Here is a 57,387-nt window from a genome sequence, read left to right on the forward strand (position 1 = left end):
ATCATCGTCAACGTTCGAGCCAAGTTGGGATAACTCCAGGCCGATGAGCCTGAATGACCGGGGTACTCCGTCTGCAACAAGGATGCCGCACTCAATGTCATGACCCGAAGGCCATGTTGGCGGTCAAACCTCAATGAGCGCATTACACTCAGTGCGGAATCTTCCCCAAAGCCCGTGTATGCGGTTTGGGCAAAGTTCAAGCCCACTGCCCGGCCCCACTCTTGAGTTGCATGCTCAAGACGCGGAATATCCTCGGTATCAGATGGCAGGATCGGCTTCACAAGCCAGAACTGATCTCCATCACGAACGGTTGCTTTGGGTCTTGCCCCTCCCATGCTGGGCGTGGCCATCAGTCGTCGACGCAAATGCGGGTCCACCGGAGGGCGGCGCAACTGCATGGCTTGCAGCTCTGCGCTCAGCTTTTCAATTTCTGTGATGGGCGGTGCGGACAATTCTGCGATCGAGGGTTTAGGCGAAGAGCCGACCGCCAATGCTCCCCAACGCTCCGCATTACCAGCCTTCAGAAGATAAGCATGGTTTGGAGAGCTATCGCTTAATCCGTGTTGCCTTTGAATGAGTAACCGGCCCCAGGCGTCGGGACAAGTATCACGTAGCGCATCATGCAGGCCACCGTAGCGACTCGCCTGAATTGGGACGGAGCCACTCAGCGGTAAGTTAACCGGATCAATTGACCATGGCAGACCTGCATCCCGATAGCTGGGCGCATACATGAACTGGCCAAGCTGGGCTGACGAGTCGTGGATATACCGGCCAACGGTCACCCATTGCCCCGTATCAGGCCGCTGCAAATAGACGTATAGAGGCTTAGAAATACTCATCGTCATCTCTGTCCAGTCTTGCGCGCCCCTTCATATCCCCACTGCTCCAATGAGCATCAGGCATAGGCACGATGGATTCGAGCAGACCGAGTGCTGCCAGGGCAGTCAAATAGCTCCCCATCGCCACAGCCGGATCGCCTCGCTCCATTCGGCGTAATGTACTTTCCGAGACCTCGACTCTTGAGCTGAAGACTTGAGCTGTAATTTTCTGAGCGACACGTTGAGTACGAATGCAGCGCCCCCACACCAGAGCCCGTGACTCGACGGCTGGCAGGTAAAACGGGGCAGGAGCGAGTTTCCTGGGCATGGTGCAGACAACCATAATCGTTCATAGATAACCGTTTATATCACATAAACTCTGATCTATGAACGTTTTTTAACCGCCCCGCCTGACTGCCTGCCCCTCAAACAGGCTGAGAATCCTTAGCCAGCTCCGCCAGGTGTTGAGCAAAACCCCCTTCTGCTCCCGCCGCATTCACATGATCGAAGTACTCGTACCAGCCACTGGCTTTAATGCCGGCCAGCAAGGCCCGGCAAGCTTGTTGATCAGGGAAGCGCCAAACACCCATGAAACGGTGCGCACTGGAGCAATCAATATCGCGCTCGGTAGCGGTCAGGGCCAGCACTTCAATACCAAGGGTGGAGAGGCCGCCCATCGCCTCCTGAAGACCTGCCAGGAAGGTCTGGCGCTGCTCGACGGGCAAGGCATTCCACTTGGCATTAGGCGTGTAAAGCTCGATCAAATAATGAGACATGGGCTGTTTTCCTTTCACTGAGGATACGTAATAGGGGCTGAAGAATTGGATATGTAGCGTTTATAGGTGGAGCAACAAAGAAATGGCGTGCAGCGCAAGACTGCAGCACTGTTTGCCCCATTTCCACATGGAACATATCATTTGATTAGATATCTAATCTTATAGATTAAGAATAAATTTCGCAAGCAATCCATACGCGTAAAAAAGCCCGAGTTCGGCATCACGCCAAATCCGGGCTTTGGGTCCCACCTTGTCAATCAATCAGGCTGCTTTGGCCTTTTAGAACTGGATACGCACCATACGCTCTTTAGTCCCTTTTTCCTTGCTGTTGCCGTCGTTCTTCACCGACACGTACAAGGCTTTTTCAGCGGGGATGTATTCCAAGCTGTTGGGGTGTGGAGCCAGCTCAATGGTTTGCAGCGGCTTGTAGTTCACCGTATCGAAAATACTGACCGAACCCTTGCCCTCTTTCTCGCGCACACCGCCTCGGTTAGCGACAAACAGACGCTGGGACTCGGCGTCAAAACGCACACCAATAGGCACTTCGCCGGTAGGCATGGTTGCCAGGGGTTTACCGTTGGATGCATCCAGCACAAACACTTGATGACCAGCGCTGCGGCGCTTGTATTCACGCTCCAGATGCAGGTTACGCGCGTCATCACGGTCAATCCCCTGGTCCACCCCGAACAATCGGTTCTGCGCCGGGTCATACGCCAGGTTCAGCAACTGGTCGGCTTCAATTTCCCAGACCTGATCGATGTTCAAAGTCTGGCTATTTACCACCATGATTTGGCCCTGCATATTGGAGACAAACAAGCGGTTATTGGCCTCGTCCAGGGTGATGCCCACGACGTTATAGCCAAAGCCTGGCAGCACTTTTTCCAGCTCCAACGTCCGGGTATTCACCACGAACAGCACACTGTCAAAACCCAGGCCCAAGCCAGGCGCGAACACACGGTGGTTTTTCTTGTCCACGACCAGTTCACGCGTCTTGTACTGGTAGTCCTCGGTAATCTTGAAACGCTCCATCATCTTCAGCAAACCGTCTTTGCGCGCCTGACCAAAATCAGCCGCGTTGATGGTGTCCTGAAAATTGATTTTTTCCTGCACCCGAATGCGCTTGATGACCTCGTTCTTGACGGTATCAACCACGGCAATCGTGCCGTTGAAACCTTGAGTCAGATACAGGCGGTTGGCGGCATCATCCAGGGCTACCCCAAAGCTCTTGGCCTCCATGGGAATCTCTTGCTTGATTTCCAGGGTCTTGGGGTCCAGCACCAGCGTGCGCGACAAGGTCTCGTCCTTCCAGTTGGGAGAGGACACGTACAAGCTGGATTGCGCAGGGCTGAAGACGATTTCCAGAACTTCGGCGGCAGTCGGTTTTTGCATGATCTGTGCTTGGGTAACGGCTTGATAGCCTGCAGGGGCAGGAGTTTTGGCGTGTACGTAGCCGGCCGACAAGCTCATTGCAATAGCAAGGTACAGACCACGCACAAGATGGCGAGTAGTAGACGACGTCATAATTTAGGCTCGATAAAAGTGGGGGAAGGAATTACCACTGGTAATCAATGGACAGATGCACATTGCGCGGCGCGCCGTAACGTGCCCGGAAGATCACGAAGTTGTCGTAGTAACGCTTGTCGAACAAATTGTTTACCGTGAGCTTGGCATTCCAATGCTGGTTCACGCGGTAATTGGCGTGCAGGCCAACCAGGGCATAGCTGCTGTGGGTGTCTTCCAGCGCCTTGCCGTTGCTGGCCGTATAAGGACGGCCAGCCGTCCACAGATCACGCTTGCCAAACCAGTTCACGGTGGCGCCGGCGCTCAAGCCTTGCAACGCACCGGAGAATTGGTACATGGTGCCCAGACGGAAGGTTTGGCTGGGAATGTAGGTGTTGATCCGCTCGCCTTCACCGTTTTTAGTGCTGGCGTAGCTATAAGAAGCAAACACATTCCAGTTGTTGGTCAGTGCGCCGCTTAGCTCCACTTCAAAACCTTTGGTTTTGTTGCCAGCGCCCGAAGACACGTAGGGGCGGCTGCCATCAGGCAATAGGAAGTCATCCGGCACCGAAGGGTCCAGCACGGCCAGATTGTTCTGACGGGTCTCGAAAGCGGCCAGGGAGAACTGCAGGGCCTCCTCCATCAAGCTGCCTTTCAAACCAATTTCACGGTTAACCCCGGTAATGGGATCCAGGAAGTTCTCGTTGATGTCCTTGTAGCTTTGCGGCTGGAACAGGCGGGTATAACTGGCGTAGGCCGTCAGGTTCGGGTTGATGTCATACGTCACCCCAAAGTACGGCGTAATTTCATTGCGGTTACGCAGCTCGTTGGACACGCCAGTGAACTGGCCGGTTTTACCGTAGTTATCACGGTAGGTTTTGTAATCCGACAAGCGCAGGCCCATGATCACATTCAAGGGATCAATAATGTTCAAGCGCGTACCGGCAAAGAAACCGTATTCGCGTGTGTGGACGCGGTTCCATTCACCTGTGCGGCTGACGCTGGGCTCGGGCATATAGCCGTCCCAGTCGTAAATATTGGGGATGAACCAGTTGCGGGTATCGCTGACCTGCATGGTATACGTGGTGTCACGCTTGCGAGTGCCGTTAAAACCGAACATCAGCTGGTGCTCGCGGCCAAACAGCTCGAAAGGACCATTGGCCGACAACTCCAGGTTGTCCTGATGGCGATAGCCATTGGCGGCCAGGTTGGCGCGGATGCCTATACCGGATCCGTCCGGGCGCACTACCGGGTTCACACCCTGCCCCAGGCCGGTAATCAGTGCATCGCCATCGTCACGCTGGTGGCTGTAGCTGAGCTTGGCATTCCACTTGTTTTCAAACTCATGCTCGACCGAGAAGAAAGCGTTTTGATGCTTCTTGTCCCAGTAGGTCCAATCCGGCACCAGCGACATGGAGCGCGAAACGTCAATACGGTCGCCCTCGCTGGTAAACAAGGGCACACCCATATTGCCTTCGCCTCGCAGCTTGGCGGTCTGGTAGTCGTAGCCAGCGGTCAGCAAGGTTCTGTCTGTCAGGTCAAATTCCAGCATGCCGGACAGCAAATCGTTCTTGTGGTCCTGGCGATCCATGAAGGAGTCCGCCTGCTTGCGCGAACCAATAACACGCATACGCAAACGGCCGTCTTCAGTCAGCGGGCCGGTCACGTCCGCCGTTACGCGTTTGTCGTTCCAGGAGCCATAGTGGGCGCTTAACTTGCCGCCAAATTCTGCTTGCGGACGTTTGCGAATCAAATTGATCAAGGCGGAGGGCTCGCCGGTAGGCGACAACAAACCTGTCGCTCCGCGCACGACTTCCACACGGTCGTATAAATCCATATCCAGAGAAATAGGATTAAATGCTCCACGCCCGGCAGCACGGTAGCTGCTTTGCACGCCATCCACTTGCACATTGCTGATGTCAAAGCCACGGGCCTGAAACTGAAACCCGCCTCCCACCGCGGCCGTATTGGCCGTCACGCCGGTGGTAAAGTTCATCACATCATCGAAGCTGGTCAGGCCGAAATCGTCCATTTGCTGGCGCGTCATTACACTGACCGATTGCGGCGTGTGCTGGGTGTCCATGTTCAAGCGCGTCGCGGTGCTGCTGGTACCGTTCAGCGTGTACAAGCCTGTGTCTTCAGTCGCCCGATTCAGGGTGCCTTTGACACGCACGGGTTCCAGCTGGGTCGTTTCCGTGACGGGCCACAAATTGACGGTATTGGCATCGCGCGAGTAGCGAATGCCCGTGCCTGCCAGCAAGGTATCCAAGGCCTGCGTCACGCTGTAATTGCCTTTCAGGCCCGCGCTTTGCTTGCCTTCGGCCACGCTGCCTGCGCCAACCAGATAGACCCCGCTTTCTTGCGAGAAGCGCATCAACACCCGGCTCAAGGGGCCTGCTGGTATGTCATAACGCTGTGTCTTGTCTGCCGTCGGGCTGCTTCGCGTGGTCGCCTGGGCAGGCGAGGTACTGGCAATAAACGCGCTACCGGCCATCAAGACATACAGGGCCAAGGCCAGTGGACGCAAAGGGGCGCAATGCGATCCTGCATCCTTGGACAGGGAAAGGGGATCGGGGCGACGATGCATAAGGAGACATCCTTCAAAAACACGGGTCAGTCACAATAAAAACGATGAACCTGAACGATGTTCTTGCGTTGATGTTCAGTACTGAGCAGCCACGGCGGGCTGCCTCCTGCTTCATTGGCCTCACGCCAATCAGGTCCTCTTACTGTCTAAAACCACCAAGTCTCCAAAACCCGGAACCTGCTTTTGCATCTTTTTTGAGATTTTTGGGCCAAAATCCGGCAAGCCTTTGAATCTGATAGGTTTTTATTTTTATTATTTATGACCATCGTTGGTGAAATGCCCTGCTCAATCAATCCAGAGCTTGCACACTGGTCCACCAGGGCATGGGCTGATCGATGCGAATCGGCAATGCTGAAGCCAGCATTTTCAGCACGCGGTCCGTGTCATGAATGGGGAAGCTGCCATAGACCTTCAGATCGGCCACTGCCTCATCTACACCTAGATAGCCTTTACGGTAACGGCTCAATTCCTTGATCACGCTACGCAAGGCAATGTTGTCAGCCACCAGCACGCCTTGGGTCCAGGCTTCGCGCGCCTGATCGGCGTCCATGCTTTGCCGGATACGCTGCGCACTAAAGTGCACCTGCTTGCCCGCCTGTACCGTGGCGGTGTTTTGACCTTTTGCCGTAGACACCTGCACAGCCCCTTCGTAGACCGCCAGCTGCGTACAGTCCTTGTCCATACGCACATTGAATTGCGTGCCCAAGGCCCGCATATTGCCCTGCGGGGTTTGAACGGTAAAAGGTCTTTCCGTATCGTCCTTGGCCGTCTGAATGAAGATCTCGCCGGAGATCAAAACAATATGGCGAGCCTGCGCGGTGAACTGCACATCAATCGCAGAGGCTGTGTTCAGCCACAGCCGGGAGCCATCTGCCAGCACAATCTGGCTCTGCTCGCCGGTTTGTGTGGAATGGTCGGCGGCCAGGGCCAGAACACTGGATGGCAGCCAGGACTGACGCCAGCCCAGCCAACTTAGAACCCCCGTTCCTGCCAGCGCAGCCACGCTGGCCAGAACGCGACGGCGCTGATGCAAACGCTCGTTGGCCGTGTGCAATTTCTCCACCACACGACGTGAGTCCGGCGCGGTACGCACTGGCTCAAAACTGCGGCTGACTTCCTCCACATAACGCCAAGCGGTGCTGTGCATCTCGTCCTGTTTGAGCCAGTTCTGCCAGGCAGAGCGCTGCGCCGCACTGGCTTTGCCATCGCGCAGGCAGGCATACCATTCAGCGGCTTGCATCAAAACGGCGTGGGGAGGTGTAGCGGGAGAAGAAAAACTGGAGCCGTGCTTCATGAGGCTTAGTATTGAGGTTCCTGACGCAATTCGGCGACGGTCTGGCAAGCATGCAGGCTGATGCAGCCCAACATGGCTTGTGCCACGTACTTGCGCACCATGCGGCCGGAAATGCCCATTTCTGCGCCGACCTCATCGTCAGTCATCTCGCAAATAACGGCCAGGGTAAAAGCCTTGGCCGCTTTGGGAGACAAGCTGCTAAGCATGGCACTGATCTCTTCCAGCGCCTGCAAAATCATGGCCTGGCGTTCTGCCGAAGGGTAAAAGTTCACGGGTGTAGCAGCCAGAATATCCAGCCAGGCCTGTTCAATTTCCTGACGTCGCCACAGATTGATGCACAGGTTTTGTGCCGTCTTGCGCAAGTAAGCGCGGGCCTCACCAGGACTGGCAAATTGCCAGCGGGAACGGCTGCTTAACAAACGTACAAAGGTGTCCTGCGCCAAGTCAGCCGCCTGGTCCGCGCCACCCAAACGGTGATGCAGCCAGCGCTGCAACCAACTATGGTGGTCGCAGTACAGTGACTCGACCGACTCGGCCGAATACACGCCTGACAAAGGAAGAACTGAAGATGACACGAGGGTACTCCGCACCACACATAATGAGAATCGTTATCAATTATATGGTGTGGGCTGCAAAATCCGCTAGCGGTGTGTATTTAGGACGACACATACACTGGCTTTCAGGCATGGTTCGCCCTCTTTCGCTGGGTTTATTTCTCTATAAGAACCACTCAAAAATTACCAAACGGCGAAGAATACAAAAAGAGCCGCATAAGCGGCTCTTTACGGTCGATATAGTCTGAAAGACTTATTCGACAGTCACACTCTTGGCCAGATTCCGTGGCTTATCCACGTCCGTGCCACGCGAGCAAGCGGTGTGATAGGCCAGCAATTGCAAGGTCACGGTGTGCAAGATGGGGGACAGCTTGCCGTAGTGCTCCGGCATACGGATCACATGCACACGCTCGCTGCTGCCGATACGGGTATCGGCGTCCGCAAACACGTACAGCTCACCACCGCGTGCGTGGACTTCTTCGATATTGGATTTCAGCTTTTCCAGCAGCTCATCGCGTGGGGCGATGGTGACCACGGGCATGGCTTCGGTAACCAGGGCCAGAGGGCCGTGTTTCAGTTCACCAGCGGGATAGCCTTCAGCGTGGATGTAGCTGATTTCTTTCAGTTTCAACGCGCCTTCCATGGCGATGGGGTAATGCATGCCACGGCCCAGGAACAAGGCGTTTTCCTTGCTGGCGAAACGGTCTGCCCACGCCATGATTTGTGGCTCCAGAGCCAGCACGGCAGCGATAGCGGTAGGCAGGTGGCGCAGGGCTTTCAGGTAGTCACCTTCCTGCTCCTGATTCAGGTGACCTTTGACTTGAGCCAGCGCGATGGTCAGCAGGAACAAGGCGGTCAACTGGGTGGTGAAGGCTTTGGTGGAAGCCACACCAATTTCCACGCCAGCACGGGTGATGTAGGACAGCTTGCACTCACGCACCATGGCGCTGGTGGCCACGTTGCAGATGGTCAGGGTCTGTTCCATGCCCAGGCTGCGGGCGTGTTTCAAGGCGGCCAGCGTGTCAGCCGTTTCGCCGGACTGGGAAATCGTCACCACCAAAGTGCGCGGATTGGGCACGCTGTCGCGGTAGCGGTACTCGCTGGCAATTTCCACATTGACGGGGATTTTGGCCAGAGACTCAATCCAGTAGCGAGCGGTCAGACCGGCGTAGTAGCTGGTGCCGCAAGCCAGAATCAGCACATTGTCGATGTCCTGGAAAACCTTGTAGGCCTGGTCACCAAACAACTCGGGTGTGACGCTTTCAATGTCTTGCAAGGTATCGCCTACAGCGCGGGGCTGCTCGAAGATTTCCTTTTGCATGAAGTGGCGGTATGGGCCCAATTCAGCGGCTGCGGTGTGCAGATGTACGGTATGTACAGGGCGATCGACGGCGCGGCCGTCCTTGTCCATGATCCACACTTTATTGATCTGCAGATCAATCACATCACCGTCTTCCAGGTAGATGATTTGATCGGTGGTGCCGGCCAATGCCAAGGCATCCGAAGCCAGGAAGTTTTCATTCTGACCCACACCTACAACCAAAGGCGAACCGTGGCGAGCACCTACCACGCGATGTGGCTCGTCCTGACAGAACACGGCAATCGCATAAGCACCGGTCAAGCGACGGATGACCTGCTGCACGGCCTCGAACAGATCCCCGTTGTACAGATGATCGATCAGGTGGGCGATCACTTCGGTGTCGGTTTGGCTCTCGAACACGTAGCCAATGCTTTGCAGCTCGGCGCGCAGTTCGTCGTGGTTTTCGATGATGCCGTTATGCACCAGCGCAATACGTGCTTTGCCCTTGCCGGAGAAGTGCGGGTGAGCATTATGAGTAGCAGGCGCGCCATGGGTTGCCCAGCGAGTGTGAGCAATGCCGGTAAAGCCTTGCAGATGATCTGCCTTGACCTGCTCTTGCAGTTCGGCCACGCGTTGAGTACTGCGTGCCCGCAACAACTGGCCCTGCGCATGAACAGCAACGCCGCAAGAATCGTAGCCCCGGTATTCCAGACGCTTCAAACCTTCCAGCAGCACGGGGACAATATCGCGTTGCGCTACCGCGCCAACAATTCCACACATAGCCAACTCCTGTTCATGGCCCCCTTCGGTGGGCCAACTAATCAATTCAATCCGCTTATTCTGATCTGAATCACGAAAAATTTTATGTCTATTTTTTCTTTGAAATGAATTAAAATTTCATTTAATAATCAATATGAAAGAAAAGATAAATTAAATTTATTTAACGGAATTTTATTTCATCATAGATAGATAAACCTTGTCATGATTGAACTGGACGAGCTGGATTTACGCATTCTGGAGCAGCTGCAAAATGATGCTTCCATCAGCAATCAAGCGCTGGCTTTGCGCGTGCACGCCTCTCCCCCAACCTGCTTGCGGCGAGTACGTCGTTTAAGTGAACAAGGGGTAATTCGCAGGCAGGTTGCCTTGCTGGACCCGGAGCAACTGGGCCCCAGCTTGACGGCCATTGTGGAGATTACGCTGGACCGTCAGGGTGAAGAATACCTGCAGCACTTCGAGCGCCTGATGGCCCCCGAAGCAGCAGTGACGCAATGCTATCGCGTCTCGACCGGGGTGGATTTCATTGTGATCTTGCAAGTCAGCGACATGACGGCGTATCACAAGCTGGCTCACGCTTTATTCACCAGTCAGGCGAATATCCGCAATATACGAAGCTTCTTTTCGATTCATCAGGCCAAGTTCGAGACGCGGGTGCCTTTACCTGCACCAAAGATGTAAGCCGGGCTCAGTTCCGTACACGTTGCTGTACCAGTTGCTGATACAGACGCAAGTAACGCTGCGCCATGACAGCGGGGTCATGCTCCTGCTGCACCCAGCGATGCGCCAGCGCTGCCTGTTGCCGCGCTGCTGTCGGATTGCTCAAAGTGTCATCCAGAGCCTGTGCAATGGCTTGTGCATCCCCTACCGCGCATAACTTGCCACGGCCATTATCCAGCAGCTCACTCAAACCGCCCGCCATCGTGGCCGTAACGGGCACGCCGTACACGAACGCATCAAGAACGCTGGAGCCCAGGGCTTCATGACGGGAGCTCAGGACAAAGCCGTCCATCAAGCGATAAGCCTGTTCGGGGCGGGCTTCAAAACCAGCCAGCTTGTAGCAGCCTTCCAGCCCCAACTGCGCAATCAGTTCCTCTGCCGCCGAGGTCTCGGAGCCAGGCGCACCGAAATGCAGAAACACAAAGTCCTGACGACGCTGATACAAGGCATGAATCGCGCGTATCAAAGTCTGGGGATCTTTCTCGGACGTCAGTGCCGCCATCGTCCCCAGAACGTGCAAGCCCTGCGGATTCCACCGCAGCCGCAAGTGGTTCACATAGGCCTCATCCTGCTCGACGTACTCGATGGCACTAGGAATCACATCTACGGAAAAGCCCAGGCGACGCGGCTCTGCCGCTGCTGCCTGGCTGATCGCTACCAAACGATCCGCCTTGCGCCACTTCCAACGCGTGCGTCGTTCCTTGGAAGTCAAAGCACTGTCTGGCTGCTGTCCGCTACGTTGCTCGACGCGTTTGCGGTCAATCGGAAAAGCCGTTCGGCGCGTAAAGACCACCCGTTTGGGCAACCAGAAATGCAGCAAGGCCAGCCAGCTCATGCAGGACGCGGTTTGGGAATGGACGATATCAAAACCCCGGCCATGCACCAGTAAATAGCGCAGCGCGGCACCCACGGAGGCGCATTCCACCACACTCACGCCCTGCTCTTTAGCACGCTTGGCCAACTCTTCATCACGTCGGGCCAATAGACTGACCTGATGACCAGCCTGTTGCATCTGCTGGATGCTCAGCAGGGTTTGCCGCTCGCCACCGCGCCAGCCGCGCTCGAAGTTAAGCTGCAGAATGCGCATGACGACGATCCAGAATCAGCCCATCCGGGCACTGTGTGCCACAAGAGCAAGCAGCAATGCTCCCCTTGCGATGCAAAGGGAGGGATACCGAAGATGGGCTAACACACATCAAGATTTGCGAACCGGGCGCTTCCAGCCGGACACGCTGCGCTGTTCCGAACGCGACAAGGTCAGCTGATCATCCGGTGCATTGCGCACCAGGGTCGTACCCGCGCCAATCGTTGCGCCACGGCCTACCGTCACCGGAGCCACCAGTTGCGTATCCGAGCCGATGAAGGCATCGTCACCAATCACGGTGCGGAACTTGTTCACGCCATCGTAATTGCAGGTGATGGTGCCTGCGCCAATGTTCACACGCTGCCCCACATCGGCATCACCGATATAGGCCAGGTGATTGGCTTTGGAACCTTCACCCAGCTGGGTGTTCTTGATTTCCACGAAGTTGCCCACGTGGGTGTGATTGGCCAGAACAGCACCAGGGCGCAGACGGGCATAAGGGCCGATACGGGCTTCTTCGCCAACCTGGGCTTGTTGCAGATGGCTGAAAGCTTCGATTTGCGTACCGGCACCAATCGTCACGTCACGCAGCACGCTATGCGGGCCGACACGCACGCCGTCTTGCAACACAACCTTGCCTTCAAACACGCAACCCACATCAATGAACACATCACGGCCACACTCCAGTGTGCCGCGCAGATCAAAGCGGGCCGGGTCGGCCAAGGTCACGCCTTTTTCCAGCAGACGGCTAGCCTGTTCTGCTTGCCACAGACGCTCCAGCTCGGCCTGTTGAATGCGGCTGTTCACACCCAGGGTTTCCCAACCAGCAGCTGGCTGAGCAGCTTGCACGGGCACGCCATCGGCAACCGCCAAGGCAATGATGTCGGTCAGGTAGTACTCGCCCTGAGCGTTGTCGTTGGTGATGCGGGTCAGCCAATCTTTCAGGCGCGCCGTCGGGGCTACCAGAATGCCGGTGTTCACTTCCTTCACGGCACGCTCGGCTTCGCTGGCATCCTTGTGCTCGACAATGCGTTGTACGGTGCCATCTGCACCGCGAATGATGCGGCCGTAGCCTGTGGAGTCTGCCAGCGTTTCGGTCAGCACGGCCACGCCTTGCCCACGGGCTTGCAGCAAGCGGCGCAAGGTGTCAGCCTGGACCAGAGGAACGTCGCCATACAGAACCAGCGTGGCGTCATCTTCCTGGTCGCCACCGACCAGTTCAGGCACGGCCTGTTGCACTGCATGGCCCGTACCATGCTGAGGTTGTTGCAAGGCAAAGGCCAGCTCGGCCTGTGCGAAGGTTTGCTGAACGCGCTCGGCGCCATGACCCACCACGACCACAACTTTTTCCGGCTCCAGTTCACGTGCGCTGTCGAGCACGTGGGCCAGCATGGATTTGCCGGCGATAGGATGCAGTACTTTGGGCAGGTCAGACTGCATACGCTTGCCCATGCCTGCTGCCAGAATCACGATATTAAGCATAAAAATTTACCTACAAGGTTGGTCGATCAGTTCTTTTTGGTACTGCTTTTGGTGCTGCGCGTGGCGGTTTTTTTAGCCGCCGTTTTGGTGGCCGCCTTGGCCGCAGTTTTAGTGGCGGCTTTCGCTGCCGTTTTTACCCGCTTGGCTGCTGCCGGAGCACTGGTCTTGGCCGAAGTCTGGGCATTGGCAGCTGCCGGTTTGGAGGATTTGGCCGACGAGCCTGCCGCTTTAGCCTTGCTCGCCTGCTGACGATAATTTTCCACCTGCTGCATTGATGCGGCTGTGGCGGTCGCCATGGCATCAAACTGCTGTTGCAGCATGTTCCACCACGCTTGTGCAGCGGGATTTCCTGCACCGGCGTCCTGCTGGGCACCGGGCTGTTTATCTTTTGGGGCGTCCTGCTTGGCAGCCGCTTCGGGCTGTGGCGCAGCTTGTTGAGGCTGTGCCGAAGCATGCTGAGATGCCGTTTGCGATGCCGCTTCCGGCTTGTTGGCCCCAGACCTGGAATCTGAGGCAGCCGCGCTATCCGCCGCTGCCGTCATGGGATTGAAGGCCATAAAGGCTTCAAAGGGATTTTTCCCGCCCGCAGCCTGCGTACCTTGCTGTGCCATGGTCTTGATAGCCGCCAAGGTGGAGCGCTGAATCTCCAGACCCTGGATAGTCGTGCTCAGCATGGACAGGTTCAGCTGCAACCAGCTTTCCACGGCACGCAAGTCACGAATACGACGATCCAGATCATCGGGGGACAAGCTGGGCATCATGCCCGAACTCAAATCGCCCGCACCACCGCTGGCCATGTTTTTCCAGGCCTGCGCCATCATGTCCATGCTGCGCAGCAAGGGATTGTTGCCGCCGCCCAGGGCATTGAAATCAGGTATACCAAAAGGATTCGGGTTCATGCGTAGCTCCCATCGGGTTGGTGCCTGCCCGGTGATTCCCAGGTTCAGGCCAGCTGTTCCAGATGCTGCTTGATGCTGTCGATCAGCACCACTTGCGCTTCCAGGGTGAACAAATCTGCTTCTATCATTTGCCAGGCTTCATCCAGCGTCAATAAGCGAAACTCACTAACCTCGCCGTCCATATTGCAGGGCCGTACATCGTCGGCCAGCACGCAATCGCTAACCAGAGCATTTTCCACTTGGTAGCCTTCCGGCAGGCGACGGTGCATGCGCAAGGACACACGCAAGGGGGTGCAATTGTCCAGCACGGACTCGGCCAACCCCGCTTCTTCATAACTTTCGCGTATCAGAGAGGTATGCAGCGATTCACCACTGACCGCCAATCCACCGACCAGCGTGTCCCACATATTCGGGTCTGTTGACTTGGTGGGTGAACGACGTGCGGCCCAGATACGGCCGTCTGTGGACCAGCCATTCAAATGCACGGCTTGCGTCAAAAAGCCCAAGGGCCGTACCGCACCGCGTTCAATGCGCGACAGGCACTGCCCTTCTCCGACCACGTCCAGCAACTCGTCACGCCAGGCCCGAATGCAACCGCCTTCCTGCAAACGCAAGGCGACCTGATCCAGGACCTGAGCCAAGCTCAATTCCTGGCTGGGGCAATCGCTCAGACGCAAGACATCTTCTTCAATCGAGACCCCTGGCAAAGGCTCGATACAACGAGCAGCCTTGGGGGTGATCCATCCGGCAACGCGCCCATCAACAGTGACAGGACGGCTGCCAGGCGGGGGCAATTGTTGCAGCTGACTGGTCAAGCTGGCCATGCGCTGACGCAGGGCCTGAGTAAGTGATCGGTTCTGGAACAAAGTCATAGTCCGCGATTGTAATTCAAGCCTTGTCCCATTACGGCTTTTGTAGCGTTTAGTCCAACCTTGTCTTCTAGGGACATACCCTGCCCTTGAAGGCTAAAGCAAGTTCTATATAATTTCCGTGAACAGATAAGCTACTAAAAACTTCGAGCGGACCAGCACTTAGCTGCGACAAGCCCGCCACTGCAACACAGCAGTTTCTTCCAGCGTTGGATTTTTCGGAGCGTTGACGCAGCCGAACCCCGGTTTGGCATGGCAACACCAAAAGAGGGACAACAATGAAGATGTGGAGAAGTTTATTTGCTCTGACCGCCTGTTCGACGGCAGGGCCAAGCCTGGCTCAGATCACCCACATGGAGGGTGGTCCCCGTGTCAATCAGCTCAATTTGCATAACGGGGTTACCCCCATCGCCCAGGACATTGCCTGGCTGCATTGGATGATGCTGATCATCTGTACCATCATCTTTATTGGCGTGTTCGGCGTGATGTTCTATTCCATCATCCGGCACCGCAAGTCCAAGGGCGCGATTGCCGCCCGCTTTCACGAACACCTGGGTGTGGAAGTGGCCTGGACCATCATCCCTTTCCTGATCGTGATCGGCATGGCACTGCCTGCCACCAAAACCGTGGTGGCCATGAAGGACACCAGCAGCGCCGACCTGACCGTCAAGGTCACTGGCTATCAGTGGAAATGGGGCTACGAGTATCTGGACGGTCCGGCCACGGGTGTGAAATACCTGTCCAACCTGTCCACCCCGCGCGCCCAGATTGAAGGCCGCGAACCCATTGGCCCGAACTATCTGATGGAAGTGGACAAGCCACTGGTGGTGCCGGTTAACAAGAAAGTGCGCGTCATGCTGACGGCCGAGGACGTCATCCACTCCTGGATGGTGCCCGAGTTTGGCGTCAAGCAAGATGCCATCCCTGGCTTTTTGCGCGATACCTGGTTCCGTGCGGACAAGGTCGGCACCTACCGCGGTCAATGCGCCGAGCTGTGTGGCAAGGACCACGCCTATATGCCCATCGTGGTGCAAGTGATGGCGCAAGAAGACTACGACAAGTGGGCCCAGGAGCAGAACGACTTGATGACTGCCCAGGCCGACGATCCCAATAAAGAGTGGACCAAGGACGAATTGACCGAGCGCGGCAAACAGATCTTTGCGCAGAACTGCGTGGCTTGCCACCAGGCCAACGGCAAGGGCGTGCCCGGCACCTTCCCCGCTCTGGATGGCGATACGAAATTTGTGCTCGCCCCCAAGAAAGGCCAGATCGACACGGTGTTGAATGGTCACCCTGGCACCGCGATGGCCGCCTTCCGCAATCAACTGACCGATGTACAGATTGCTGCGGTCATTACCTACACACGCAATGCCTGGGGCAACGCTGGCAAAGGGCCTGACCCTGTCGTGATGCCCGCCGACGTCAAGGAACAGCGCTAATTTTGCGCGCGCCGCCTATCACACTATCAATCTATCCCTGACTACGGCCAGGGGGAGTGCAGCAAGGAGTCAAGCATGAGTAGCGTCACCGTCGACCATGTAGCGAACCCGAGCGGACATGATGATCACCATCATGCCCATGCCACCCCTAGCGGCTGGCGTCGCTGGCTGTTCGCCACCAATCACAAGGACATCGGGACCATGTACCTGATCTTCTCCTTTGTGATGTTGCTGGAGGGCGGCGTGCTGGCCTTGCTGCTGCGTACCGAACTGTTCCAGCCGGGCCTGCAGTTTTTCCGGCCAGAGCTGTTCAACCAGTTCACCACCATGCACGGCCTGATCATGATTTTCGGCGCGATCATGCCGGCTTTTGTGGGCTTTGCCAACTGGATGATTCCGCTGCAAATTGGCGCATCGGACATGGCTTTTGCCCGCATGAACAACTTCAGCTTCTGGCTGCTGCCCGTAGGCGCGATTCTGTTTACCGCGTCCTTCTTTGTACCGGGCGGCGCGCCTGCCGGTGGCTGGACCATGTACGCCCCGCTGTCCTTGCAAATGGGACCAGGCATGGACTTCACGATTTTCGCGGTCCACATTCTGGGCGCGTCCTCCATCATGGGGGCCATCAATATTGTGGTGACGGTATTGAACATGCGCGCGCCTGGCATGACGCTGATGAAAATGCCGCTGTTTTGCTGGACCTGGCTGATTACCGCTTATCTGCTGATTGCCGTGATGCCCGTGCTGGCCGCTGCCGTGACCATGCTGCTGACGGACCGTCACTTCGGTACACACTTCTTTAACGCCGCCGGTGGTGGTGACCCGGTTCTGTACCAGCACATCTTCTGGTTCTTCGGTCACCCCGAGGTCTACATCATGATCTTGCCGGCCTTTGGCATTGTCTCTGCCATCGTGCCTGCCTTCTCGCGCAAAGCCCTGTTTGGCTATGCCTCCATGGTGTACGCCACCGCCGCCATCGCGATTCTGTCCTTCCTGGTGTGGGCCCACCACATGTTCTCCACCGGGATGCCGGTAACCGGGCAGCTGTATTTCATGTATGCCACCATGCTGATCTCCATTCCGACCGGGGTGAAAATCTTCAACTGGGTAGCCACCATGTGGCGCGGTTCGCTGTCCTTTGAAACGCCCATGCTGTTTTCCATCGGCTTTATCTTCGTGTTCACGATTGGCGGCTTTACCGGCCTGATCCTGGCCGTGGCCCCGATTGATATTGCGGTACACGACACCTATTACGTGGTGGCCCACTTCCACTATGTGCTGGTGGCCGGATCGCTCTTTGCCCTGTTTGGCGGTGCCTACTACTGGCTGCCCAAATGGACCGGCCGCATGTACAACGAGCGTCTGGGCAAGATCCACTTCTGGTCCACCATGATCTCGTTCAACGTCACCTTCTTCCCGATGCACTTCCTGGGTCTGGCGGGCATGCCACGTCGTTATGTGGACTACGCCGGTCAGTTCACGGACTTCCACCAGATTGCCACCATTGGCGCCTTCTGGTTCGGCCTGTCGCAATTGCTGCTGATCTACATCGTGATCCAGGCGGCGCGTGGCAAGGGCGAAGTGGCCAGCGCCAAACCCTGGGAAGGTGCCGAAGGTCTGGAGTGGACTGTTCCATCGCCCGCTCCGCACCACACCTTTGAAGTACCCCCTGTCGTCAAGTAACACTGGAGGAACACCGTATGACCCCCGAACAACGCCGTCGCAACCGCCGTCTGGGATTGCTCCTGGCCGTGTTCGTCATTGCCGTCATGGCCTGGACCTTTCTAAAAGGCAGTCAATTTTTAGGACAGTGATATGGATGACGATTTTCGGGACCTCACACGGCGCAAGCTCAGTTTTTTCCAGACATTGAAAGCCATTGCCTGGGGATTTTTTGGAGTCCGTCGTGGCCGCGACCATGAGCAGGACATTGCCAAGATCAATCCGGTCTATCTGATTATTGCCGCCTTGATCGCCACGGTTGTTTTCGTTGTGGGCCTGATTATGGTGGCCCGCTGGTTCATTGGTCAGGCCAGCTGAACCCTGGCCGGATACTGCGCCCCAGGGCACATGACCCGAAGGAGAACACTATGCATGTCGAGACTACGGCTCACCCGTCCAAGGCGCCGTATTACTACGTCCCCGGCTTATCGGGGCACCCGGTACGCGCCAGCCTTTCCCTGTGCCTGACGCTGTTGGGTGCGGCTACCTGGATCAATAACTGGCCGGGCGGTTTCTGGGTGTTTCTGGTCGGGATTCTCAGCTTCTTGCTGGTGCTGTTCTTCTGGTTCAGCGATGCCGTGCGCGAGTCTGAAACGGGTCTGAACAGCACGCGTGTCGATATCTCCTATCGCTGGAGCATGTCCTGGTTCATCTTTTCCGAAGTGATGTTTTTTGCGGCCTTTTTCGGGGCACTTTGGTATACCCGCGAAATTGCCACGCCGCTGCTCAGCGACCTGGATCACCGCGCCCTGCTTTGGCCCGACTTCACCGGCACCTGGCCGAATCAAGGCCCGGCGGGCACTGTTGCCCCCTTCCAGACCGTAGGCCCGCTGTGGCTGCCTACGATCAACACGGCCTTGCTGCTGACCTCGGGTGTGACCCTGACCATTGCTCACCACGCGCTGCGAGCCAGCAAGCGTAGTAGCGCTATTTTCTGGCTGTTCATGACGGTTGCGCTGGGCTTTGCCTTCGTGGCCTGCCAAGCTTACGAATACATGCACGCCTATGCCGAACTGAACCTGAAGTTCACTTCCGGCGCTTACGGAGCCTTGTTCTACATGTTGACGGGCTTTCACGGTTTTCACGTGATTATCGGTGCCACCATGCTGACGGTGATGCTGATACGGCTGATGCGCGGGCACTTTACCGCCGAGCACCACTTTGGTTTTGAAGGGGCCGCCTGGTACTGGCACTTTGTGGACGTGGTGTGGCTGGGCTTGTATCTGTACGTGTACTGGTTCTAGCCATTCATGCTCCAGGCCCGTGTCTTCGGGCCTGGGTTTTTACTTCAAGCCAAAGGCACGCCAGTGCTTTCAATCCAACCCAGATGATGGGCCAGCAACACAAACAGAAACAGGGCCACGGACAAGCCCACTCGCCAGGTCAGGGCATAGGCCATGCGATTGGAATTACCCCGGTCACGCATCAAATACACCAGGGCTGAACCCAGCGAAACAATAATCCCCAGAAACACGATCAGGACTAGCACACGCATTACGTCTCCCCCGCTTCAGGTTGAATGGATGTCCAGCAACAATTCTCGTTCTTCTTCGACTCGATCCCTGCTTGCCCTGGTTTGTCTGGGTTTGCTGATGCTGCTGTTCATTAGCCTGGGGCGCTGGCAACTGAGCCGCGCGCAGGAACGTCAAAGCCTGGCGCAACAAATAGAACAAGGCCGCCAGCAAGCTCCCCTTCATATTGATTCCCAGGCCAGCCTGGATAAAGGTGCCTTGTGGCAGTCTGTCGCGGTGCACGGCTCCTGGCGCAGTGAGTTAACTGTACTCCTGGATAATCGCAATTTCAAAGGTAAGCCGGGCTACTGGATTGCCACCCCTTTTGTGCTGGATGAGGGCGATTTGGCGGGCTCCAGCCTGCTCGTGCTACGTGGTTGGCTGGCTCGCGTACCGGGGCAAACCCCTAGCGTTCCGGCTGCTCCTTCCGGCTCCGAAACCATTTCCGGCGAGTTGATGGAGCGCGTACCGCGTCTGTTTGAGCTGGGTAGCAGCCCCTTGCCTGCACACTTGCCCGACCCGTCTGGCACGCCCCCCGTCGTGCAGAACCTGGCCCTGGAAGATCTGCGCAGCCGCATTGATCTGCCTGTGCTGCCGCGCGTGCTGGCCCAGACGGCTCCCGCTTCGGAGCTGCAAACCAATTGGCCCGACCCGAATATCGACTTTGAAAAGAACCGTGGCTACGCACTGCAATGGTTCGGTTTTGCCCTGATTGCCCTGTGTGCCTGGATCGGTGTAGCGTGGAAATGGCTGCGACGCTCCAGACTCAACTCTGCCCCTACAAGGAAAACCTGACGTGGACACGACTCAACCCCCTACCCGCCCGCGTTCCATGACTCCGCTGTATCTGCTGCTGGCGATCAGTCTGGCGCCGGTACTGTTTGCACTGGCTGCCTACTACATGCCATCACTGGGACTGCGGCCAGACGAGAGCAATGCCTACGGCCAGTTGATTCAGCCTCAACGCAGCGTGCCTGAACCTGCCGCACTGCCCCTGCGCAATCTGCAAGGCGAGGCCTTTGATCTGCAATCGCTGCGAGGCCGCTGGGTGCTGGTCAGTGCCGATGAAAGCGCCTGCCCCGAAAGCTGCGTGCGCAAGCTGTTCATTCTGCGCAACTCCCACGCCAGCCAAGGCAAGAACGTGGAACGCCTGGCACGCGTCTGGTTTGTGACTGACCAGGGCCAGCCAACCGAGCAAATTCTGGAGGCCTATCAAGGTACGCATATGCTGCGCGCCGATCCGCGCCAGCTGGCCGAATTCCTGGCCCCTGAAGCCACTGGCAAGGCCCCTGAACAAGCTGTCAAAAATGGCATGTGGATCATCGACCCCAATGGCAATTTGATGATGCTGTTCCCCGACGATGCCGACCCGCTCAAGGTTCGCACCGACATTCGCAAACTGCTGAACAATTCACGCATCGGATAAGCTCATGGCCGATATCCGCCAACGCTACCGCAAGCTGGTTTACCTGACTTGGTTCCTGACCCTGGACCTGATCATGTTCGGCGCGTTTGTGCGTCTGACAGATTCGGGCCTGGGTTGCCCGGACTGGCCCGGTTGCTATGGCAAGCTCACGCCGCTGGGCGCGGGCGCACATATCGAACAAGCCTATCAAGCCATGCCCTATGGCCCGGTCAGTTGGGGCAAGGCCTGGATTGAAATGATCCACCGCTACGTGGGCGCGGCTTTGGGCATGCTGATCATTGCCATTGTCTGGATGGCATGGCGGCATCGCCATACGCTGGGGCATTCGGCCAGGCTGGCGGCTTTCACCTTACTGGCTGTGTGCGTGCAAGGGGCCTTTGGTGCCTGGACCGTCACTCACAAGCTGATGCCCATTATTGTCACCACTCACTTGCTGGGTGGCATGAGCGTACTGGCCTTGATGACCTGGCTGGCCGTGCGCGAAAACCCAGGACCGCCAGTCTCACCTGTAACCCGCCGTTGGCGACCCTGGCTGATCGGGGCCTTTATCCTGCTGACGATTCAGATTGGTCTGGGTGGCTGGGTCAGCACCAACTACGCGGCGCTGGCCTGCATGGACTTCCCGCAATGCCACGGTCAATGGATACCGGAGATGGATCTGCACGGCGGGTTCTCGCTGTTTCGCGCGTTGGGCGAGCTGCCTTCCGGTGAGATGATTTCCCAGGCCGCGCTGACCGCCATCCATTGGGTCCATCGCAATATGGCCTTTCTGGTGTTTCTGGTTCTGGGTTCCGTTGCGTGGAAATTACGCGCCGATCCCATCTTGCGTCGCCCCGCGACTTTGGTGCTTTTGCTGCTGCTGGCCCAGCTCATCACGGGGTTAACCACGATCTTTTTCCAATGGCCTCTTTTGATTGCCGTCCTGCATAATGGGGGAGCTGCCGGTCTCGTTTTATGCTGCGTCACCCTGTTGGTACGGCTTTCCCGCAAGTCGACTGTCCCCCAAGGAATACAGTATGACAAACACCGCTACCCTGGCTCCCGCCTCGCTCCTGCGCCAGTATCTGGTACTGACTAAACCCAGAGTCACCCAGCTGGCTGTTTTCTGTGCCGTTATCGGCATGTTTCTGGCTGCTCCCGGCCTGCCCGATCCGGGCACCGTGGTCGCGGGTACGCTGGGCATATGGATGCTGGCGGCTGCCGCCTTTGCCATCAACTGCCTGATCGAAAGCCAGATTGATGCCCGCATGTTGCGCACCGCTCGGCGCGGTACGGCACGCGGCACCATTACCCCGCCGCAAGTGCTGGCCATGTCCGGTTTGTTGGGCGGCATGGGCATGCTGGTGCTGTATTACTGGGTGAATCCGCTGACCATGTGGCTGACCTTGGCCACCTTCATTGGTTATGCGGTGATCTATACCGTGATTCTCAAACCCCTGACCCCACAAAACATCGTGATCGGCGGTTTGTCCGGTGCCATGCCACCTGCTTTGGGCTGGGCCGCCATTGCCAACGCCGTACCGGCTGAGGCCTGGTTGCTGGTGCTGATCATCTTCATCTGGACGCCGCCGCACTTCTGGGCCCTGGCGCTCTACCGTCAACACGACTACCAGCGCTCCGGCCTGCCCATGCTACCCGTCACCCACGGCAAGACCTTTACGACGCTGCATGTGCTGCTCTACAGCTACATCCTGATGGCCTCCAGCCTGCTGCCCTTCATCATCCGCATGAGCGGGCCGTTGTACCTGGCTGCGGCGATCTTGCTGGGCGCACGCTTCATTCAATACGCCCACCAACTGCACCGCAACTACAGCGATGAACTGTCTCGCAAGCTGTTCCGCTTTTCCATTATTTATCTGGCGGTCTTGTTTGGGGCATTGCTGCTGGATCACTGGGTGCGCTTGATCTGATCACGCCCAATAAAAAAGCGAGCCGTGATCGGCTCGCTTTTTTTTATGCCTGTCCCTCGGGGGGCTGCGCCTGTCGTACCCAGTCCGGGGGTAAAGGCGGGCCGACAAAACTTTCTGCCTCGCTCAAGGCATGAGCCAAACCAAACAGCGGTGGCAGTTCCTCATGTTGGCGTTGGCCGGACTCGAACTCCTGCCACACTTGATACGCGCGTTGGCGCTGTCGCACCACGGCCTCGATCTTTTCACTGAAGATGGGATCTTTGCCGCGCAAGGTATCGAAATCACGCTCAGTCAGCATCAGCAAGCGGCTATAGCCCAGGGAGCGCACTTCACCAACGTGGTCGCTATGTTCCACGACATTGACTTCACCAATCGTTTGCCCTGTCCCCAGTTCCACCAGGCTACCATCAGGCAAAGTCAGCTCCAGCGCCCCGGACGCCACAAAGAACATGACACGCATGCCACCATAACGAAGATGAATTTTCTGGTCTGGCAGCGCCAGACGTGGGCGTAAACGTCGCGCCAGCTCCTTCTTGGCTTGCTCGGAAATGCCATCGAACATGGGTACCTGGGCAATCAGTTCCATGGCGCTCATGGTCATGTCCAGCGTGGGACGCTCGTCCAGATAACGCCAGCGTTGTGTGATCTGCTTGACCAGATCAGCGTACATCTCGCTGGTAATCAGAGAGTGGGACAACATGGTGCGGTAGTGGGCGCGTTCTTGCGAAGCGGCGACGCGCGCCAAATAGGACTCTTGCAGCCACTGCGCGAACACCGGGTATTGCAGCGTCAAGGAATGCAAAGCGTCTTCCAGTTGAGACAGACGCAACTTGTGAGCCTGCACAATCGTGCCCGTAGCCTGTTGTCCCAGTAAAGGAGCCAGCTCGGTTTCGGCAAAGCGTATCAGACGCTGGGCCACCGAGCGCTTGGCGATCAGGTTCGAGAAACGCTTGTCCAGTTCCCGCACCAGCCAGCCTTGCAGGCCAAACAGATAGTGCAAGCGCAAAGCAGACCGGAAACCTCGAGAATAGCGCAAATCATTGGCAATGGCGGCCTCGAAACCGGCCAAGCCAGCCAGACGCACCGTATCATTCATGCGTTCGGCGCGGCTCAACAAGGACTCGGCTGTCTTCCAATCCACAATCTGCGATTTCAGCAGTTCGTAAAACAGCTCCACCTCGCGGGCCGACAGAATCGCCATCCCCATTTTTACTTTCTGTGCTTCGGTCAGGCTTTGGATCTGGCCGGAGGCCACACCGGCCTGACTGGCATCGAACACCGTACACAGGCGCTCGATGACCTGTGGCTTGATCTGCTCTTGCCGACCCAGTTCTTCGGTCTTGTCGCGCAGCTCTTCCAAGGCCAAGCTCACAGCCTGATCGCGCAAATGCCGTTCCAGCGGTGTCAGCTGATTCAGGCCTAAACGACGAATCAAGGGGCGTAAACTGATCCCGTTCACAAACAGGGTCAGCAACACAAAGCCCGTGGTGGCCACACCAATGAACTGGCGCACATCATGCGGAATGGCGTGCTGTTCCGTAACCGCCAGGGCCAGTGCCAGGGAAACAGCGCCACGCAGGCCGCCCCACAGAATCACCACCCGATAGGGACGACTGACTCGGGTGCCAAAGCGGGTGCGCCCCAGCAAGGGCAGAACGGCAAACACCATAACGGCCCGTGCCAGCAAGGTCACCACAAACAGCAAGGCCACCAGGCCGATCTGCATCCAGGTGATTTCAGCCATCAGGCGTGGAATCAGCATGGCGGCAAACAAGAAGATCAGGGAGTTGGCCAGAAAACCCATCTGAGTCCAGGAGCTGCTCAAAAGCTCGAAGGTCGCAGGCGACATGCGAGTGCGGCCTGTCGAGCCCACCACCAGGCCGGAAATGACCGTGGCGACCACACCGGAGACGCCCAGATAGTGCTCGGATACAAAAAAGGCCAGGTACGCCAAGGCAATGGTCAGCGTGACTTCAGCAGCCGGCCAACCGCGCAAGAGCACGAACAGGCCGCTGGCCAGACGACCCATCAAGAAACCCGCGACACCACCGCCCAGAAAACTGAACAGGAAGCTGCCCAACACCTTGCTGCCACTTAATTCCCCACCCCCCGTCAGGACTGCCAACAGCACGGAGTACAAGGCAATGGAAGCCGCATCGTTAAACAGAGCCTCGCCTTCCACCAAGGTAGACAAGCGTTTGGGTGCGCCCACTTCACGGAAAATGCCCACCACGGCCACAGGGTCCGTCGTGGCCACAATCGCGCCCAACATCAAACAGACCACCAGACCATAAGACGAAGCCGCGTTCAAGGCGTAGCCAACGGCAAAGGTACAGACCACTACGGCCACGATGGCCATCATCAAGATGGCGCCGATATCGTCGAGCAGGCGGCGCAAGTTCATGGCCAGCGAAGTCTCGAACAGCAGGATGGGCAGGAAAGCGTAGAGAAAGGTCTCGGAGGAGATGTCAAAGGCCTGCAAGGTATCCAGGAAGTCGGACACCATCTTGGGCGCCCAGGCGTGCAGGTGTAGCAAAATGCCCAGCGCAAAGCCGATCAAGGCCAGAAGTACGGAGTACGGCAGTCGCAAGCGTCCAGCCAAAGGCGGCATAAAGGCAACCAGCCCCAGCAGGCCTGCCAACCCAAAAACAAACTGCCCAATCTGCATCGCGACATCCTTTGTCATCGGCATTGAGTCGATCGGCATGTACATACGCATTCAGGCATGGGCAGGCCAGATCGGCACGGAAAATCCCCCCGCTTTCCGCATGAATCAGAATAGCGCCTTTTTCCGGACACACAGCCGCCGAATTATCTTTTTCTCGCAAAATTTACGTTTTTTGGCCTATGGACCCGCATTCAGAAACACAAATGGACGGTGATACGGCGGCAAGCCAAAATCTGCGCCAGCGCAAGTTCACGTCTGACATAACTCGTTATACTTTCGCATCATGAATTTCCCGCGCACCTTCCTCGCTGCGACTCACTGGCCCCATCGTCTGGGCCTGTGCTTGTTGTTGCTGGCTGTGGTGCTGCGCGGCATGGTCCCTGCGGGCTATATGCCCAAGCAGACAGATCAGGGGTATGCGCTGGCCTTCTGTCTACCTTCAGGACAAAGCCTTCCCCCTGAAATGATTCAGCACTGGGCGGCCTTGTTAGGCGAGGACGCCACGCCCCATTCGGACGAGGCTACCACCAGCGCCACCTGTCCGTTCTGCGTCATGCTGCAAGCCGCATTGACGCCCGCGCCGATTGCTATCGTCACGCCTTTGAGCCTGGGCCAGTTTCGGCCCTTGCTGCTTCCCCCTCTTAGCCCCGCTCTGGCGCAGGCCTTTATTCGTGGCCCGCCTGTGGGGCAACGCGCCCCACCCTCTCTTCTTCCTGCCTGATTCCCCGCGTTCGGCTCTGCCGCCACGCCTTTTCTCCTTTGTTGCCATCGCCCAAGCGGGTTTGCCGCTGGACGACGGCTGCTCTTCGGAATTTAGTCATGAAGAAATTAATAAACCCCGGCCTGATCAGCGCCGGTGTGCTGGCCTGCGTGCCTTCTATTGCCCTGGCCCAATCCACCGTTATTGAACAACTCAGCCCTATCGTAGTGACCGGAGTGGCTCCTGAATCCCCTTTGCAGTTCAGCACCAACCCCAAACTGCCCCGCCTGCCCTTGCCTGCCAGCGACGGCACGGACTACTTGAAAACCATTCCTGGCTTTGCGGCCATTCGTAATGGCGGCAGCAACGGGGACCCGGTGCTGCGCGGCATGTTTGGCTCGCGTCTGAATGTGCTGACCAATGGCAGCTCCATGCCCGGTGCCTGCCCGTCACGCATGGATGCGCCGACCTCCTACATTTCGCCCCAATCCTTTGATGAACTGACCATCATCAAGGGCCCTCAAAGCGTGCGCTGGGGCCCGGGTGCTTCTGCCGGAACGGTACGCTTCGAGCGCAAAGCGCCCGGCTTTACCGAGAACGACGCCACGCTGGACGCCAGTATTCTGGGCGGTTCGGCTGGCCGTCACGCAGGCAATGTGGACTTTGCGGCTGGCAATGCCTCTTACTATGCCCGCCTGACTGCCAATCAAGATCGCGCTCAGGACTACAAGGACGGTGATGGCGAACGTGTGCCCTCGCGCTGGAAGAAATGGAATACGGACGTCGCCATTGGCCTGACGCCGGATGCCGATACCTTGCTGGAGCTCAGTGCAGGCACAGGCGACGGCTATGCCCGCTATGCTGGTCGTGGCATGGATGGCACAAAATTCAAGCGTGAAACCTTGGGTCTGCGTTTCAAGAAGGATATGCACGAAGGCGTGCTGCGCAATGTAGAGGCCCAGCTCTACTACAACTACGCCGATCACGTGATGGACAACTACGGGCTGCGCACCTTCAAACCGGGAGGAGGCATGTCCATGCCTATGGCCTCCAATGTGGACCGCCTGACCTGGGGTGGCCGTCTAAGCATGGACTGGGCCTTGAGCGAGGACCTGACCTTGACCACAGGTGCCGATTTGATGCGCAGCCGCCATCGCAAACGCAGTGGCATGGGCATGCAGGACTACCGCGATCAGGATTGGGTGAAAGATGCCGAGTTCGACAATATTGGTCTGTTCACCGAAGCCCGTTGGGACCTGAACGACGCCAGCCGTTTGATTGGTGGCGCACGTCTGGATTGGGCCAGTGCCCGCGACCTGCGACCCAGCCTGGGCAGTGGCATGATGAGCAAGCCCAACCCCGGTGCGAACGAGCGCCGTAGAGAAACCCTGCCCAGTGCCTTCCTGCGTATCGAGCATGATCTGGATTCCCTGCCCTTGAGCCTGTACGCCGGTATTGGTCATGTGCAGCGCATGCCGGACTACTGGGAGCTGATTTCCCCGGCCAGCGGCCCGCAAGGCAGCGCCAGTGCCTTCCTGGGCATTCAGCCTGAAAAGACCACACAGCTGGATTTTGGTGCTCAGTACAAGGATGAAACGGTCTCGGCCTGGGCCTCTGCCTATATTGGCCAGATCCAGGATTACATCCTGTTCGACTACCTGCCCGGTGGCATGATGGGCATGAAAACCCAGGCCAGAAACGTCAAGGCCCGCATCATGGGTGGCGAATTGGGTGCGGACTGGAAAGCGACGCCCAACTGGACTTTGGGCGGCAGCCTGGCCTACGCCTGGGGCCGTAACAGTACGGATGGCCGAGCCCTGCCGCAAATGCCCCCGCTCGATCTGCGCCTGACAGCGGATTATGTGCAAGGCCCCTGGTCTGCCGGCGGTGTCTGGCGCATTGTAGCCAAGCAAAATCGCTATTCGCAGGGACAAGGGAATGTGGTGGGTTACGACTTCGGGCCTACAGGTGGTTTCAGTACCTTGTCGCTGTATGGCGGCTACAAGATCAACCGCAATCTGTCCCTGACTGCCGGTGTGGATAATGTGTTCGACAAGACTTACGGCGAACACCTGAATCTGGCCGGGAACAGTGGTTTTGGTTTTGGCGCAGCAAGCCGCTTTAATGATCCTGGCCGCACCGTCTGGCTGCGTGCCGCGTTGACCTTCTGATCGATTTTGCCTACTGGGTCGGGCTGACTCGGCAGGCAAAACAGCTGAAAAATCAGGACAAAAAAAAGGGACACCTAGCTGGTGTCCCGTAAACATCCGCTTCAAAAGGGAGGGGAAGAGGAGAAGCCGAAGCGGATGCGCAAATGCCGAATTGCATAGGTGGCAAAAATCAGCAAATGTATTGTTTAGTCCGCGAAAATCAGCTTAAGTTCTTCGGATTCCCCCGAAAAGTTGTAACTCTTTAAAACGACTCAAGCCGCAGGCGCCAAGGCGACGCGCAGCTTCTTGAACGCCGCCACTTCGATCTGACGGATACGCTCTGCCGACACGCCGAATTCGGCGGCCAGATCGTGCAAGGTGGCACCGCCATCGTCCTGCAACCAGCGGGCGCGCACAATGCGCTGCGAACGCTCGTCCAGCGTGTCGATCGCTTCTTCCAGGCCGCTGCCTTCCAGCATATCCTGGGCACGACGCTCCAGCACGCGTGTGGGTTCCTCGTGTCCTTCATCGGACAGGTAGGAGATAGGCGCGAAATTGTCATCGTCGTCGTTGGCCGGGGCTTCCAGGGCCATATCGTGACCGGACAGACGCACTTCCATCTCGCTGACGTCCTGAGGACGCACATCGAGTTCACGTGCAATCGCGTCTACCTGGGCCGTATCCAGCGTTTGACCGTCCGGACGCATGCGGCGCAGATTGAAAAACAGTTTGCGTTGGGCCTTGGTGGTGGCCACTTTCACCATGCGCCAGTTGCGCACGACATATTCGTGGATCTCGGCCTTGATCCAGTGCACGGCAAAGGACACCAGACGTACACCGCGATCGGGGTCAAAGCGTTTGACGGCCTTCATCAGGCCCACGTTACCTTCCTGAATCAGGTCGGCATGCGGCAAGCCGTAACCCAGGTACTGGCGGGCAATGGAGACCACCAGACGCAGGTGCGACAAAATCAGTTCACGCGCAGCATCCAGGTCATCCTGGTCGCGCAGGCGCTGACCCAGCTCGGTTTCGCGTTCGGCGCTGAGCATGGGCAGGCGGTTAACAGCAGAAATATACGCTTCGATCGTCCCCAGTGCGCCTGGATTAGACACGGCGGCGACGAGTTCATTACCAGACGTCAGGGCCAAAGCGTTCGCTTGTTGTGTCATGGAAAATCCTTCAAAAGTCAGCCGGCGAGAGCACTAAACAAGGCTCTCAAACCGCAGAAAACGTATTTCAACAATCATTGAGTTTAGCACTCGATGGTCTGGAGTGCTAAAAATTTCGAGTACAGGAATAAGAGCGTCGCAGCAAGAAAAAGTTCACTACTTGAGGGAAAACTGCGGCAAATCGGTGGGCAGGACGCCACAAACAGGCAAAAAACCGTGGCTGCCTGAGAGTAACGCTTTAACGCCCACCTGAAAATAACAAAGTGCGACCTTGTTTATCCAGCGATCACAGTCGCTCGGCGTGGAAATTCAGATGGTCCTGAATGAAGGTCGAGATGAAATAGTAGCCGTGGTCATAGCCGTCGTGACGGCGCAGGGTCAAAGGCTGTTTGGCCTGCTCGCACGCCTGCTCGAATACTTCCGGATACAGTTGTTCGGCCAGAAAGGCATCGCTCAAGCCCTGGTCCACCAAGATACCGGCAGGATACGGCGTACTGGTCTTGGCCATCAGGGCACTGGCGTCGTGTTGTTCCCAAGCCTGGCGATCCTGACCCAAATAGGCACCAAAGGCCTTTTCGCCCCAAGGGCAGCGGGTCGGCGCCGCAATGGGCGCAAAGGCCGACACGGAGCGGTACTTGCCAGGGTGGCGCAAAGCCAGCGTCAAGGCACCGTGCCCGCCCATGGAGTGACCAAAGATACCGACACGGCGGGCGTCGCCGGGCAAGATGGTCGTGACCAGATCAAACAGCTCCTGGGTCACATAGCTTTCCATGCGGTAATTCTTGCTCCAGCCGGGCTCAGTGGCATCCAGATAGAAACCGGCACCGGTTCCCAGATCCCAGCCATCGTCCTCCCCGTCCACGCCAGCACCACGCGGGCTGGTATCAGGAGTGACCAGCATGATGCCGTGCTCGGCAGCGTAACGCTGGGCACCGGCCTTGATCATGAAGGTTTCTTCCGTGCAGGTCAGGCCGGCCAGAAAAAACAGCACAGGCACACGGCCTTGCCCGATAGCCTCTGCCAGGCTGGCAGCCCCTTTCTGAGCGCTGGCCTGTAGTTGCGGCGGCATGTACACAGAAAAACGCATGGGCAGGCCAATTGTCTGCGAAGCGTGTTGGTAGTAGCGCTGCCAACCATTAAAACAGCGGTGTTCGTTGAGCAGTTCCAGTGTCTGAGTCATAGCCCCCTCGTGTTCTCAATTGCAGATCCGGCCCAAAGCCCGTGGCACGCCCAAGGGCAGCATACGAGCTCTGAAACCGGGATAAAGAGTGCAGGCGACTGCCTGCGCCCTTCTCAAGCGACGTCTATCAGTACATCACCACCGAACGGATGGATTTACCGGCATTCATCAGGTCAAAGCCTTCGTTGATGCGCTCCAGCGGCAAGGTGTGGGTGATCAGATCGTCGATATTGATCTTGCCATCCATGTACCAGTCCACAATGGTCGGGACGTCGGTACGGCCACGAGCGCCACCAAAGGCAGAGCCCTTCCATTCGCGACCTGTGACCAGCTGGAACGGTCGGGTGGAGATTTCGGCACCGGCTTCGGCCACACCAATAATGATGGACTGGCCCCAGCCGCGGTGGCAGCACTCCAGTGCCTGACGCATCACCTTGGTGTTGCCGATACATTCGAAGGAGTAATCCGCGCCGCCGTCAGTCAGTTGAATAATGTGGTCGACCACGTTTTCAACCTCATTGGGGTTCACGAAATCGGTCATGCCAAACTGGCGAGCCATGGCTTCGCGCTCGGGGTTGATGTCCACTCCGATGATCTTGCCAGCGCCGACCATCTTGGCGCCCTGGATCACGTTCAGGCCAATACCGCCCAAACCGAACACCACCACGTTAGCGCCCGCTTCCACCTTGGCGGTGAACAGCACAGCGCCCAAACCGGTAGTCACGCCACAGCCGATGTAGCACACCTTGTCGAAAGGTGCGTCGTTACGAATCTTGGCCAAGGCAATTTCCGGCACCACGATGTGGTTAGCGAAAGTCGATGTGCCCATGTAGTGGTGCACTGGCTTGCCGCCAATGGAGAAACGCGAGGTGCCATCGGGCATCAGGCCCTTGCCCTGAGTCGAACGGATCGCGGTACACAGGTTGGTCTTGCGCGACAGGCAGGATTTGCACTGGCGGCACTCGGGTGTGTACAGAGGGATCACGTGATCGCCGGGACGCAGGCTAGTCACGCCAGCACCTACATCCAGCACCACGCCTGCACCTTCATGGCCCAGAATCGCTGGGAACAAACCTTCTGGATCAGCACCGGACAAGGTGTAGTAATCGGTATGGCAAATGCCCGTCGCCTTGATTTCGACCAGCACTTCGCCCGCTTTGGGACCTGCCAGATCGACCTCTTCAATCGTTAGCGGAGCGCCCGCTTTCCAGGCAACAGCTGCACGTGTTTTCATGTGGTCCACCCTCCGGGTAAAAGTAATTATGGTTACGGCAAACTCGGTCCTTCGGGACCAAACTCTTAAAGTATAGAGAGTATTTTATAAGGCGCTGCCCGGCTGGCGGCACCTTGTATGGGTAAAGACCCGTACAAATCACCTGGCAGGCATCAATACAAGGACGATTTACCCGTCAGCAGCACGCCCAGGCGCAACATGCCATAAGCCAGATAATCGCCCAGTCGACTGAACAAACCCAGCCGCTGATACTGCTCCGGGTAGACGCGCGCTGCATTATGCTCGATCTCGTACTCCAGCTTGGCCTGCAGGTCCTGGGTGAAAGGCACATCCTGAATCAGCACATTAGCCTCGCGCGCCAACAGCAGACTGAACGGGTCCAGATTGGACGAGCCCACCATGGAGTAATCGTCGATAACGGCGACTTTAGCGTGTAAATAGCTGGCCTTGTACTCGTACAGTTCGATGCCATGATCCAGCAACTTCCCGTACATGAATCTACAGGCCCGATATTGCAGGAAGTATTCGGCATGGCCTTGCAGCAACAAACGCACCCGCACGCCTCGTTCCGCCGTCTGTTCGATACGGCGACGCAAGGTACGGCCCGGAAAGAAATAGGCATTGGCCAGCACCACCTGCTCCTGCGCTTTGCCGAGCAAGTGCAGATACGCCTGCTCAATCTGCTGCCGATGGCGCACATTGTCCCGCAGCAGCAAGCAGGCCCGTACTCCTTCAAAAACCTGCCCGGCCTGCTCCGCCTTCTTGCGCGCCTGACGCCGCTTGCGCCATTCACGCCACAGGGTAAAGCGCTGGGTGAAGCTGTCCCAATCCTTGCGTCTGCGCCAGGCCATGCGCAGCCATAAAGCCTGCTGAGCACGCACCATATCGTCGACAATGGGCCCTTCGCAGCGTACAGCAAAATCAAAGCGCGGCCTGCCCTGTCCATTGATCAGGGGCACCTCATCAAAGTCGTCCAGAATATTGATGCCCCCCACAAATCCAATGCGCTCATCGACCACCAGCATTTTCCGGTGCAGTCTGCGCAAACGTCGCAAGGACAAGCGCGGTTCGCGCCACCCTTGGGGTTTGGGGCGATAAATCCGGTAGCGGGCACGCATGGCCTTCAACTGTTCGGCAATCTGCAAGGCATGCACATCACTGCCAAAGCCATCAATCACCACACGTACGCGTACACCCCGCTCACAGGCTCGTCGCAAGGCGTCCAGAACGCTGTGACCGCTGTCATCCAGGTTGAAGATATAGGTTTCCAGATGCAGACGCTTTTTCGCCTGATCGATAGCTTCGCAAATGGCCGGAAAGAACTCCTGGCCGTTTTGCAGCAAGGTGATTTGATTACCTTCGTGCCATAGTGGATCGCGCTTCAGACTCGGCATGCTTGCTAGGCCTATGCGTTAAGAAACCACTGAACGCCCCTTTACGGCAGCTCCAGCTCGGTCAGGATGGGGGCATGGTCGGACAACTGTTTCCAGGGGTCTCCCACCAGTACACGGGCATTACGCACTGCAAAACCACGCTGGTAGACGCGATCCAGACGTAGCCAGGGAAATGCCGCGGGGAAGGTACGAGGCGGTGGCGTCATGCGTGCGGCACCGTTCACGCCCAGCTGAATGCCTTGATCCGGCACGACCAGCCCGCTTTTGCGCATGGTACGCAGCCATTTGATGGGCTGACGCAGTCGGAAACGGTTATCGGCCTGACCACGAGGCGAGAACGAAAATACCTCGTACAGATTCAGCTGCTGCACAAAGATGGGTGCCAGGCGGTTATTCCAGTCGTTGAAGTCGCCTGCAATCAGCAAGGGCTCGTCCGCAGGGACAATGCGCTTGATGCGATCGAGCAAGGCCTGAACCTGACGAACTCGGCCGCTGTTGAACAATCCCAGGTGCACCACAATGCAATGCACCGGACGGCCATCGACATCAATGACGGCATGAAGCAAACCGCGCTGCTCCATACGATGGTCGGAAATGTCCTGGTTTTCGTACTGCAGAATGGGAAAGCGCGACAGCAAGGCGTTGCCGTGGTCCGTATGAGGGCGAACCACGTTGCAGCCGTAAGCCGTATTCATGCGCAAGGCAGCGGCCAGGGATTCGTGCTGGGCGTCCAGACTGCCTTGCAGCTGGTTACGCCCCTGCACTTCCTGCAAGAACAACAAGTCGGGAGACAGGCCGTAAAGTCCCAGGCGCAGATCCGCCAAAGACTCCCGTTTGCCCGAAGCCGAGCGGCCTTTGTGAATGTTGTAGCTAACTACCCGAATCACTGACACGCCGTCCCCCGTTCTGACTTACTTGTTTTCAACAGCCCGCAGACGAATATGCAACTCGCGCAGCTGCTGCTCGTCCACAGCCGATGGGGCCTGGGTGAGCAGACACTGAGCACGCTGTGTCTTGGGGAAAGCAATCACGTCACGGATCGAATCGGCACCGGCCATCAGGGTGACCAGACGATCCAGACCCATAGCCAGACCACCGTGTGGAGGTGCGCCGTATTGCAGCGCATCCAGCAGGAAGCCGAACTTCAGTTGTGCTTCTTCAGGGCCGATCTTCAAGGCATTGAACACTTTGCTTTGAACGTCAGCACGGTGGATACGGACCGAGCCGCCACCCACTTCCCAACCGTTCAGCACCATGTCGTAAGCCTTGGCAAAGGCCTTGCCGGGATCTGTTTCCAGCAGGTCTTCGTGGCCGTCTTTGGGGCTGGTGAAGGGGTGGTGAGCTGCAAAGTAGCGGTTTTCGCCCTCGTCGTATTCGAACATGGGGAAGTCCACCACCCACAGGGGTTTCCAACCTTCTTCAACCAGACCGTTCGCCTTACCGAATTCGCTGTGACCAATCTTGATACGCAGGGCACCAATCGCATCGTTCACGATCTTGGCCTTGTCAGCACCAAAGAAGATCAGGTCGCCGTTCTGGGCGCCCGTGCGCTCCATCACCTGTTTCAGAACCTCAACATTGATGTTCTTGACGATAGGCGACTGCAGACCTTCAGGGATTGAGGTCACATCGTTGACCTTGATGTAAGCCAGCCCCTTGGCACCGTAGATGCCGACGAACTTGGTGTATGCGTCGATTTCGCTACGTGGCATGGCGCCACCACCAGGAATGCGCAGAGCAACCACGCGGCAGGAGGGGTCGTTGGCCGGTGCGGAGAAGACCTTGAAGTCCACTTCACGCATCAGGTCGGCCACGTCCACGAACTCCAGCTTGACGCGCAGGTCAGGCTTGTCCGAACCGTAGCGCTGCATGGCCTCAGTCCAGCTCATGGTGGGGAACTTGGGCAGTTCCACGTTTTGCACAGTGCGGAAAATGTGCGTGACCATGCCTTCAAAAATATCGCGAATCTGCTCTTCGTTCAGGAAAGAGGTTTCGCAGTCGATCTGGGTAAATTCAGGCTGGCGGTCAGCACGCAAGTCTTCGTCGCGGAAGCACTTGGTGATCTGGTAGTAACGGTCAAAGCCCGACACCATCAGCATCTGCTTGAACAGCTGGGGCGACTGGGGCAATGCAAAGAATTCGCCTGCGTTCACACGCGAGGGAACCAGGTAGTCGCGAGCGCCTTCAGGGGTGCTCTTGGTCAACATGGGGGTTTCAATATCAATGAAACCCAGGTCGTCCAGGTAGCGACGGGATTGCATGGCCACTTTGTAGCGCAGCATCAGGTTGTTCTGCATCTGCGGACGGCGCAAATCCAGCACACGGTGCGTCAGACGCGTGGTTTCGGACAGATTGTCATCATCCAGCTGGAAAGCAGGCGTGACCGAAGCGTTCAGGATTTCGATTTCGTCGCAAACGATTTCAATCTCGCCCGAACGCAGATCAGGATTGACCGTGCCTTCAGGACGAGCCTGAACGCGGCCGGTAATGCGCAGGCAGTACTCATTACGGATACGTTCGGCCACTTCAAAGGCCTGAACGTTGTCAGGGTTGACGACAACCTGCGCCAGACCCTCACGGTCGCGCAGATCAATGAAAATCACACCCCCGTGGTCGCGGCGACGATGTACCCAGCCAAACAAATTGACCGTCTGGCCCAGGTATTCTTTGGAAACCTCGCCGGTATAACACGTACGCATCTAGGATGACTCCGAAATAGTAAAAACTGCAAATTGGAAAATTCAGGTTCCAGCCAAGGGGGGTGTCCCTTTGGGACCCTCCGGCTGGTCAGAAACAGGGGGCAAAGCGATCGGCTCGGTAGGGCTGACCACTCCCATGGATACGATGTATTTAAGCGCCGCATCCACTGTCATGTCGAGCTTGTGTACATCCGCCCGAGGCATCATCAGGAAAAAACCGGAAGTCGGGTTGGGCGTGGTGGGCACGTAGACGCTGACAAAGTCCTCTCCCAGAATCTGCGCCACTTGTCCGCCCGGCGTGCCGGTCAAAAAGGCAATGGTCCAGGAACCGGCCCTGGGATACTGCACCAGAACGGCCTCGCGAAACGCCTGACCATCGGGTGCCAACACCGTATCACTGACTTGTTTGACGGAATTATAAATGGAACGCACCAAAGGAATACGCCCAAGTAGCAATTCCCAACGATCCACAACGGCACGGCCCAGGTAATTGGCCGCCAGCAAACCCGTACCAAACAAGACAGCCAGCACCAGCACAATTCTAAAGCCGGGAATCCGCAGGCCGAACAGGGCCTGCGAAGACAGAAACTCCGGCACTACGCTCTCCAGCGTTTCGATCAGCAAGGTCAGCACCCAGACGGTGATGACCAAGGGCACCCAGATGAGCAGGCCAGTGACGAAATAACGCTTGAAGGGGCGCATAAGAAATGGTGTTAGCTGGACGATGAGGAAGAAGGTGTCGTCGCAGGCGCGGGTGTGGACGTAGCGCCACTGTCCGCGGGCTTGCTGCCACCCTGGTTACGAAAATCCGTTACATACCAGCCCGTACCCTTGAGCTGGAATCCGGCCGCCGTTACCTGTTTGGTAAAGGTAGGCTGGTTACATTCTGGACAAACCTCCAAAACGGGGTCCGACATTTTTTGCAGCACATCTTTTTCGTATTGGCACGAGCTGCATTTATACGCATAGATAGGCACGACTCACCCTAACAAAAAGCCGAAACAAACTTCGAGATACAAATAAGTAGGGTCGAAACCAGCAAATTCAAGCCGGAGACCCGTTCAATCAGCAACCGCAAAGGGTTCCCAGGGGCGCTTCTGCCGTGATTTTAGCCCTTTTGGCGTTCAATCGCACTGAACTTCGCCCCGGCCAGACAGGCCGCCCCTGGCGGCCATCCGGTTCAGATCAAAAACAGGCAGGCTGCGACCAAGGTTGGCACCATGGCACTGAGCAGCAAACGCAGAGGCGAGATCGCACCATCCGGGAAGCTGCCTTTCAGAATGGAGAAGCCGGCGGGGTTGGGCGCGTTGGCAATCACGGTCAGACCACCGCCCGTAACCGCACCGGCCACCAGCATATAGCGCCAGATATCCGAGGTGCCTTCCACCAGAGAGCCCAGATAGGTCAGTGCCGCGTTATCCGTTACTGCCGTCAAGGCCGTCGCCCCCCAGAACAGCACGGTGGGCGACAAGCCGCCCAGCAGATCCTGCAGCCACCACTTCTGCAGACCGCCCAGGACCACCAGACCGGCCAGGAAGAAACCGACCATCAGGCCTTCACGCACCAGCAAGGGGTTCTGGTAATGCTTGTAGGAGTGGGCATAGCCAATAAACAGCATCAGCAGAGCCATGAACACAATGGGGTGATGCGCGCCCAGCACAATCGCCACCAGGAAAGCCACGTGAATGGCCATGACGGTAATGGGCACCGGGCGCTGCGCTTGTTTTGCTTCAGGCATACCCTGCCCCATTTCCATCAAGGCTTTACGGCAAACCAGGGTGACCAGGGTGGCATTGATCAGGACGGCCATCACAGCACGCCAACCAAAATGCGTCGCCATAAAGGCGGTGTCCCAGCCAAAGGTACTGGCCACCATCAAGACCGGAGGGGCTGCATAGGCAGTCAGCACGCCACCAATAGAGACGTTCACAAACAGCACGCCCACGGTCAAATACTTGAAACCGGCATGGCCTTGATGACGGAAATAGGCTTTGTGCAACAGCAGCGCCGCCAACGTCATGGCAGCGGGCTCGGTAATCAGGGAACCGGCCAGAGGCACTACCGACATAGTGATGAAGTAGGTGGAGATCTTGTCAGACACGGGCACAGCACGCGCCAGCACCGCCACCGTCTTGTTCACCAGTTCCAGAATCGGGCGGCTGGCGGCAACTACCATGATCGCGAACACGAACATGGGTTCGGTGAAGTTGCGGGTTTCCAGATACTCGATAGCGGACTGCAAATCCACAAAAACGGCCATATAGGCCACCAGCACACAGGCCCAGACGCCAAACACGGCCTCGACCTCGGACAACATGTGCCACAGCCCTGAGTGGCTGCCGCCTTTATTGGCCAGGCGGGCAAATACCGGAACCGAGAAGGTGTGGACGATGGCAATGGCAAATAGCGCCGTTGCGACATACTCAAGAGGAGAGGCCATTCTTCAAACCTTTAAAGCTTTACGTAAATTGCTTGAACACGGATCAAGCCAGGCTGATCGTGCCAGCCAAAGCGGCCACCACCAGCAACACACCAACCCAGATGTTGGCACGGAAAAGGCGCAGGCCTCGTTCGGGATAGCGCACGTCAAACTGCCGCATCTGCCACAGCAGATGAATGCCGATGACGGCCATCACCATGTAATACAAAATCCGCTCGTTCAGCAGAAAACCGCCCACCAGCCAGCAGGCCATGGCGGCGATGTAAAAACCGCTGATCCAGGTTTTGCCTGCCTCGCGGAAACGCAGAGCCGTGGAGTGCAGGCCCAGCTTGGTATCGTCAGCCATGTCGATATAGGCATAGATGGAGTCGTAGCCCACCTGCCACAAAATCGCGCCCACCCACATCAGGATGGCGCCAAAAGGCACCATGTTCTGCGTATCGGACCAGGCCATCAACATGCCCCAGTTAAAGCAGATACCCAGAACCACTTGCGGCCAGTAGGTAAAGCGCTTGCACAGGGGGTAAATCATCACGATCGGGAACAGGGCCAGTGCCAGCCAACGGCTGTACTCATTGATAGCCAGCAGCAGCAAGGCACACACGGCCATCTGCGCCAGCACGAAGATCACCGCCTGACGCATGGTGATCTGGCCGCTGGTCAAGGGCCGGAAACGGGTACGTTCAACCTGATGGTCGAAGTTACGGTCCGCCATATCGTTAAAGCAGCAGCCAATACCGCGCATCAACAAGGCGCCCAGAGAAAAGATCACCAAACGCCACAGGGTAGGAATACCGTCCGCTGCCTGCACCAGAGCGGCCAGAGCGGGCAAGAGGGTCAGCCAGGTGCCCACAGGCCGATCCAGCCTACACAAACGGGCATACGGCCCCCAGGATGCTGGCAAATAGCGAGCCACCCAGTCATTGTTGGGGCGCATATCGGACAGATCAGGACGCGGGGAAGATTCCGAAGCGGATGGAGATGTCATAGAGGTAAAACCTAAATCCAGGCCTCAAGCCATAGACTGAAAACAGGCATACCCTCTGGCAGAGGGTATGCGGTGGATTCCAGGAATCTGTTCATGCTCTGGGAGCAAGCAAAACGCAATGGCCGGCGCTGAAAACCACAGCGCTGGCCGGGCCAGCGCATGAAAAGACGCAGACCCATCAGTCTGCGTCCCTTGCCTGCCAAACGGCGATCAGGCTTCCTTGATGAGTTTACCCAAGATGGCGATGCCTTCGCGAATTTTTTCCTCGGGCACGGTGGCAAAGCTCAGGCGCAGGGTGTTGCGTTTGACGTCCTTGCCGGCGTAGAAAGGTTCGCCCGGAACAAAGGCCACCAGGTTCTCAATGGCCTTTTGCAGCAGGGCCGTCGCATCCACGTGCTCGGGCAAGGTCACCCAAATGAACATGCCGCCTTCGGGACGGGTCCATTGGGCCGTCGTCGGGAAGTTCTTGTCCATGGCGTCCAGCATGATGGCACACTGCTTCTGGTAAATATCGCGCACTTTGGGCAGGTGCTTTTCCAGGAAACCGTTATGTACGGCTTCGTAAACAGCCATTTGCGTCAGTGTGGAGGTGTGCAAGTCCGTGGCCTGCTTGATCTGCACCAGTTTGTCGATGATCTTGGCGGGAGCCACGATATAGCCCAGACGCAAACCAGGAGCCAGCACTTTGGAGAAGGTACCCAGGCGTATCACGGTAGCACCGGCTTTGCGGCCCAAGGACAGCAGGCTGGGCAGACGCTCGCCGGCGTAACGCAGTTCACCGTAGGGATCGTCCTCGACGATCGGGATATGCGCAGCCGCACATCGCTCCACCAGGTCCTGACGACGCTCCAGAGGCAGGCGCAGGCCGGTGGGGTTCTGGAAGTTGGGCAATGCGTACAGCAAACGGGCGCCCATGGCTTCAGGAGCCGACACGTACTCGGGGATCATGCCCTGGCCATCGGTAGGAATAGCCACGAAAGAAGGGTTGTACACAGACAGGGCCTGCAAAGCGCCCAGATAAGTAGGCGACTCCACCAGCACCTTGCTGCCTTCATCAATGAACAGCTTGCCCAGCATGTCCAGGGCTTGCTGCGAACCGTTCACCAGCAGGATTTCGTCGGCGTCCACAGGGGCGCCTTCGGCGCTCATTTGCTCTGCCAGCCATTGGCGCAGGGGCAGATAGCCTTCCGTCGTGGTGTATTGCAGTGCCACACGGCCCTGCTCGCTCAGTACCTTGTTGAACGCGCTTTGCATTTCCTCGACAGGAAAGCCGACTGGAGTGGGCAGACCGCCCGCAAAGGAAATAATCTCGGGACGCGCAGTGACCTTGAGAATTTCACGAATTGCGGAGCCACTCAGTTTCTGGGCACGTTGGGAAAAGGTAAAAGACTGCGAGAGGGTATCCATGATTCGGGGAAGTCCTGAAGAAGAACGATTAAATACTTCATATGCAAACTTTCCAGCTTGCAATAAATAACGCAGGATGCCGAAAAAACCAGGCATCCTGCACCTTTGAATGAATTATGACTCGGGTTTATTAGCGTATACCTTGCCACCAAGCGGCTTGCAGCGCAAGTAGCTCAAGGGTTTGTGCTCGGGATTTACCCTGAAAAAACAGCCTGCCCCTCCAGACGATCGTCGCGCTTTGTCTATACTCAGCTATTGTATATACAATTAAAAATCCGTCCGGAGCCATGCCACCATGAGCCAGCCCCACCCTGCCACTTTGCTTCGCTTGCTAAACATCAGCAGCCTGCCCGCGCAGCCCTGGAAAAACGGTGGCGGCACCACGCGCGAGGTGCTTTGCCATCCCGAACATTCCGGCTATGAGCACTTTGACTGGCGCATCAGCCTGGCCCAGGTCCAGACATCCGGCGATTTTTCCCGCTTTCCCGGCATAGACCGAGACATCATGTTGATCGAGGGCGACAACATGCAGCTGATTCACGAGCAAGATATCCATGTGCTGCATCCATTCCAGCCCTACGCCTTCGCTGGCGAGGACAAGATGGCCTGTTTGTTACCACTCGGTCCGACACAGGACTTGAACCTGATGCTGCGTCGGGGCCGAGCCCAAGGCAGCTTGCACGCATGGCAAGGACGAAACGACTCCATGAAATTGGCCGCTGGTACGCATTTTCTGTACGCACCGCAAGGCGGCTACCAACTCCGGGCCGACACACACAGCTGGACCCTGGGCGCCGGGCAAGCCCTGACAGGCAGCACACCCGCCCCCTTGTCCCTGCAACTGCAGGCCGACCCTGCTGATGCCCCGCTGGTCTACGCCTATATCGCTCCCACGGAATGAAATGATGAGCTACACACTTTGGACCGATTTACGCCTGGCCCCCACAGCCGACCCCGAGTACGTCATCGAAGATGCCTGCCTGGTTGTACAGGCGGACCGTATCGCCTGGATGGGCCCACGTCATGACCTGCCTGCGCAGTGGCAAGACGCCACTCAAGAACACAAGCTGGGAAACCGCTGGGTCACCCCCGGGCTGATCGACTGCCACACCCATCTGGTCTACGGCGACAACCGCGCCCAGGAATTTGCCTTGCGGCTGGCAGGGGCCTCCTATGAAGAAATCGCCCGTCAGGGTGGCGGCATTGTGTCCTCCGTCAAAGCGACGCGCTCCCTGAGCGAGGACCAACTGCTGGCCCAAGCCCTGCGCCGACTGGATGCCTTGCTGGACGAAGGCGTCACCGCGATTGAAATCAAATCCGGCTACGGTCTGAATCTGGAGAGCGAGCGCAAAATGCTGCGTATCGCCCGCCGTCTGGGCGAGCTGCGCCCGGTCACGGTGCGCACCACCTTTTTAGGTGCCCATGCCCTGCCCCCTGAATTTGCCGGGCAAACCGATGCCTATCTGGATTTGGTCTGCGATCAAATGCTGCCCACTCTGGCACAAGAAGGACTGATCGACGCGGTTGACGTCTTTTGCGAGCGTATTGCCTTCGACCTGAAGCAGTCCGAACGTGTTTTGAAAGCGGCCCAAGCACTGGGCCTGCCCGTCAAGATGCACGCCGAGCAGCTCTCCAATCTGGGCGGCACGGAAATGGCGACCCGCTACCAGGCCCTGTCCACCGACCATCTGGAATACCTGGATGAAGCAGGCGTCATCGCCATGAAAAAAGCAGGAACCGTGGCCGTGCTGCTGCCCGGAGCCTACTACTTTCTGCGCGAAACCCAGTTACCCCCGATTGAACTGCTGCGCAAACACGGCGTGCCGATGGCCCTATCCACTGACAGCAACCCCGGCACGTCCCCCTGTGCATCCCTATTACTGATGCTGAACATGGGCAGCACGCTTTTCAGGCTGACTGTCCCCGAAGCCCTGGCAGGAGTCACCCGCCATGCTGCTCAGGCCTTGGGTGCCCCTGACATCAGTGGTGAACTCAGCATCGGATCCCGCGCCGACTTTGTCGCCTGGGACATAGACTCCCTGCCCGAACTGGCCTACTGGCTGGGCCTGCCACGCTGCGCCCTGGTCGTATACCAAGGCACAATCAGCCGTGACCTGCGTAAGGAATCGCCATGAGCATCCCCCGAAAACATGAAGCGCTCTGGGCCCCTTGGGCCTATCTGGACGGCCAGTGGCAAGCGAATGTACTGCTGCGCTGGGACCAGGACGGCACACTGACAGACGTTCTGCCCGAAGCCAGTCAGCAGGCTATAGACGCGGCGGGCTTCGTCCACACAGCGCAAGGTGCCGTACTGCCGGGCATGCCCAATCTGCATTCACATGCTTTTCAAAGTGCCATGGCCGGGCTGACTGAATTCCGGGGGCAAGGCCAGGACAGCTTCTGGAGCTGGCGCGACCTGATGTACCGCTTCGCTGCCCGTCTGGAGCCCGAGCACATGCAGGCCATTGCCCAATGGCTCTATATACAGATGCTGAAAGCGGGCTACACCAGCGTGTGCGAGTTCCATTACCTGCATCACCAGCGCGACGGCCAGAATTACGCACCCATAGGCCTGCTGGCCCAAGGCGTCATGGAGGCGGCCAGCGCCAGCGGTCTGGCCATTACCATGCTGCCCGTGCTGTACCAGTACAGCGATTTCGGCAGCAAGGCGCCGCGTCAGGATCAACAGCGCTTTCTGAATAGCCCTACGCAGTTGCTGTACCTGCTGGAGTCTCTGCACAACAGCCACCCCTTGAGTGCTGACCGGCGTTACGGAGTTGCACCCCACTCCCTGCGCGCTGCCAACGTTGGTTCTATCAGTACCTTAATCGACGGCCTGCACAGCCTGCCCTCACGCCACCCGATTCACATTCACATTGCCGAACAGATGGCCGAAGTACTGGCCTGCCGGGACATCAAAGGCAGCAGTCCGGTGGCCTATCTCTATGACAACTTCAATGTGGACGAACGCTGGTGCCTGGTCCACGCCACTCATATTGACGAGCAGGAGCGCAAGCAAATTGCCCGCAGCGGTGCCGTAGCAGGTTTGTGTCCAAGCACCGAGGCGAATCTGGGTGATGGCCTGTTCCCTGCCGCCGCCTTTCTGGCGGAGCAAGGACGAATGGGCATAGGTTCAGACAGCCACATCTGCGTAGACTGGCGCGCCGAACTGCGCTTGCTGGAATATGGTCAACGATTGATCAGCCAGCAACGCAATGTGCTGACTTCGTCCCAACAACCTTTCGTCGCGGACTACTTGTTTGGCACCTGCGCACGTGGTGGCGCACAGGCGTCCGGGCGAGCCAGCGGGCAATTAAGCCCCGGTCATCAGGCAGATTTAATGGTGATTGACCTGGAGCACCCCAGTCTGGCGGGGCTGGATAAGCAGCATTGGCTGTCGGCTCTGGTCTTTTCCGAACGCGCCCACGCCAACCCGATTCGTGATGTATTCGTCAGTGGTAAGGCCTGTGTGACAGAGGGCCATCATCCTCAGGAAGAGGCGGCATTTGCGGCTTATAAAAAAACATTGAGCAGTCTACTGAACAAGGCTTAGCTACAAAAAAATCAGATGATGGCCTGTAAGCCCTTGTCGGCAATGATATTCAGCAGCTTGAGTGCCGGGCCAGTGGGATGGGTTTCACCTTGCTCCCACTTGCGTATGGTCGATGCCGTAGTATGCAAATAAAGCGCAAATACCGGCTGGCTGAACTTCAAGCCTTCCCGCAGCCGTTTGATGTCGGCCGCATCGAACTCCCGAACTGGCGGTGGGCAAATTGCGTCAAACTCGCGCATCGTCACCTTGCCGATCGCTCCTGCCTCCTGGAGCGCCTCCAGGTCGCCGCGTAGCGATTCGATGATCTTGCTCACAATGCACCTCCAATAACACGTCAGCCTGCAATGCATTCAACAAGGCTTCAGGCGACAAGCCCAGGAACACCTTCCCTACAAATTGCAGCGCTTTCTTCTCATCCGGCGTGATGTTCCCCTTGTCGCTCTTGGAGAACCCATGCAGGAACACATAACGGCTACCTATTCTGGCCGAAAGCAAGCTGCGATAGCCGCCGCTTTTGCCACCACCAGGGCGAGCTACCCGCTTCTTGTATAAGGCGCCACCCAAGTCCACATCGATCAGACCGCTTTCCATCTCCTGAACTGCCTTGCACAAGGCAATATCAGGCAGCTTCTCGGCCGCCTGCCATCGCGCAAAGTCTTTGCGCTTGAGAACGCGCGTCATATCGACCTCCAAACTATACCCGTATCGGGCACACTTATCAATCTCTCGTCGTGGAGCAGCCAATTCGCCATCCGCTCGCCCATCCCACGCGGGCTTATCCTCCTTGTGAACATAGCGCATGCACATCGCCACAGCCATATGACTTGTGAGCTTTATATCCATCTTGATTGGCACGCCTCAGTTGGCAATACAGGCCGTCGCTCGATAACAGATACCGTGCCTGCCTACGTAGGGGACGCAGCAGCCGTCGTGTTCACCGTGGACTTATGTCAGCAGGGCGTAGTCCAGAGAAATGCAATGCTGGGTCGCCGTGAAGCAAAAAAATCCCTGGCGTGGGGACCCATGCCAGGGACAAGTTCGTGGAGACAAAAACAATCAGCAGTACTTCATGAAAACTAGAAAAGATCAGCCGCCGTCGCCGCCAGGCTCTCATCCAGCACCAAGGCTTTCAAGGCCTCGATATCGGGAGCCAAGTAACGGTCCTGATCGTAAAAAGGCACGGTCTGGCGAATCGCGTCTTGCACCTTTTTCAAGCGCTCGGAAGTCAGCAAGGGCGCATGAAAATCAATGCCTTGTGACGCGCACAGCAATTCAATTGCCACAATCGCGGCCGTGTTCTGTGCCATGTCTTCCAGACGGCGCGCTGCAAAGGTTGCCATGCTGACGTGGTCTTCCTGATTAGCCGAAGTAGGCAGACTATCCACACTGGCAGGATGTGCCAGCGACTTGTTTTCCGAAGCCAGGGCCGCTGCGGTCACATGGGCAATCATGAAGCCCGAATTCAAACCCGCAGAAGGCACCAGGAACGGTGGCAAACCAGAGATGCTGGCATCAATCAACAAAGCGACTCGACGCTCTGCCAAGGCACCAATTTCAGCAATAGCCAGAGCCAAGCCATCGGCAGCAAACGCCACCGGCTCGGCGTGGAAATTACCTCCGGAAATCACCTGATCCGGCTCGCCATTCTTGCCGGGAAACACCAGCGGGTTATCCGTGACAGCATTGGCTTCCGTCAACAGGCTGCGTTCGTTCTGTGTGATCAGATCCTGAATCGCACCCATGACCTGGGGCTGACAGCGCAAGCTGTAGGGGTCCTGCACCTTGTTGTCATTGTCGCGATGCGACTGACGAATCTGGCTGCCAGCCAGCAGCTCCCGGTACAGGCGAGCCGCATAAATTTGCCCCGGCTGTCCACGGACCTCATGGATGCGCGCATCAAAAGGCGCATCACTGCCTTTGGCGGCGTCCACGCTCAAGGCACCGGCCAGAATCGCATTGCGGAACAAGGTCTGGGTGCGGAACAGGCCGTTCAGGGCCAGGGCCGTAGATACTTGCGTACCATTGATCAGCGCCAGCCCTTCCTTGGCAGCCAGCACAATGGGAGTGATACCCGCCTTGGCCAAAGCCTGCTGGGCTGGCATCCATTCGCCCTGCCACTTGGCCTGCCCTTCCCCGATCAGCGTCAAGGTCATGTGCGACAAGGGCGCCAGATCACCCGATGCCCCCACCGAACCCTTGGACGGGATGAAAGGCACCACGCCCGCATTCAGAATATCCAGCAAGGTCGTAACCACATGCGAACGTATGCCCGAAAAGCCGCGCGCCAAGCTGGCAATTTTCATGGCCATGATCAAGCGGGCCACTGCATCGGACACCGGCTCGCCCACCCCCACGGAGTGCGACAGAATCAGGTTCTTTTGCAGTTGCTCCAGATCATGGTCGGGAATGCGTTGCTGGGCCAGCTTGCCAAAGCCGGTATTGATGCCATAAGCCGGATTACCTTCCCGGATGATCTTGGCCACAATGGCCGAGGACGCATCCATGGCCCCGATCGCCTCTGGTGGCAGAGTCAGAACAGTCGGTTCCTGCCAGATTTGGCGCAGTTGTGCCAAAGTCAGTGCGCCGGGAGAAAGCTCGATACTCTTGCTCATTTATCTGTCCTGTTTTTCTTACTTGATCATGGGCAATGTCAGCCCGAAATTCTTGGCCGTTTGAATCGCCAGCTCGTAGCCGGCATCCGCATGACGCATCACACCACTGGCGCAATCGTTAATCAAGACCCGCTCCAGACGGGCCGCAGCCTGCTCACTACCGTCAGCCACAATCACCATGCCAGCATGCTGGCTGTAGCCCATGCCCACCCCGCCCCCGTGGTGCAGCGAAACCCAGCTGGCCCCGCCGGCGGTATTCAACAAGGCATTCAACAAAGGCCAGTCCGACACGGCATCCGTGCCATCACGCATGCTTTCAGTTTCGCGGTTGGGGCTGGCCACCGAGCCTGTATCCAAGTGGTCGCGGCCAATCACAATGGGCGCTTTCAGCTCGCCCTTACGCACCATTTCGTTAAAGGCCAGACCAGCGCGGTGACGCTCGCCCAGTCCCAGCCAGCAAATTCGTGAAGGTAAGCCCTGGAAAGCAATGCGTTCCTGCGCCATGTCCAGCCAGCGATGCACGTGCTGATTGTCAGGGAACAGCTCTTTGATTTTTTGATCGGTTTTGTAGATGTCCTCCGGGTCGCCTGACAAGGCCACCCAACGGAACGGGCCTTTGCCCTCGCAAAACAAGGGGCGAATGTAGGCAGGCACAAAGCCAGGGAAATCGAAGGCATTGGCCACGCCTTCATCAAACGCAACTTGGCGAATGTTATTGCCGTAGTCCACAACCGGAATACCCATTTTCTGGAAATCCAGCATGGCTTGTACATGAACTGTGCAAGACTTGGCAGCCGCTTGTTGAATGCGGACGTGTTGGGCCGGATCTTTCTGCGCCGCCTGCCACTGTTCCACCGTCCAGCCTGACGGCAAATAGCCATTGAGCAGATCGTGGGCAGAGGTCTGGTCAGTCACCAGATCAGGTTTCAAACCACCCGCTTGGGCACGTCGCACCAGTTCAGGCAGTACATCGGCAGCATTACCCAGCAAGCCAATCGACACCGCTTCCTTGGCGGCCGTGTGTTGGGCAATCAACTCCAGCGCATGATCCAGATCCCGCGCCTGTTTATCCAGATAACGGGTCTGCAGACGGAAGTCGATACTGCTTTGCTTGCATTCAATCGTCAGCGATACCGCCCCGGCAAAAGTCGCCGCCAAAGGCTGTGCGCCACCCATACCACCCAGACCAGCAGTCAGAATCCAGCGCCCGGCCAGCGAACCACAAAAATGCTGACGACCTGCTTCAGCAAAAGTCTCGTACGTGCCTTGCACAATGCCCTGGCTACCAATGTAGATCCAGCTACCCGCCGTCATCTGCCCATACATGAACAAACCGGCCTGATCCAGCTCGTGAAACTTCTCCCAGGTAGCCCATTTGGGCACCAGATTCGAGTTGGCCAGCAGCACACGCGGCGCATCGCTATGAGTACGGAAGACACCCACCGGCTTGCCGGACTGAATCAGCAAGGTCTGGTCATCCTCCAACTGGCGCAGGCTGGCCAGAATCTGGTCATAGCACTCCCAGTTCCGGGCTGCACGCCCGATGCCGCCGTACACCACCAGATGCTGGGGGTTCTCGGCCACAGCCGGGTCCAGATTGTTCTGAATCATGCGGTACGCGGCTTCCGCCACCCAGTTCTTGCAGCTGAGCTGGCTACCCGTAGGGGCATGAATCTGCCGCGCAGGATCGAAACGGGGATCGTGGCTGGCCGCCAAAGTGTGATGATCAGGCATGGTGATGTCCTCCATCTGAGGTGTCTCTGGATACGCGCTGGTTCTATCTGGCAGGCTGTTTCCACACCCGAAGGGCAGGTCCTGGCGCCGACAAAACAACGGTTTTCTTGTAAGCTCATGCCAATGTATAGTCATTTTTCCAAGTTGTCTATACATATAAAAGAGAGCCTTGCATAAGCCCGTGAATGCGAGCATGGGAAGGCATCACTCGCGGCCTGGTGCACGACCTCAGATCTGGCCTGCGCGAAACTCTTTTGAGTGTGAACACGTCCTACAGGAAAGCATAAAAATGGATGTCCCCCAGACGAGTCATTCGTCAACTGAACCAAGCATGCCCGCCTACCTGCAAATCAAGAATTTTGTGCTGGAGAAAATCCAGTCTGGCCAATGGCGTGAAGGTGATCTGATCCCCACTGAACTGGCTTTATGCGAACAATTTGGCGTGTCGCGCATGACGGTCAACCGCGCGCTGCGGGAGTTGACGAATGATGAGCTGCTGGTCCGCATCAAAGGCTCGGGCACCTACGTCGCGCAGCCCAAATTCCAGTCCACCCTGATCGAGATACGCAGCATCGCGCAAGACATACGGGAGCGCGGCCACCAACACAGTTGCCAAGTGCTGAGCATGGAGCGGCTGCAGGCCAGCCCGGCTCAAGCGCGGCTATATGGCATTGCACCGGGCGCAGCGCTGTTTCATTCCATTATTGTTCATGCCGAAAACGGCTTGCCTATCCAGTACGAAGATCGTCTGGTGGACGCGCAAATGGCGCCGGATTACATGGAGCAGGACTGGAGCCAGATCACGCCTAATGAGTACTTGGTGCGCGTTGCCCCCTTGCCAACCGGCTTTTACAGCATTGAAGTGCTGGTGCCGCCCGCCGGAATCGCGCAGGCCCTGCACATGAAAGAGCAGCAACCCTGTCTGGTGATGGACCGCCGCACTTTTTCCAGCGAGCAGTTCACAACTCACGCCAGGCTGTGGCATCCAGGGGATCGCTACAAATTCACTGGCAAGATGTGAGCCGTAAATCTGCTCTGCCTAGAGTTTGACTCCCAAACGCATCGATCAGGCGCACAGGCTTCTGGCCTCCTGAGTCATACACCATCGCCATTTTCTTGTCGCATTGACCTGGCATGACTAACCCTTGAGCTGATCACTTGCCAAGCACACCGGAACGAGCCTGCTCATGCTGGCGATAGCGGGTCAACGACAAGCCTGTATGGCGCTTGAAGTACCGGCACAGATAAGAGGGATCCTCAAAATTCAGCTGATCAGCAATCTGCCCGATCGCCAGCTGGCTGTAGGAAAGCAGCGCCTTGATCTCCAGAACCACTTGCCTGTCGATCAAGGCCTTGGGGCTGTCGTTAAAAAACTGTTTGCTCAGCTGGGACAGATAAAACGGGGTGATGTTGAGCGCATCGGCATAAAACTTCACCTCTCTGTGCTGCCGGCATTGCTGGCCAACCAGTTCCCAAAACCGCCAGCTGATCATTTCCTGACGGCTGAACGGCTGGCCGCCCTGATACTCGGACGGAATCTGCTGGGCAATATGTAGAAAGAAATTCTGCAGCTGATTACGCAGCATGATGTGCTGATGCAGCGTGCTGGTCTGCACAATCTCGTGCAGTTGCAGCAACCAGGCCGCCAGTAAAGCTCGATCTCTCTGCGGAGGCACACACCGCGGATTGTCGTGCAGGAACACGAACAAGGAATTAGGCAGCTGATAAGCCACTTCTGACGCCAGGTTCTTGGGCATCAACAGAAAAAACACCTTGAAACCGCGTGAGCGCCGTCTCAGCAAGGTAATCGTATCTTCGGCCAGCACCAGCACATCATGGGCCCGTACGACCTGATCCTTGAAGTTCAAGCTCACCAAAGCACGACCCGACAGGCAGATCATCAAGGTCATATAGGCATGACCGAAAGACAAAGGCATTCCCACGCCTTCGGCCAGCGTGGTCTGGCCTGTCAGCCAGCTATCTTTGGCGCTGAATAGTTGTGGAATCTGATGCATGGTGTTCCTCTGCCCTTCATGGCCCGGCAACCGACAGGACTTGCTAAAAGTACCGAAACTACCAAGGTCCTGCTCTGTTCGCCAAACCAGCCAGCTTCTATTCTGTTTTCTGCTGAATGGTGAGTAAAGAAAATGACACTTCAAACAGAAAGACTTATTTTACGCCCCTGGCAGGACACCGATGCCAAGGACTTGTACGAATACGCCAAAGACGAGCGAGTTGGCCCGATTGCAGGTTGGCCGGTGCATACCAGCGTTGAGGAAAGTGCCGAAATTATCCGCACAGTTTTCAATATGCCCGAAGTGTATGCCGTCGAGCACAAAGTTAATGGCCGAGCTGTCGGTTGCATCGGCATCCTGATCGGCAAGAACAGCAACTTCGAGATCGGCGAAGAAGAAGGCGAAATTGCCTATTGGATTGGCGTGCCCTACTGGGGCCAGGGCTTGATCCCCGAGGCCATGCGCGAAGTGATGCGACACGCTTTTGAAACGCTGAAGCTGAAAGCACTGTGGTGCGGCTACTTTGCCAACAATGCCCAATCGCAGATTGCGCAAACCAAGTGTGGCTTTCGCCATCATCACACCGAAGAAAACAAGTACAACCAGTTCCTGCAGGACTACCGGACTGAGCACATCAGCCGCATTACTGCTGAAGAATGGTTGTCCTTGCCCAAACAACAGGCCTGAACACCCGTCGTAACCCACACCCACGCCGCCGCTGTGGGTGTAGAACGGCCCCCAAAACCTGGATACCTGTCCCAGGCGTTTGGGGCCCGTTCACCTTGGGCATCGCGTGCAGCGCACGCGGTGTCTTCTAGGCCGTTTGCAAAGCGTGCTTGGGCTGTCGCAACAAGACAAAGAGCAGACCGGCAATCAAGGCCGCCAGGCCTGCCAGCGCATGCAGCACCGTCAAAAATGAAGCGGCATAACTGGCAGTCAATTGCGCTTCCAAACCAGGCAGCTGTTGCGCGGCCAACTGCAATTCACCCAAAGCCGCCCGACTGGCCGCTTCCAAAACCGCTGCTTGTGTAAACGTAGTGCTGCCCACACTCAGGTGCTGCTGAATCAAGGTAGCCAGCAGCGCGCTGACCACGGCAATGGCCACACCATCCGCAGAGATTCGCACCGTATTGAAGATACCCGTCGCCATTCCAACCCGATCCGGGCTGACCACACTGACCGCCATCCCGTCCATCAAGCCCCAGGGCAAACCGATACCCACGCCGATCAGCAATAAAGGCAGATGCAGTGCTGGACCGCCACCTGCCTCAAAGCCTTCAGCCAGAGTCCACAAACCCACGGCCACCAGAAGCAAACCCAGGCTGGACAAGGTGCCTGCCGATAGCCAGCGAGTCAGCAAGGCCGCCACAAAAGGCACGATCAACAAGGGCGCAGCCAGCCAAACCATCATCTGCCCGGCCTGCAATGCACCGTAACCATCAATACCCATAAAGCGACCGGGCAACAACACAATCAGCACGATGAACAGGAATGCAGGGGCTGCAGCCAAAGCCTGCACACCCACAAAGCCGGGGTCACGAAAGAAACTCAAATCAATCATGGGCTGCGCAACGCGGCGCTCTATGCAGACAAAGCCCACAAAGGCGACAACAGAGGCCAGCAGGGTGGACAGCACCCAGCTATCGGACCAGCCCCGTTCCGGGATCAGCAACATGCCATAAGTAAACAGGCCCAAAGCCAGCGTAAAGCTGATGGCACCCGGCCAGTCCAATGTACCCTGCGAGCCGCCCTGACTGGGCTTGGTACTGATCAGAACCAGCAACAAACCGACCACGCCAATAGCCCCGGTCGCGTAGAACACGCCTTGCCATTGCAGCGCCTCCACAATCCAGCCGAAAAACCAGGGACCAAAAGACAGCCCCAGCCCGAAAGACGTGCCTAACAAGCTGAACGCCCGCGCCCGTGCACGTCCTTCAAACAAGGGAGCCAGGGAGGACATGGCAGCGGCAAAAGCGGCGGCACCGCCCAGGCCCTGCATCATACGCAAAATATCAATCCAGAACACGGAGGGCATGAAAGGAATGGCAATGGTAAAGGCGCAAAACCACAGCATGCCAATCAGCCAGATGCGGCGCTGGCCGTAAATGTCCGTCAGGCTGCCTGACACCATCATGGCACCGCCGTAACTCAGGATGTACGCGTTCATGATCCAGCTCAGTTGCGCGGCGCTGCCACCCAATTCCGCACTGATGGCCGACAGCACCACTGCCGGGCCGGTGAAGCACAAGGGGATCAATAAAGCCGTTAAACAGGCTGACAATAATTGCAGCCGACGCATGGCCGGCGAGGAAGAAGAGGAAAGCATGGTTCTCATTGACTGCTAAAGCGTGCGTGCCCAACAGAAATGGACACGGCGTGAAATACCCGCATGATCGGGGTCGATTTCAGGAGCTTAAGCGTCACCCCATCAAAGAAAAATACACTACAGTTATTAATACTTAGGAAATAAATTCTTAAATAGAGTTGACACCATGATGGAAAACCTGAGCAATATCGGCCTGTTCGTACGCGTGGCGGAACGCCTGAGCTTTTCGGCCGTGGCCCGCGAATCCGGCCTGTCGCCCTCCACAGTAGGCAAGTCCATCGCCCGTCTGGAAGAACGGCTGAAAGTGCGTCTGTTTCACCGCAGCACCCGCACTCTGGCCCTGACTGCCGACGGCAAGGTTTTTCTGGAGCGCTGCAGACGCATATTGAGTGAAATCGAAGCAGCAGAACTGGAAATGTCCCAAGCCAGTGAAATGCCGCGTGGCACCTTGCGAATCAGCTTGCCGCGCTACAGCGGCCTGTTTCAGCAGGCCATCAGCCACTTCATGCAGCGTTATCCGGCTGTAGAACTGGATCTGGACTTTTCTGACCGTCTGGTCGATGTGATTGGCGAAGGTTTTGATGCTGCCATCCGTGCCAGCGCCTTGAGTGATTCAGGCCTGATGCGCCGCCGTCTGTGCACGTTCCGTCGCGTCCTGGCTGCCTCCCCCGAATATCTACAAGAGCATGGTCGCCCCTTGCACGCCAAAGATCTGCAACACCATGCCTGCCTGCACTACCGCTTCCCCAATACCGGGCGGCTGGAACAATGGCCAATTTCCGAAACTCAGGACGTACCCGAGCTGCCCCGCACACTGGTTTGCAATAGCGTGGAAATGCGGGTGCATCTGAGCTTGCAAGGGCAAGGCATCGCTTGCCTGCCAGATTTCATCGTGGGCGAGCATTTAAGCAGCGGACGGCTGCAAACCATTCTGGATGAATGCACCCATAACACCGTGCCACTGTGGATTGTCTGGCCTGCCAGCCGCAACCTGTCGCCCAAGCTGCGCGCCTTTATTGATTGCATGAGCGAGGCGGTTTTCCAGGCCTGACCAAACACATACTGCTAGTGCCTCCTGCTCAGTCCCCGGTCAGCTCGGAAGCGGCATCCTAGGACTGGCTGGCGCACAAAAAGAGCAGGCCACCCATGACAGAGGCCCCAACAAATGACATCTCCTTAAGCCACCTGCTTGATCAGCAAGGCCGCAAGGTACATGCCCAAACCAAAAACCGCGTGTGTCAGCAGGCTGCGCAAACGGTTAGTCCAAGGCGTGGGGGTACGCGAGGCCGCCACTCCGGCTCCCATGGCGGGCTGCATGACAAAAAAGGGCATCACGACCGTAGCCATGCCCACCATGACGGCAGGCAACCAGCGGGGATCTTGCAGCCACTCAGTGCCGTAAACCGCAAGCAGCAAAAAGGCGAAAACAATGCCCACAGCATAGTGAATGAACCAGCCCCAGGCAGACTCTCCCGCAATCGGCTCAGCCTTGCTGATACTGCTGTGTGCGATCTGGCCACGCAGCAAATGCCCGGCCCAGCGCCCCACCATGGCGTAGTTCAGCGTGGCAACGCCCATCGCCCTTTGAATCAGGCCCCAGATATCCATGAAAATAGTGGCTCCGACTCCGATCAGAATCACATGCACCCATTCATTGATCGACAACATTGGCAATCCTTCCCGTTGATAAGCACCTTGTTTTTGAGTAATCATAAAAGTTGAAGTCAACTTCAAGTCAACAGGTACAAGATGGATATTTCAGAAGTTGCCAAGCAAACCGGCTTACCCTCCTCCACCGTGCGTTACTACGAGAAAGAAGGCCTGATCCGTGCAGTCAGCGCCCCCGGAGAACGGCGTCGTTTTACGCCCCAAGTGCTGGATCAACTGGCCTTGATTGCCTTGGGGCAAGCGGGCGGTTTGTCGCTGGAAGAAATACGGGCCATGCTGCCTCCCGATGGTTCTGCGCAGGTGGACAGGCAATTGCTGCTATCCAAGGCCGATCAACTGGATGCCACCATCAAGCGCCTGAAAGCCATGAGCGAAGGTTTGCGCCACGCCGCGCACTGCCCCGCCGCCAACCATACGCAGTGCCCGACATTCCAGCGTTTGCTGAAAGCCGCCGCCATCCGGGTAAAGAAGAACAAGACCAGCGGCTCCAGAGCAGCGATGTCGCATCTTGCCCAAACGGTGTCGGGCATAAAAACAACCACCACAAGCTGACGCTTCAAGGCTGTAAGAACCTCCCCCTATAATGAGCAGTTGTCGCAGCAAGGCCAGGCCAGCCGCCACCTTAAAGTATCCAATCCGCGACACACCAACAAACGATTATGAGAGGAGCCGTCTGCATGACGAGCACTAAGTCAGCAACTGAGTAAGCCGCAACAAGCTCTGGTCTTGTTGCGGCGTTCTGTACTTCCAATCCCGCTGATTGATAACAAACAGACGCCGCCCGATTTCTTTTTCGAGTGGTAATTTTGTTATGTCTTCCTCACGCTCTTCCTGGGCTTATACGCTGCCGGCTGCCCTGCTGCTGATGGCGCCCTTTGACATCCTCGCCTCCCTGGGGATGGATATTTACCTGCCCGTCGTCCCGACCATGCCGGAAATTCTAGGTACGACCCCAGCCATCATCCAGCTGACCCTTAGCCTTTACATGCTGCTATTGGGTGCGGGGCAACTGATCTTTGGCCCCCTGTCGGATCGCATAGGCCGACGACCTGTTTTGCTGACAGGGGCCGCCCTGTTTGTGTTGGCCTCAACCGCCGCTGCCTTGTCCAATTCCGCCTGGGCTTTTGTTGGTTTTCGGGTGCTGCAGGCACTGGGGGCTTCGGCCACCCTTGTGGCCCTGTTTGCCACAGTGCGCGATGTGTATGCAGACCGCCCCGAAGGGGTAGTGATCTATAGCCTGTTCAGCTCCATCCTGGCATTCGTACCCGCCTTGGGGCCTATTGCAGGTGCTCTGATTGCCCGCATGGGAGGATGGCAAGCCATCTTCCTGAGTTTGGCAGCGATGGGGCTCATAGCCTGGATCCATGCGCTGTGCAGATGGCAGGAGACCCGACCTGCCAAACCGCTGCATTCCCAGCAGCGCGCACTGGCCGTCTTCAAGAGTCCGGCCTTCTGGGTCTATACCCTGGGCTTCTCCACCGGGATGGGGACATTTTTTGTTTACTTCTCGACCGCGCCCCGAGTCTTGATCGGACAAGCTGGCTATTCAGAAGTGAATTTCAGCCTGGCCTTTGCCAGTGTTGCCCTGGTGATGATTGCCACCACCCGCCTGTCCAAAACCTTTGTGGCTCGCTGGGGAACGGCCGGGAGCCTGAGACGCGGTATGGGTTTGATCGCCCTAGCCGCCCTGTTGCTGGCAGCAGGACAACTCCTGCTGGAACCCTCCTTTAGCAGCTTTATCCTGCCCATGTGGCTAGCCGCCATGGGCATTGTGATGACGGTATCCGTCACCGCCAATGGCGCCTTGGCCCAGTTCAATGATGTAGCCGGTTCCGCCGTGGCGATCTACTTTTGCGTAGAAAGCCTTATTGTTAGCGTGTTCGGTACCGTAGCTGTGACCTTGCTGGGCGGGGATACGGCATGGCCACTGGTGGTCTTTGGGCTGGGAATGAGCAGTGTGGTTTTGCTTGCATTGATGTTGCTGGAGGCAAGGCCCAAACGCGAGGTTTAAGGTTAAAAAAGGAAGGCTTTCGATAAGCCTTCCCTTCATTTAGATCACCCGTCGTCACTGTTCATGAATAATGTCAGGAGCGAGCTACGGCGGACGACAATGCAATCAGACGTACTCAATTCTGTGTGTCGCCAGCCATCCCCAAACTCAAGTCATACGTCACCCACGCTGTTGCCTGAGTCAAACCATCGTATAGCCTGCGCGCCTATACATTGTCCTGCGCCGTAATCCAGCGCAGGAACGGCCAGCCCGCTTTGCCTACTCCCTGGTGACCTTGCCCGATGCGACACAAAAAGCAGAGGTCCGTGCCTTTAGTGATTGGATAAGCGAACAAGCCCAGCTATAGCAAGGTAGCCAGCCTATGTAGGACCGCCACTTCAACAGTCCTCATGTCCACACCCCCTGCTCCAGACATCGAAGATCCGCCTGACTTCCTGCAAGGAAGCATATGATTTTTTTCGAAAAAAACCCCGCCCCAAAAGGACGGGGCAAACCTCAACAAGCAATTGAAAAACTCTTAAGGTAATTCCACGGCCACCGGTCCACGGGGACGGGAACAGCACAACAAGATTTTGCCCTCTGGCACCGGGTCCAGCGGCTCTTCAAAATAGTCGACCTCGCCCGACACCAGAGTGCACATGCAGGTATTGCACAGGCCTGCGCGACAATTGAAGTCCGGACTCAAGCCCGTTTCTTCCGCCAGATCCAGCAAGGAGGGGCAGTCCTCATGCCATTGGGCCTGGCGGCCATCGGGCAGGAATGTCACCGTCT

General features: G+C 57.2%; 51 protein-coding genes and 1 pseudogene (2 of these 52 cut by a window edge). 20 read left to right on the forward strand and 32 right to left on the reverse strand.

Annotated elements, in window-relative coordinates:
* The 7 genes from ACU6HM_RS16890 to glmS all read right to left on the reverse strand — a co-directional run.
* On the reverse strand, positions 1–839 hold the 5' portion of the coding sequence (locus ACU6HM_RS16890; RefSeq protein WP_336973604.1) for a type II toxin-antitoxin system HipA family toxin. 409 nt of this gene lie to the left of the window's left edge; the window shows 839 of its 1,248 coding nt (coding positions 1–839); its start codon is at positions 837–839; its stop codon lies beyond the left edge, outside the window.
* Positions 840–1,243: 404 nt separating this feature from the next.
* Positions 1,244–1,594, reverse strand: a complete 351-nt coding sequence (locus tag ACU6HM_RS16895) for a DUF6616 family protein (protein WP_009456904.1) — start codon at positions 1,592–1,594, stop codon at positions 1,244–1,246.
* A 279-nt stretch (positions 1,595–1,873) separates the two neighbouring features.
* Positions 1,874–3,115, reverse strand: a complete 1,242-nt coding sequence (locus tag ACU6HM_RS16900; RefSeq protein WP_446764109.1) for a YncE family protein — start codon at positions 3,113–3,115, stop codon at positions 1,874–1,876.
* A gap of 31 nt (positions 3,116–3,146) precedes the next feature.
* Complete coding sequence (locus tag ACU6HM_RS16905) at positions 3,147–5,681, reverse strand: TonB-dependent siderophore receptor (protein WP_446764110.1); 2,535 nt, start codon at positions 5,679–5,681, stop codon at positions 3,147–3,149.
* Positions 5,682–5,970: 289 nt separating this feature from the next.
* Positions 5,971–6,921, reverse strand: a complete 951-nt coding sequence (locus tag ACU6HM_RS16910) for a FecR domain-containing protein (protein WP_200914617.1) — start codon at positions 6,919–6,921, stop codon at positions 5,971–5,973.
* Positions 6,922–6,980: 59 nt separating this feature from the next.
* Positions 6,981–7,550, reverse strand: a complete 570-nt coding sequence (locus ACU6HM_RS16915) for a sigma-70 family RNA polymerase sigma factor (protein WP_446764111.1) — start codon at positions 7,548–7,550, stop codon at positions 6,981–6,983.
* Between the two features lie 232 nt (positions 7,551–7,782).
* Positions 7,783–9,609, reverse strand: coding sequence for a glutamine--fructose-6-phosphate transaminase (isomerizing) (gene glmS, locus ACU6HM_RS16920; RefSeq protein ID WP_022983659.1), 1,827 nt, complete (start codon positions 9,607–9,609; stop codon positions 7,783–7,785).
* Positions 9,610–9,810: 201 nt separating this feature from the next.
* On the opposite strand from glmS, the gene ACU6HM_RS16925 reads away from it, so the two are divergent.
* Positions 9,811–10,287 (forward strand): Lrp/AsnC family transcriptional regulator, encoded by a 477-nt coding sequence (locus ACU6HM_RS16925; protein WP_250756284.1) that lies wholly within the window; start codon positions 9,811–9,813, stop codon positions 10,285–10,287.
* Between the two features lie 7 nt (positions 10,288–10,294).
* Here ACU6HM_RS16925 and ACU6HM_RS16930 read toward each other — a convergent pair whose 3' ends face one another.
* The 4 genes from ACU6HM_RS16930 to ACU6HM_RS16945 form a co-directional block, all read right to left on the reverse strand.
* On the reverse strand, positions 10,295–11,413 hold the full coding sequence (locus tag ACU6HM_RS16930; RefSeq protein ID WP_254500198.1) for a glycosyltransferase family 4 protein: 1,119 nt from the start codon (positions 11,411–11,413) through the stop codon (positions 10,295–10,297).
* Between the two features lie 108 nt (positions 11,414–11,521).
* The gene (gene glmU / locus ACU6HM_RS16935) at positions 11,522–12,892 is read right to left on the reverse strand and encodes a bifunctional UDP-N-acetylglucosamine diphosphorylase/glucosamine-1-phosphate N-acetyltransferase GlmU (RefSeq protein WP_254500197.1); all 1,371 of its coding nucleotides are present in this window, start codon (positions 12,890–12,892) and stop codon (positions 11,522–11,524) included.
* Between the two features lie 26 nt (positions 12,893–12,918).
* The gene (locus tag ACU6HM_RS16940; RefSeq protein ID WP_254500196.1) at positions 12,919–13,791 is read right to left on the reverse strand and encodes a PhaM family polyhydroxyalkanoate granule multifunctional regulatory protein; all 873 of its coding nucleotides are present in this window, start codon (positions 13,789–13,791) and stop codon (positions 12,919–12,921) included.
* Positions 13,792–13,835: 44 nt separating this feature from the next.
* Complete coding sequence (locus ACU6HM_RS16945) at positions 13,836–14,663, reverse strand: NUDIX hydrolase (RefSeq protein ID WP_009457498.1); 828 nt, start codon at positions 14,661–14,663, stop codon at positions 13,836–13,838.
* Positions 14,664–14,938: 275 nt separating this feature from the next.
* On the opposite strand from ACU6HM_RS16945, the gene coxB reads away from it, so the two are divergent.
* The 5 genes from coxB (at position 14,939) to ACU6HM_RS16970 (ending at position 19,065) form a co-directional block, all read left to right on the forward strand.
* Positions 14,939–16,099, forward strand: a complete 1,161-nt coding sequence (gene coxB / locus ACU6HM_RS16950; protein WP_009457497.1) for a cytochrome c oxidase subunit II — start codon at positions 14,939–14,941, stop codon at positions 16,097–16,099.
* A 75-nt stretch (positions 16,100–16,174) separates the two neighbouring features.
* Complete coding sequence (gene ctaD / locus ACU6HM_RS16955; protein WP_009457496.1) at positions 16,175–17,782, forward strand: cytochrome c oxidase subunit I; 1,608 nt, start codon at positions 16,175–16,177, stop codon at positions 17,780–17,782.
* Positions 17,783–17,799: 17 nt separating this feature from the next.
* Entirely contained in the window at positions 17,800–17,913 is a 114-nt protein-coding gene (locus ACU6HM_RS16960; protein ID WP_009457495.1) for a cytochrome oxidase small assembly protein, read from the forward strand.
* A gap of 1 nt (position 17,914) precedes the next feature.
* Positions 17,915–18,139 (forward strand): DUF2970 domain-containing protein, encoded by a 225-nt coding sequence (locus tag ACU6HM_RS16965; protein ID WP_003805158.1) that lies wholly within the window; start codon positions 17,915–17,917, stop codon positions 18,137–18,139.
* Positions 18,140–18,189: 50 nt separating this feature from the next.
* Positions 18,190–19,065: a cytochrome c oxidase subunit 3 gene (locus tag ACU6HM_RS16970; protein ID WP_009457487.1), complete on the forward strand. Its 876-nt coding sequence runs from the start codon at positions 18,190–18,192 to the stop codon at positions 19,063–19,065.
* Positions 19,066–19,109: 44 nt separating this feature from the next.
* Here ACU6HM_RS16970 and ACU6HM_RS16975 read toward each other — a convergent pair whose 3' ends face one another.
* On the reverse strand, positions 19,110–19,316 hold the full coding sequence (locus ACU6HM_RS16975) for a twin transmembrane helix small protein (protein WP_026483580.1): 207 nt from the start codon (positions 19,314–19,316) through the stop codon (positions 19,110–19,112).
* 28 nt (positions 19,317–19,344) lie between these two features.
* Between ACU6HM_RS16975 and ACU6HM_RS16980 the strand changes: the two genes are divergently transcribed.
* From ACU6HM_RS16980 to cyoE, 4 genes are read left to right on the forward strand one after another with little or no spacing between them, the layout of a single operon-like run.
* Positions 19,345–20,127, forward strand: a complete 783-nt coding sequence (locus tag ACU6HM_RS16980; protein WP_009457483.1) for an SURF1 family protein — start codon at positions 19,345–19,347, stop codon at positions 20,125–20,127.
* Position 20,128: 1 nt separating this feature from the next.
* On the forward strand, positions 20,129–20,758 hold the full coding sequence (locus ACU6HM_RS16985) for an SCO family protein (RefSeq protein WP_254500194.1): 630 nt from the start codon (positions 20,129–20,131) through the stop codon (positions 20,756–20,758).
* A 4-nt stretch (positions 20,759–20,762) separates the two neighbouring features.
* Entirely contained in the window at positions 20,763–21,836 is a 1,074-nt protein-coding gene (locus tag ACU6HM_RS16990) for a COX15/CtaA family protein (protein ID WP_022983661.1), read from the forward strand.
* On the forward strand, positions 21,775–22,668 hold the full coding sequence (cyoE, locus tag ACU6HM_RS16995) for a heme o synthase (RefSeq protein ID WP_022983662.1): 894 nt from the start codon (positions 21,775–21,777) through the stop codon (positions 22,666–22,668). The genes ACU6HM_RS16990 and cyoE overlap by 62 nt, the downstream gene beginning before the upstream one ends.
* Positions 22,669–22,711: 43 nt before the next feature.
* Here the strand turns inward: cyoE and ACU6HM_RS17000 are convergent, their stop codons facing one another.
* Positions 22,712–25,336 carry a cation:proton antiporter gene (locus tag ACU6HM_RS17000; RefSeq protein WP_022983663.1) on the reverse strand — a complete coding sequence of 875 codons (2,625 nt, stop codon included), beginning with the start codon at positions 25,334–25,336 and terminating at the stop codon, positions 22,712–22,714.
* 283 nt (positions 25,337–25,619) lie between these two features.
* On the opposite strand from ACU6HM_RS17000, the gene ACU6HM_RS17005 reads away from it, so the two are divergent.
* Together ACU6HM_RS17005 and ACU6HM_RS17010 are read left to right on the forward strand one after the other, a co-directional pair.
* Positions 25,620–26,057 (forward strand): DUF2946 family protein, encoded by a 438-nt coding sequence (locus ACU6HM_RS17005; protein WP_446764112.1) that lies wholly within the window; start codon positions 25,620–25,622, stop codon positions 26,055–26,057.
* Between the two features lie 98 nt (positions 26,058–26,155).
* Entirely contained in the window at positions 26,156–28,207 is a 2,052-nt protein-coding gene (locus tag ACU6HM_RS17010; RefSeq protein ID WP_009457474.1) for a TonB-dependent copper receptor, read from the forward strand.
* Between the two features lie 251 nt (positions 28,208–28,458).
* Here the strand turns inward: ACU6HM_RS17010 and rpoH are convergent, their stop codons facing one another.
* From rpoH to ACU6HM_RS17065, 11 genes are all read right to left on the reverse strand, one after another.
* Positions 28,459–29,355, reverse strand: coding sequence for an RNA polymerase sigma factor RpoH (gene rpoH, locus ACU6HM_RS17015; protein ID WP_009457472.1), 897 nt, complete (start codon positions 29,353–29,355; stop codon positions 28,459–28,461).
* A gap of 286 nt (positions 29,356–29,641) precedes the next feature.
* Positions 29,642–30,535, reverse strand: coding sequence for an S-formylglutathione hydrolase (gene fghA, locus ACU6HM_RS17020; protein ID WP_009457471.1), 894 nt, complete (start codon positions 30,533–30,535; stop codon positions 29,642–29,644).
* 127 nt (positions 30,536–30,662) lie between these two features.
* Positions 30,663–31,769, reverse strand: coding sequence for an S-(hydroxymethyl)glutathione dehydrogenase/class III alcohol dehydrogenase (locus ACU6HM_RS17025; RefSeq protein ID WP_022983664.1), 1,107 nt, complete (start codon positions 31,767–31,769; stop codon positions 30,663–30,665).
* Between the two features lie 152 nt (positions 31,770–31,921).
* The gene (clsB, locus tag ACU6HM_RS17030; RefSeq protein WP_035269720.1) at positions 31,922–33,163 is read right to left on the reverse strand and encodes a cardiolipin synthase ClsB; all 1,242 of its coding nucleotides are present in this window, start codon (positions 33,161–33,163) and stop codon (positions 31,922–31,924) included.
* 41 nt (positions 33,164–33,204) lie between these two features.
* Positions 33,205–34,056 (reverse strand): endonuclease/exonuclease/phosphatase family protein, encoded by an 852-nt coding sequence (locus ACU6HM_RS17035; RefSeq protein ID WP_009457467.1) that lies wholly within the window; start codon positions 34,054–34,056, stop codon positions 33,205–33,207.
* Positions 34,057–34,074: 18 nt separating this feature from the next.
* On the reverse strand, positions 34,075–35,862 hold the full coding sequence (gene aspS / locus ACU6HM_RS17040; RefSeq protein ID WP_009457464.1) for an aspartate--tRNA ligase: 1,788 nt from the start codon (positions 35,860–35,862) through the stop codon (positions 34,075–34,077).
* Positions 35,863–35,904: 42 nt separating this feature from the next.
* The gene (locus ACU6HM_RS17045) at positions 35,905–36,564 is read right to left on the reverse strand and encodes a DUF502 domain-containing protein (protein ID WP_009457462.1); all 660 of its coding nucleotides are present in this window, start codon (positions 36,562–36,564) and stop codon (positions 35,905–35,907) included.
* Positions 36,565–36,575: 11 nt separating this feature from the next.
* Positions 36,576–36,779, reverse strand: coding sequence for an FmdB family zinc ribbon protein (locus tag ACU6HM_RS17050; RefSeq protein WP_371478382.1), 204 nt, complete (start codon positions 36,777–36,779; stop codon positions 36,576–36,578).
* Between the two features lie 263 nt (positions 36,780–37,042).
* Complete coding sequence (locus ACU6HM_RS17055) at positions 37,043–38,302, reverse strand: putative Na+/H+ antiporter (protein ID WP_446764113.1); 1,260 nt, start codon at positions 38,300–38,302, stop codon at positions 37,043–37,045.
* A 43-nt stretch (positions 38,303–38,345) separates the two neighbouring features.
* The gene (ubiA, locus tag ACU6HM_RS17060) at positions 38,346–39,290 is read right to left on the reverse strand and encodes a 4-hydroxybenzoate octaprenyltransferase (protein WP_009457445.1); all 945 of its coding nucleotides are present in this window, start codon (positions 39,288–39,290) and stop codon (positions 38,346–38,348) included.
* Between the two features lie 210 nt (positions 39,291–39,500).
* Positions 39,501–40,697: an aminotransferase-like domain-containing protein gene (locus ACU6HM_RS17065; protein ID WP_009457443.1), complete on the reverse strand. Its 1,197-nt coding sequence runs from the start codon at positions 40,695–40,697 to the stop codon at positions 39,501–39,503.
* A gap of 295 nt (positions 40,698–40,992) precedes the next feature.
* On the opposite strand from ACU6HM_RS17065, the gene ACU6HM_RS17070 reads away from it, so the two are divergent.
* The 3 genes from ACU6HM_RS17070 to ACU6HM_RS17080 are packed head-to-tail and all read left to right on the forward strand — an operon-like array spanning position 40,993 to position 44,250.
* Positions 40,993–41,598 carry a HutD/Ves family protein gene (locus ACU6HM_RS17070; RefSeq protein ID WP_446764114.1) on the forward strand — a complete coding sequence of 202 codons (606 nt, stop codon included), beginning with the start codon at positions 40,993–40,995 and terminating at the stop codon, positions 41,596–41,598.
* A gap of 4 nt (positions 41,599–41,602) precedes the next feature.
* Entirely contained in the window at positions 41,603–42,832 is a 1,230-nt protein-coding gene (gene hutI, locus ACU6HM_RS17075; RefSeq protein ID WP_009457440.1) for an imidazolonepropionase, read from the forward strand.
* Positions 42,829–44,250, forward strand: a complete 1,422-nt coding sequence (locus ACU6HM_RS17080) for a formimidoylglutamate deiminase (RefSeq protein WP_250756292.1) — start codon at positions 42,829–42,831, stop codon at positions 44,248–44,250. The genes hutI and ACU6HM_RS17080 overlap by 4 nt, the downstream gene beginning before the upstream one ends.
* 11 nt (positions 44,251–44,261) lie before the next feature.
* On the opposite strand, the gene ACU6HM_RS17085 is transcribed toward ACU6HM_RS17080, so the two are convergent.
* The 4 genes and pseudogenes from ACU6HM_RS17085 to hutU form a co-directional block, all read right to left on the reverse strand.
* Positions 44,262–44,564: a helix-turn-helix domain-containing protein gene (locus ACU6HM_RS17085; RefSeq protein ID WP_257112665.1), complete on the reverse strand. Its 303-nt coding sequence runs from the start codon at positions 44,562–44,564 to the stop codon at positions 44,262–44,264.
* Positions 44,551–44,931, reverse strand: a pseudogene (locus tag ACU6HM_RS17090) (type II toxin-antitoxin system RelE/ParE family toxin); the annotation flags it as partial. The gene ACU6HM_RS17085 and the pseudogene ACU6HM_RS17090, both read right to left, overlap by 14 nt.
* A 395-nt stretch (positions 44,932–45,326) precedes the next feature.
* On the reverse strand, positions 45,327–46,862 hold the full coding sequence (hutH, locus tag ACU6HM_RS17095; RefSeq protein WP_446764115.1) for a histidine ammonia-lyase: 1,536 nt from the start codon (positions 46,860–46,862) through the stop codon (positions 45,327–45,329).
* A gap of 18 nt (positions 46,863–46,880) precedes the next feature.
* Positions 46,881–48,611: a urocanate hydratase gene (gene hutU / locus ACU6HM_RS17100; protein ID WP_446764116.1), complete on the reverse strand. Its 1,731-nt coding sequence runs from the start codon at positions 48,609–48,611 to the stop codon at positions 46,881–46,883.
* Positions 48,612–48,927: 316 nt separating this feature from the next.
* Here hutU and hutC point away from each other — a divergent pair, with 316 nt between their 5' ends.
* Positions 48,928–49,617 (forward strand): histidine utilization repressor, encoded by a 690-nt coding sequence (gene hutC / locus ACU6HM_RS17105; RefSeq protein WP_230940569.1) that lies wholly within the window; start codon positions 48,928–48,930, stop codon positions 49,615–49,617.
* Positions 49,618–49,750: 133 nt separating this feature from the next.
* On the opposite strand, the gene ACU6HM_RS17110 is transcribed toward hutC, so the two are convergent.
* On the reverse strand, positions 49,751–50,611 hold the full coding sequence (locus ACU6HM_RS17110; RefSeq protein ID WP_250756294.1) for an AraC family transcriptional regulator: 861 nt from the start codon (positions 50,609–50,611) through the stop codon (positions 49,751–49,753).
* A gap of 132 nt (positions 50,612–50,743) precedes the next feature.
* Here ACU6HM_RS17110 and ACU6HM_RS17115 point away from each other — a divergent pair, with 132 nt between their 5' ends.
* Positions 50,744–51,298, forward strand: coding sequence for a GNAT family N-acetyltransferase (locus tag ACU6HM_RS17115; RefSeq protein ID WP_324576758.1), 555 nt, complete (start codon positions 50,744–50,746; stop codon positions 51,296–51,298).
* A 127-nt stretch (positions 51,299–51,425) separates the two neighbouring features.
* On the opposite strand, the gene ACU6HM_RS17120 is transcribed toward ACU6HM_RS17115, so the two are convergent.
* Positions 51,426–52,937, reverse strand: coding sequence for an MFS transporter (locus ACU6HM_RS17120; protein ID WP_446764117.1), 1,512 nt, complete (start codon positions 52,935–52,937; stop codon positions 51,426–51,428).
* Between the two features lie 169 nt (positions 52,938–53,106).
* On the opposite strand from ACU6HM_RS17120, the gene ACU6HM_RS17125 reads away from it, so the two are divergent.
* Positions 53,107–53,988 carry a LysR family transcriptional regulator gene (locus ACU6HM_RS17125; protein WP_446764135.1) on the forward strand — a complete coding sequence of 294 codons (882 nt, stop codon included), beginning with the start codon at positions 53,107–53,109 and terminating at the stop codon, positions 53,986–53,988.
* Positions 53,989–54,113: 125 nt separating this feature from the next.
* Here the strand turns inward: ACU6HM_RS17125 and ACU6HM_RS17130 are convergent, their stop codons facing one another.
* Positions 54,114–54,605, reverse strand: coding sequence for a DUF2938 domain-containing protein (locus tag ACU6HM_RS17130; RefSeq protein WP_251196704.1), 492 nt, complete (start codon positions 54,603–54,605; stop codon positions 54,114–54,116).
* Positions 54,606–54,686: 81 nt separating this feature from the next.
* Between ACU6HM_RS17130 and ACU6HM_RS17135 the strand changes: the two genes are divergently transcribed.
* Together ACU6HM_RS17135 and cml are read left to right on the forward strand one after the other, a co-directional pair.
* A complete protein-coding gene (locus ACU6HM_RS17135; RefSeq protein ID WP_446764118.1) occupies positions 54,687–55,157 on the forward strand; it encodes a helix-turn-helix domain-containing protein in 471 nt (156 codons plus the stop codon).
* Positions 55,158–55,416: 259 nt separating this feature from the next.
* Positions 55,417–56,616, forward strand: coding sequence for a CmlA/FloR family chloramphenicol efflux MFS transporter (cml, locus tag ACU6HM_RS17140; RefSeq protein ID WP_250756297.1), 1,200 nt, complete (start codon positions 55,417–55,419; stop codon positions 56,614–56,616).
* A 517-nt stretch (positions 56,617–57,133) separates the two neighbouring features.
* On the opposite strand, the gene ACU6HM_RS17145 is transcribed toward cml, so the two are convergent.
* Positions 57,134–57,387 carry the 3' end of a 2Fe-2S iron-sulfur cluster-binding protein gene (locus tag ACU6HM_RS17145; protein WP_446764119.1) on the reverse strand. Its footprint extends 952 nt past the window's final position, so the window shows 254 of its 1,206 coding nt (coding positions 953–1,206); its start codon lies off the right edge, out of view; the stop codon is at positions 57,134–57,136.

The organism is Alcaligenes sp. RM2, from assembly GCF_052931795.1.

Excerpts from the sequence above, each read along its gene's own strand:
- ACU6HM_RS16895 (WP_009456904.1), bottom strand. The coding sequence starts at position 1,594 with ATGTCTCATTATTTGATCGAGCTTTACACGCCTAATGCCAAGTGGAAT.
- ACU6HM_RS16900 (WP_446764109.1), bottom strand. The coding sequence starts at position 3,115 with ATGACGTCGTCTACTACTCGCCATCTTGTGCGTGGTCTGTACCTTGCT.
- ACU6HM_RS16905 (WP_446764110.1), bottom strand. The coding sequence starts at position 5,681 with ATGCATCGTCGCCCCGATCCCCTTTCCCTGTCCAAGGATGCAGGATCG.
- ACU6HM_RS16910 (WP_200914617.1), bottom strand. The coding sequence starts at position 6,921 with ATGCAAGCCGCTGAATGGTATGCCTGCCTGCGCGATGGCAAAGCCAGT.
- glmS (WP_022983659.1), bottom strand. The coding sequence starts at position 9,609 with ATGTGTGGAATTGTTGGCGCGGTAGCGCAACGCGATATTGTCCCCGTG.
- ACU6HM_RS16925 (WP_250756284.1), top strand. The coding sequence starts at position 9,811 with ATGATTGAACTGGACGAGCTGGATTTACGCATTCTGGAGCAGCTGCAA.
- ACU6HM_RS16930 (WP_254500198.1), bottom strand. The coding sequence starts at position 11,413 with ATGCGCATTCTGCAGCTTAACTTCGAGCGCGGCTGGCGCGGTGGCGAG.
- glmU (WP_254500197.1), bottom strand. The coding sequence starts at position 12,892 with ATGCTTAATATCGTGATTCTGGCAGCAGGCATGGGCAAGCGTATGCAG.
- ACU6HM_RS16940 (WP_254500196.1), bottom strand. The coding sequence starts at position 13,791 with ATGAACCCGAATCCTTTTGGTATACCTGATTTCAATGCCCTGGGCGGC.
- ACU6HM_RS16945 (WP_009457498.1), bottom strand. The coding sequence starts at position 14,663 with ATGACTTTGTTCCAGAACCGATCACTTACTCAGGCCCTGCGTCAGCGC.
- coxB (WP_009457497.1), top strand. The coding sequence starts at position 14,939 with ATGAAGATGTGGAGAAGTTTATTTGCTCTGACCGCCTGTTCGACGGCA.
- ctaD (WP_009457496.1), top strand. The coding sequence starts at position 16,175 with ATGAGTAGCGTCACCGTCGACCATGTAGCGAACCCGAGCGGACATGAT.
- ACU6HM_RS16960 (WP_009457495.1), top strand. The coding sequence starts at position 17,800 with ATGACCCCCGAACAACGCCGTCGCAACCGCCGTCTGGGATTGCTCCTG.
- ACU6HM_RS16965 (WP_003805158.1), top strand. The coding sequence starts at position 17,915 with ATGGATGACGATTTTCGGGACCTCACACGGCGCAAGCTCAGTTTTTTC.
- ACU6HM_RS16970 (WP_009457487.1), top strand. The coding sequence starts at position 18,190 with ATGCATGTCGAGACTACGGCTCACCCGTCCAAGGCGCCGTATTACTAC.
- ACU6HM_RS16975 (WP_026483580.1), bottom strand. The coding sequence starts at position 19,316 with ATGCGTGTGCTAGTCCTGATCGTGTTTCTGGGGATTATTGTTTCGCTG.
- ACU6HM_RS16980 (WP_009457483.1), top strand. The coding sequence starts at position 19,345 with ATGTCCAGCAACAATTCTCGTTCTTCTTCGACTCGATCCCTGCTTGCC.
- ACU6HM_RS16990 (WP_022983661.1), top strand. The coding sequence starts at position 20,763 with ATGGCCGATATCCGCCAACGCTACCGCAAGCTGGTTTACCTGACTTGG.
- cyoE (WP_022983662.1), top strand. The coding sequence starts at position 21,775 with ATGACAAACACCGCTACCCTGGCTCCCGCCTCGCTCCTGCGCCAGTAT.
- ACU6HM_RS17000 (WP_022983663.1), bottom strand. The coding sequence starts at position 25,336 with ATGCAGATTGGGCAGTTTGTTTTTGGGTTGGCAGGCCTGCTGGGGCTG.
- ACU6HM_RS17005 (WP_446764112.1), top strand. The coding sequence starts at position 25,620 with ATGAATTTCCCGCGCACCTTCCTCGCTGCGACTCACTGGCCCCATCGT.
- ACU6HM_RS17010 (WP_009457474.1), top strand. The coding sequence starts at position 26,156 with ATGAAGAAATTAATAAACCCCGGCCTGATCAGCGCCGGTGTGCTGGCC.
- rpoH (WP_009457472.1), bottom strand. The coding sequence starts at position 29,355 with ATGACACAACAAGCGAACGCTTTGGCCCTGACGTCTGGTAATGAACTC.
- fghA (WP_009457471.1), bottom strand. The coding sequence starts at position 30,535 with ATGACTCAGACACTGGAACTGCTCAACGAACACCGCTGTTTTAATGGT.
- ACU6HM_RS17025 (WP_022983664.1), bottom strand. The coding sequence starts at position 31,769 with ATGAAAACACGTGCAGCTGTTGCCTGGAAAGCGGGCGCTCCGCTAACG.
- clsB (WP_035269720.1), bottom strand. The coding sequence starts at position 33,163 with ATGCCGAGTCTGAAGCGCGATCCACTATGGCACGAAGGTAATCAAATC.
- aspS (WP_009457464.1), bottom strand. The coding sequence starts at position 35,862 with ATGCGTACGTGTTATACCGGCGAGGTTTCCAAAGAATACCTGGGCCAG.
- ACU6HM_RS17045 (WP_009457462.1), bottom strand. The coding sequence starts at position 36,564 with ATGCGCCCCTTCAAGCGTTATTTCGTCACTGGCCTGCTCATCTGGGTG.
- ACU6HM_RS17050 (WP_371478382.1), bottom strand. The coding sequence starts at position 36,779 with ATGTCGGACCCCGTTTTGGAGGTTTGTCCAGAATGTAACCAGCCTACC.
- ACU6HM_RS17055 (WP_446764113.1), bottom strand. The coding sequence starts at position 38,302 with ATGGCCTCTCCTCTTGAGTATGTCGCAACGGCGCTATTTGCCATTGCC.
- ubiA (WP_009457445.1), bottom strand. The coding sequence starts at position 39,290 with ATGACATCTCCATCCGCTTCGGAATCTTCCCCGCGTCCTGATCTGTCC.
- ACU6HM_RS17065 (WP_009457443.1), bottom strand. The coding sequence starts at position 40,697 with ATGGATACCCTCTCGCAGTCTTTTACCTTTTCCCAACGTGCCCAGAAA.
- ACU6HM_RS17070 (WP_446764114.1), top strand. The coding sequence starts at position 40,993 with ATGAGCCAGCCCCACCCTGCCACTTTGCTTCGCTTGCTAAACATCAGC.
- hutI (WP_009457440.1), top strand. The coding sequence starts at position 41,603 with ATGAGCTACACACTTTGGACCGATTTACGCCTGGCCCCCACAGCCGAC.
- ACU6HM_RS17080 (WP_250756292.1), top strand. The coding sequence starts at position 42,829 with ATGAGCATCCCCCGAAAACATGAAGCGCTCTGGGCCCCTTGGGCCTAT.
- hutH (WP_446764115.1), bottom strand. The coding sequence starts at position 46,862 with ATGAGCAAGAGTATCGAGCTTTCTCCCGGCGCACTGACTTTGGCACAA.
- hutU (WP_446764116.1), bottom strand. The coding sequence starts at position 48,611 with ATGGAGGACATCACCATGCCTGATCATCACACTTTGGCGGCCAGCCAC.
- hutC (WP_230940569.1), top strand. The coding sequence starts at position 48,928 with ATGCCCGCCTACCTGCAAATCAAGAATTTTGTGCTGGAGAAAATCCAG.
- ACU6HM_RS17110 (WP_250756294.1), bottom strand. The coding sequence starts at position 50,611 with ATGCATCAGATTCCACAACTATTCAGCGCCAAAGATAGCTGGCTGACA.
- ACU6HM_RS17115 (WP_324576758.1), top strand. The coding sequence starts at position 50,744 with ATGACACTTCAAACAGAAAGACTTATTTTACGCCCCTGGCAGGACACC.
- ACU6HM_RS17120 (WP_446764117.1), bottom strand. The coding sequence starts at position 52,937 with ATGCTTTCCTCTTCTTCCTCGCCGGCCATGCGTCGGCTGCAATTATTG.
- ACU6HM_RS17125 (WP_446764135.1), top strand. The coding sequence starts at position 53,107 with ATGGAAAACCTGAGCAATATCGGCCTGTTCGTACGCGTGGCGGAACGC.
- ACU6HM_RS17130 (WP_251196704.1), bottom strand. The coding sequence starts at position 54,605 with ATGTTGTCGATCAATGAATGGGTGCATGTGATTCTGATCGGAGTCGGA.
- ACU6HM_RS17135 (WP_446764118.1), top strand. The coding sequence starts at position 54,687 with ATGGATATTTCAGAAGTTGCCAAGCAAACCGGCTTACCCTCCTCCACC.
- cml (WP_250756297.1), top strand. The coding sequence starts at position 55,417 with ATGTCTTCCTCACGCTCTTCCTGGGCTTATACGCTGCCGGCTGCCCTG.